The organism is Stenotrophomonas sp. YJH_SMC_101-4 (genome assembly GCF_059370395.1).
Genome location: NZ_JCAFTP010000005.1, coordinates 339,574 through 395,998, shown reverse-complemented (window position 1 = coordinate 395,998; position 56,425 = coordinate 339,574). Strand labels below are relative to the sequence as shown.

48 protein-coding genes, 1 pseudogene and 1 riboswitch (2 of these 50 running past the window's edge) are annotated in these 56,425 nt (G+C 67.4%); of the genes and pseudogenes, 18 read left to right on the top strand and 31 right to left on the bottom strand.

Annotation, left to right across the window (positions count from 1 at the left end; genetic code table 11):
- Nucleotides 1-339 carry the 3' portion of an SGNH/GDSL hydrolase family protein gene (locus AC5P8D_RS18245; RefSeq protein WP_164192267.1) on the top strand. The gene continues 363 nt to the left of window position 1, outside the view, so 339 of the gene's 702 nt are visible here — the last part of the coding sequence; its start codon lies beyond the left edge, outside the window; it ends in the stop codon at nt 337-339.
- A gap of 136 nt (nt 340-475) precedes the next feature.
- Here the strand turns inward: AC5P8D_RS18245 and AC5P8D_RS18240 are convergent, their stop codons facing one another.
- The 3 genes from AC5P8D_RS18240 to AC5P8D_RS18230 form a co-directional block, all read right to left on the bottom strand.
- Nucleotides 476-1,747 carry a sensor histidine kinase gene (locus AC5P8D_RS18240; RefSeq protein ID WP_032129926.1) on the bottom strand — a complete coding sequence of 424 codons (1,272 nt, stop codon included), beginning with the start codon at nt 1,745-1,747 and terminating at the stop codon, nt 476-478.
- Between the two features lie 155 nt (nt 1,748-1,902).
- Complete coding sequence (locus AC5P8D_RS18235) at nt 1,903-2,616, bottom strand: response regulator transcription factor (protein WP_002811889.1); 714 nt, start codon at nt 2,614-2,616, stop codon at nt 1,903-1,905.
- Nucleotides 2,617-2,703: 87 nt separating this feature from the next.
- Nucleotides 2,704-3,348 carry an arylesterase gene (locus AC5P8D_RS18230; RefSeq protein ID WP_043398033.1) on the bottom strand — a complete coding sequence of 215 codons (645 nt, stop codon included), beginning with the start codon at nt 3,346-3,348 and terminating at the stop codon, nt 2,704-2,706.
- Nucleotides 3,349-3,423: 75 nt separating this feature from the next.
- On the opposite strand from AC5P8D_RS18230, the gene AC5P8D_RS18225 reads away from it, so the two are divergent.
- Entirely contained in the window at nt 3,424-4,071 is a 648-nt protein-coding gene (locus AC5P8D_RS18225) for an ABC transporter ATP-binding protein (protein ID WP_010481858.1), read from the top strand.
- Nucleotides 4,068-6,581 (top strand): ABC transporter permease, encoded by a 2,514-nt coding sequence (locus AC5P8D_RS18220; protein ID WP_043398026.1) that lies wholly within the window; start codon nt 4,068-4,070, stop codon nt 6,579-6,581. Before AC5P8D_RS18225 ends, AC5P8D_RS18220 begins: the two co-directional genes overlap by 4 nt.
- A 107-nt stretch (nt 6,582-6,688) precedes the next feature.
- On the opposite strand, the gene AC5P8D_RS18215 is transcribed toward AC5P8D_RS18220, so the two are convergent.
- The 5 genes from AC5P8D_RS18215 to AC5P8D_RS18195 all read right to left on the bottom strand — a co-directional run bounded on the left by AC5P8D_RS18215 (nt 6,689) and on the right by AC5P8D_RS18195 (nt 12,148).
- Nucleotides 6,689-7,615 carry a DUF6607 family protein gene (locus AC5P8D_RS18215; RefSeq protein ID WP_057504247.1) on the bottom strand — a complete coding sequence of 309 codons (927 nt, stop codon included), beginning with the start codon at nt 7,613-7,615 and terminating at the stop codon, nt 6,689-6,691.
- 73 nt (nt 7,616-7,688) lie between these two features.
- The gene (locus AC5P8D_RS18210; protein ID WP_010481862.1) at nt 7,689-8,288 is read right to left on the bottom strand and encodes a ChuX/HutX family heme-like substrate-binding protein; all 600 of its coding nucleotides are present in this window, start codon (nt 8,286-8,288) and stop codon (nt 7,689-7,691) included.
- A gap of 4 nt (nt 8,289-8,292) precedes the next feature.
- Nucleotides 8,293-10,536 carry a TonB-dependent hemoglobin/transferrin/lactoferrin family receptor gene (locus AC5P8D_RS18205; RefSeq protein WP_349744751.1) on the bottom strand — a complete coding sequence of 748 codons (2,244 nt, stop codon included), beginning with the start codon at nt 10,534-10,536 and terminating at the stop codon, nt 8,293-8,295.
- Between the two features lie 153 nt (nt 10,537-10,689).
- Entirely contained in the window at nt 10,690-10,884 is a 195-nt protein-coding gene (gene hemP, locus AC5P8D_RS18200) for a hemin uptake protein HemP (RefSeq protein ID WP_005412278.1), read from the bottom strand.
- A gap of 292 nt (nt 10,885-11,176) precedes the next feature.
- Nucleotides 11,177-12,148, bottom strand: coding sequence for an aldo/keto reductase (locus tag AC5P8D_RS18195; protein ID WP_495203558.1), 972 nt, complete (start codon nt 12,146-12,148; stop codon nt 11,177-11,179).
- A gap of 193 nt (nt 12,149-12,341) precedes the next feature.
- Between AC5P8D_RS18195 and AC5P8D_RS18190 the strand changes: the two genes are divergently transcribed.
- Together AC5P8D_RS18190 and AC5P8D_RS18185 are read left to right on the top strand one after the other, a co-directional pair.
- Nucleotides 12,342-13,640 carry a NupC/NupG family nucleoside CNT transporter gene (locus AC5P8D_RS18190; protein WP_010481870.1) on the top strand — a complete coding sequence of 433 codons (1,299 nt, stop codon included), beginning with the start codon at nt 12,342-12,344 and terminating at the stop codon, nt 13,638-13,640.
- A gap of 25 nt (nt 13,641-13,665) precedes the next feature.
- Entirely contained in the window at nt 13,666-14,631 is a 966-nt protein-coding gene (locus tag AC5P8D_RS18185) for a ribokinase (RefSeq protein WP_010481872.1), read from the top strand.
- A gap of 64 nt (nt 14,632-14,695) precedes the next feature.
- On the opposite strand, the gene AC5P8D_RS18180 is transcribed toward AC5P8D_RS18185, so the two are convergent.
- The gene (locus AC5P8D_RS18180; RefSeq protein WP_049409918.1) at nt 14,696-15,916 is read right to left on the bottom strand and encodes an MFS transporter; all 1,221 of its coding nucleotides are present in this window, start codon (nt 15,914-15,916) and stop codon (nt 14,696-14,698) included.
- A gap of 94 nt (nt 15,917-16,010) precedes the next feature.
- Here AC5P8D_RS18180 and AC5P8D_RS18175 point away from each other — a divergent pair, with 94 nt between their 5' ends.
- The 4 genes from AC5P8D_RS18175 to AC5P8D_RS18160 all read left to right on the top strand — a co-directional run bounded on the left by AC5P8D_RS18175 (nt 16,011) and on the right by AC5P8D_RS18160 (nt 19,499).
- Nucleotides 16,011-16,928 (top strand): LysR family transcriptional regulator, encoded by a 918-nt coding sequence (locus AC5P8D_RS18175; protein ID WP_010481875.1) that lies wholly within the window; start codon nt 16,011-16,013, stop codon nt 16,926-16,928.
- 109 nt (nt 16,929-17,037) lie between these two features.
- Nucleotides 17,038-17,469: a hypothetical protein gene (locus AC5P8D_RS18170; protein ID WP_019338090.1), complete on the top strand. Its 432-nt coding sequence runs from the start codon at nt 17,038-17,040 to the stop codon at nt 17,467-17,469.
- Nucleotides 17,470-17,616: 147 nt separating this feature from the next.
- Nucleotides 17,617-18,612 (top strand): tRNA dihydrouridine synthase DusB, encoded by a 996-nt coding sequence (gene dusB, locus AC5P8D_RS18165; protein ID WP_049409926.1) that lies wholly within the window; start codon nt 17,617-17,619, stop codon nt 18,610-18,612.
- A gap of 59 nt (nt 18,613-18,671) precedes the next feature.
- Entirely contained in the window at nt 18,672-19,499 is an 828-nt protein-coding gene (locus AC5P8D_RS18160) for a class I SAM-dependent methyltransferase (protein WP_019661094.1), read from the top strand.
- 44 nt (nt 19,500-19,543) lie between these two features.
- Here AC5P8D_RS18160 and AC5P8D_RS18155 read toward each other — a convergent pair whose 3' ends face one another.
- The 3 genes from AC5P8D_RS18155 to olsF all read right to left on the bottom strand — a co-directional run bounded on the left by AC5P8D_RS18155 (nt 19,544) and on the right by olsF (nt 23,222).
- Nucleotides 19,544-20,590 carry a metal-dependent hydrolase gene (locus tag AC5P8D_RS18155; protein WP_010481878.1) on the bottom strand — a complete coding sequence of 349 codons (1,047 nt, stop codon included), beginning with the start codon at nt 20,588-20,590 and terminating at the stop codon, nt 19,544-19,546.
- Nucleotides 20,591-20,709: 119 nt separating this feature from the next.
- On the bottom strand, nt 20,710-21,510 hold the full coding sequence (locus AC5P8D_RS18150) for a UDP-2,3-diacylglucosamine diphosphatase (protein ID WP_241877340.1): 801 nt from the start codon (nt 21,508-21,510) through the stop codon (nt 20,710-20,712).
- The gene (gene olsF / locus AC5P8D_RS18145) at nt 21,507-23,222 is read right to left on the bottom strand and encodes a bifunctional ornithine lipid synthase OlsF (RefSeq protein WP_043398002.1); all 1,716 of its coding nucleotides are present in this window, start codon (nt 23,220-23,222) and stop codon (nt 21,507-21,509) included. The genes AC5P8D_RS18150 and olsF overlap by 4 nt, the downstream gene beginning before the upstream one ends.
- Before the next feature lie 326 nt (nt 23,223-23,548).
- On the opposite strand from olsF, the gene metK reads away from it, so the two are divergent.
- On the top strand, nt 23,549-24,760 hold the full coding sequence (metK, locus tag AC5P8D_RS18140; protein ID WP_495203557.1) for a methionine adenosyltransferase: 1,212 nt from the start codon (nt 23,549-23,551) through the stop codon (nt 24,758-24,760).
- A 140-nt stretch (nt 24,761-24,900) separates the two neighbouring features.
- Nucleotides 24,901-25,407 carry an acyl-CoA thioesterase gene (locus tag AC5P8D_RS18135; RefSeq protein WP_019338087.1) on the top strand — a complete coding sequence of 169 codons (507 nt, stop codon included), beginning with the start codon at nt 24,901-24,903 and terminating at the stop codon, nt 25,405-25,407.
- A 67-nt stretch (nt 25,408-25,474) separates the two neighbouring features.
- Here the strand turns inward: AC5P8D_RS18135 and ppc are convergent, their stop codons facing one another.
- Both ppc and AC5P8D_RS18125 read right to left on the bottom strand, forming a co-directional pair.
- Nucleotides 25,475-28,186, bottom strand: coding sequence for a phosphoenolpyruvate carboxylase (gene ppc / locus AC5P8D_RS18130; RefSeq protein WP_495203568.1), 2,712 nt, complete (start codon nt 28,184-28,186; stop codon nt 25,475-25,477).
- 234 nt (nt 28,187-28,420) lie between these two features.
- The gene (locus tag AC5P8D_RS18125; RefSeq protein WP_495203556.1) at nt 28,421-30,937 is read right to left on the bottom strand and encodes a S9 family peptidase; all 2,517 of its coding nucleotides are present in this window, start codon (nt 30,935-30,937) and stop codon (nt 28,421-28,423) included.
- A 120-nt stretch (nt 30,938-31,057) separates the two neighbouring features.
- Nucleotides 31,058-31,141, top strand: a riboswitch (S-adenosyl-L-homocysteine riboswitch).
- Nucleotides 31,142-31,177: 36 nt separating this feature from the next.
- On the opposite strand from AC5P8D_RS18125, the gene ahcY reads away from it, so the two are divergent.
- From ahcY to AC5P8D_RS18110, 3 genes are all read left to right on the top strand, one after another.
- Nucleotides 31,178-32,623, top strand: coding sequence for an adenosylhomocysteinase (gene ahcY / locus AC5P8D_RS18120; protein ID WP_049451423.1), 1,446 nt, complete (start codon nt 31,178-31,180; stop codon nt 32,621-32,623).
- A gap of 209 nt (nt 32,624-32,832) precedes the next feature.
- A complete protein-coding gene (ybaK, locus tag AC5P8D_RS18115; RefSeq protein WP_019338083.1) occupies nt 32,833-33,306 on the top strand; it encodes a Cys-tRNA(Pro) deacylase in 474 nt (157 codons plus the stop codon).
- Nucleotides 33,306-33,809, top strand: coding sequence for a hypothetical protein (locus AC5P8D_RS18110; RefSeq protein WP_049448953.1), 504 nt, complete (start codon nt 33,306-33,308; stop codon nt 33,807-33,809). The genes ybaK and AC5P8D_RS18110 overlap by 1 nt, the downstream gene beginning before the upstream one ends.
- Here AC5P8D_RS18110 and AC5P8D_RS18105 read toward each other — a convergent pair.
- Nucleotides 33,806-34,438, bottom strand: coding sequence for an energy transducer TonB (locus tag AC5P8D_RS18105; RefSeq protein ID WP_080354940.1), 633 nt, complete (start codon nt 34,436-34,438; stop codon nt 33,806-33,808). The two genes, AC5P8D_RS18110 and AC5P8D_RS18105, sit on opposite strands and share 4 nt — an antisense overlap.
- A 90-nt stretch (nt 34,439-34,528) precedes the next feature.
- Nucleotides 34,529-35,086 (bottom strand): DUF3228 family protein, encoded by a 558-nt coding sequence (locus AC5P8D_RS18100; RefSeq protein WP_495203555.1) that lies wholly within the window; start codon nt 35,084-35,086, stop codon nt 34,529-34,531.
- Nucleotides 35,087-35,222: 136 nt separating this feature from the next.
- Between AC5P8D_RS18100 and AC5P8D_RS18095 the strand changes: the two genes are divergently transcribed.
- Nucleotides 35,223-36,740, top strand: coding sequence for an amidohydrolase family protein (locus AC5P8D_RS18095; RefSeq protein WP_495203554.1), 1,518 nt, complete (start codon nt 35,223-35,225; stop codon nt 36,738-36,740).
- Between the two features lie 6 nt (nt 36,741-36,746).
- On the opposite strand, the gene AC5P8D_RS18090 is transcribed toward AC5P8D_RS18095, so the two are convergent.
- The 3 genes from AC5P8D_RS18090 to AC5P8D_RS18080 are packed head-to-tail and all read right to left on the bottom strand — an operon-like array spanning nt 36,747 to nt 39,475.
- Entirely contained in the window at nt 36,747-37,478 is a 732-nt protein-coding gene (locus tag AC5P8D_RS18090) for a LytR/AlgR family response regulator transcription factor (RefSeq protein ID WP_478417812.1), read from the bottom strand.
- Nucleotides 37,475-38,524, bottom strand: coding sequence for a histidine kinase (locus AC5P8D_RS18085; protein WP_049411276.1), 1,050 nt, complete (start codon nt 38,522-38,524; stop codon nt 37,475-37,477). Before AC5P8D_RS18085 ends, AC5P8D_RS18090 begins: the two co-directional genes overlap by 4 nt.
- A 24-nt stretch (nt 38,525-38,548) precedes the next feature.
- A complete protein-coding gene (locus AC5P8D_RS18080) occupies nt 38,549-39,475 on the bottom strand; it encodes an alpha/beta fold hydrolase (RefSeq protein WP_049411274.1) in 927 nt (308 codons plus the stop codon).
- Between the two features lie 203 nt (nt 39,476-39,678).
- Here AC5P8D_RS18080 and metF point away from each other — a divergent pair, with 203 nt between their 5' ends.
- Both metF and AC5P8D_RS18070 read left to right on the top strand, forming a co-directional pair.
- Entirely contained in the window at nt 39,679-40,506 is an 828-nt protein-coding gene (gene metF, locus AC5P8D_RS18075) for a methylenetetrahydrofolate reductase [NAD(P)H] (protein WP_004143823.1), read from the top strand.
- 40 nt (nt 40,507-40,546) lie between these two features.
- On the top strand, nt 40,547-41,131 hold the full coding sequence (locus AC5P8D_RS18070; RefSeq protein ID WP_197617849.1) for a DUF4124 domain-containing protein: 585 nt from the start codon (nt 40,547-40,549) through the stop codon (nt 41,129-41,131).
- A 44-nt stretch (nt 41,132-41,175) separates the two neighbouring features.
- Here the strand turns inward: AC5P8D_RS18070 and AC5P8D_RS18065 are convergent, their stop codons facing one another.
- The 3 genes from AC5P8D_RS18065 to AC5P8D_RS18055 form a co-directional block, all read right to left on the bottom strand.
- On the bottom strand, nt 41,176-42,132 hold the full coding sequence (locus tag AC5P8D_RS18065; RefSeq protein WP_010481915.1) for a Nudix family hydrolase: 957 nt from the start codon (nt 42,130-42,132) through the stop codon (nt 41,176-41,178).
- Nucleotides 42,133-42,245: 113 nt separating this feature from the next.
- Complete coding sequence (gene secA, locus AC5P8D_RS18060) at nt 42,246-44,978, bottom strand: preprotein translocase subunit SecA (RefSeq protein ID WP_010481917.1); 2,733 nt, start codon at nt 44,976-44,978, stop codon at nt 42,246-42,248.
- A gap of 267 nt (nt 44,979-45,245) precedes the next feature.
- Nucleotides 45,246-46,202, bottom strand: a complete 957-nt coding sequence (locus AC5P8D_RS18055; protein ID WP_043397967.1) for a M23 family metallopeptidase — start codon at nt 46,200-46,202, stop codon at nt 45,246-45,248.
- A gap of 12 nt (nt 46,203-46,214) precedes the next feature.
- Between AC5P8D_RS18055 and AC5P8D_RS18050 the strand changes: the two genes are divergently transcribed.
- Nucleotides 46,215-46,664, top strand: a complete 450-nt coding sequence (locus tag AC5P8D_RS18050; protein ID WP_029379786.1) for a DciA family protein — start codon at nt 46,215-46,217, stop codon at nt 46,662-46,664.
- 282 nt (nt 46,665-46,946) lie between these two features.
- On the opposite strand, the gene lpxC is transcribed toward AC5P8D_RS18050, so the two are convergent.
- The 9 genes and pseudogenes from lpxC to mraY all read right to left on the bottom strand — a co-directional run.
- Complete coding sequence (lpxC, locus tag AC5P8D_RS18045) at nt 46,947-47,858, bottom strand: UDP-3-O-acyl-N-acetylglucosamine deacetylase (RefSeq protein WP_005408085.1); 912 nt, start codon at nt 47,856-47,858, stop codon at nt 46,947-46,949.
- A 191-nt stretch (nt 47,859-48,049) separates the two neighbouring features.
- Nucleotides 48,050-49,285, bottom strand: coding sequence for a cell division protein FtsZ (gene ftsZ, locus AC5P8D_RS18040; protein WP_010481920.1), 1,236 nt, complete (start codon nt 49,283-49,285; stop codon nt 48,050-48,052).
- 170 nt (nt 49,286-49,455) lie between these two features.
- Entirely contained in the window at nt 49,456-50,691 is a 1,236-nt protein-coding gene (gene ftsA, locus AC5P8D_RS18035) for a cell division protein FtsA (protein ID WP_005408083.1), read from the bottom strand.
- Nucleotides 50,692-50,759: 68 nt separating this feature from the next.
- A pseudogene (locus tag AC5P8D_RS18030) lies at nt 50,760-51,437 on the bottom strand (cell division protein FtsQ/DivIB); the annotation flags it as partial.
- On the bottom strand, nt 51,434-52,396 hold the full coding sequence (locus AC5P8D_RS18025) for a D-alanine--D-alanine ligase (RefSeq protein WP_495203553.1): 963 nt from the start codon (nt 52,394-52,396) through the stop codon (nt 51,434-51,436). The pseudogene AC5P8D_RS18030 and the gene AC5P8D_RS18025, both read right to left, overlap by 4 nt.
- Nucleotides 52,393-53,829 (bottom strand): UDP-N-acetylmuramate--L-alanine ligase, encoded by a 1,437-nt coding sequence (gene murC / locus AC5P8D_RS18020; RefSeq protein ID WP_099560100.1) that lies wholly within the window; start codon nt 53,827-53,829, stop codon nt 52,393-52,395. The genes AC5P8D_RS18025 and murC overlap by 4 nt, the downstream gene beginning before the upstream one ends.
- Before the next feature lie 40 nt (nt 53,830-53,869).
- Nucleotides 53,870-54,955, bottom strand: coding sequence for an undecaprenyldiphospho-muramoylpentapeptide beta-N-acetylglucosaminyltransferase (murG, locus tag AC5P8D_RS18015; RefSeq protein WP_495203552.1), 1,086 nt, complete (start codon nt 54,953-54,955; stop codon nt 53,870-53,872).
- Nucleotides 54,952-56,271: a putative lipid II flippase FtsW gene (ftsW, locus tag AC5P8D_RS18010; RefSeq protein ID WP_049411261.1), complete on the bottom strand. Its 1,320-nt coding sequence runs from the start codon at nt 56,269-56,271 to the stop codon at nt 54,952-54,954. Before ftsW ends, murG begins: the two co-directional genes overlap by 4 nt.
- Nucleotide 56,272: 1 nt before the next feature.
- Nucleotides 56,273-56,425 carry the end of a phospho-N-acetylmuramoyl-pentapeptide-transferase gene (gene mraY / locus AC5P8D_RS18005; RefSeq protein WP_010481929.1) on the bottom strand. It continues 933 nt past the right edge of the window, so 153 of the gene's 1,086 nt are visible here — the last part of the coding sequence; its start codon lies off the right edge, out of view — the gene reads right to left on this strand; it ends in the stop codon at nt 56,273-56,275.

Genomic DNA, 56,425 nt, shown 5'->3' with positions numbered 1-56,425 from the left:
CTCAACAGCGGCCGCAGCGCCGTGCAGGTGCGTGACGATGTGGTTGCCTTCGTGCAGCGCGTGCATCGCGACCTGCCGAAGACCAGGGTCGAGTACCTGTCGATCAAGCCGAGCCCGTCGCGTGCGCATCTGCTGCCGGCGATCAACGAGGCCAACGCGCTGATCAAGGCCGCCCTGGCCAAGCTGCCCAATACCGGTTTCACCGACGTCTACACACCCATGCTCGGCACCGATGGCCAGCCGGATGCGTCGCTGTTCCGCGAGGACATGCTGCACATGACCCCGGCCGGCTATGACATCTGGACCAGGGCACTGGCGCCGAAGGTCAACTGCAACTGAGGGACTGCGGACGCCGCAGAGGCGCCACGCGCACGCCTTCCGGTCGATGCCAACCTTGGTTGGCATCGGGCACCGGCGTGACTACTGTTGAAAGCGCCGACCAAGGTCGGCATCTACCGAGGCAGCAGGTGCCGCCTCAGCGGAAGATCACCGTGGCCTCGGTGCCCTGGCCTGGCTCGCTGGCCAGGCTGACCTTCCAGCCGAAGCGGTCGCACAGCCGGCGCACGATCGACAGGCCCAAGCCAGTGCCCTGCGGACGGCTCGGCTCGGCACGGTAGAACGGCTCGAAGGCCCGCGACAGCGCGTCGGCCGACATGCCGATGCCGGTATCGCGCACCACTACCCGGTCGTTGTGCACATGCACGTCGATGCGCCCTTCGTCGGTGTAGCTGCAGGCGTTGCGCACCAGGTTGCTGACCACCACCTGCAGCACCCGCGGCGGCGCATGCAGCTGCACCGGGCCATCGCTGTGCAGGTGCACCGACACCGGGCGCGTACCCAGCAGTTCGTTGGCGTTGTCCACTTCATAGCGGACGATGTCGTTGACGTCGAACAGCTCGACCTGGGGCTCGACGTCGGCCTCGCGTGCCAGGATCAGGAAGGCATCGATCACCGCCTCCATGTCACGGCCTGCACGCTGGATGCGCTGCAGGCTGCGGCGCAGGCGCGGCTCCAGGCTGTCATCGCCCAGTGCCATGTCGCTGGCGACGCGGATGACGGTCAGCGGTGTGCGCAGTTCATGGCTGGCGTCGCGGGTGAAATTGCGCTCGCGCGCCACATGCGCGCTGACCCGGTTGGCCAGCGAATGCAGTGCGGCCGCCAGCTGCCGGGTCTCGCCCTGCATGTCCGCCGGCAGCTTGTTCGGTTCTAGGTCGGCTGCCTCCGGGTGGCCCGGGTCCCAGCGTGAGACGCGCCGCGCCAGCCAGTTCACCGGCGACACCAGGCGCTTGGAGGCCCGATAGGTCACCCAGCTGGCGCCATACACCGCCAGCAGGGTCAGCAGCACCGGCACGATGCCGAACCAGAACGCCAGCATCTCCGCGCGCGAACGCAGGAACACCAGGTACAGGCGGCCGGCCGGGCGTACATCGACCAGCACCAGCTGGTCGTCCTTGGGCAGTTCGTGGAAGCCGGGTTCCAGATTGCGCAGGTTGGCCGGCAACGACAGGGCCGACTGCCCGCTTTCCAGCAGGTAGCCACGGATGTTCTGGGTGTTGGGTGGGGGCTGCACCGGCGAGGCCTCGTGCAGCGTCCAGAAGTACGCCGCCTCCTCGCGCAGGGCGGCGCCGACCAGGCTGTGCTTGATCACCAGCGAAACCAGCCACGCACCGAGCAGGATGCCCAGGCTGGCCAGCACTGCCTGCAGGATGAAAGCGATACGGATCTTGCGCGGCAGGCCGTGCGGCATTGCGGAGTCCCGGTCAGAGCGCTGCGATTATAGGCAGCGCACCGCGCCGTTGGGATGCACGGGCGATGACCGGCGGCACTGCCGGACGATCATCCCCTGCCCTTGTGCCGGGCCGCAGCCCGGCCCGGCCTGAGGCTGCACCGGCGCGGACCTGTTCAGGCCATCGGCTGGGCGATGTCGGCAATGCGGTAGCCGGCACTCTGCACGGTATGCAGCAGCGGACGGTCGAACGGCTTGTCGATGATCTTGCGCAGGTTGTACAGATGGCTGCGCAGGGTGTCCGAATCCGGCAGGCCGTTGCCCCAGATCTCGCGTTCGATCTCCTGGCGGGTGACCACGCGCGGCGATTCGCGCATCAGGATGGTCAGCAGGCGCAGGCCGATCGGCGACAGCTGCAGCTCGGTACCGGCACGGGTGGCACGCATGCTGACCGGATCGAGCACCAGGTCGGCGACCTTGAGCACTTCCGACCCCACCTGGCGACGTTCGCGGCGGATCAGCGCGCGCAGGCGGGCTTCCAGCTCCTGGATCGCGAACGGCTTGGTCAGGTAGTCATCGGCGCCGAAACCGAGGCCGGTGAGCTTGTCGTCCAGCGTGTCGCGTGCCGTGAGCATCAGCACCGGGGTGGACTTGCGCGCATCGTTGCGCAGGCGACGGCACACTTCGATGCCATCCAGGCGCGGCAACATCAAGTCGAGCACCACGACGTCATAGCTGTTTTCCGCCGCAAGGCGGTAGCCATCCAGGCCGTCCTGTGCATAGTCGACTTCAAAGCCGCGACCTTCCAGGTATTCCCCGATCATCTCGGAGATGTTGCGGTTGTCTTCGACCACCAGCACCAAGCCGGAGGTCTCCTTCGTCTGACGCATGTGATTCCCTCTAACTTCAGCTTTGTGAAACATGCCGGATCGACGGTGGACGCGATGTGAAGTTCCGTCAAGAGGGAAGTAAATCGTTCAGAGCAGAGGGCGCAGCAGCGGCCAGACGTTGTCCAGCACCTTCGGCTGCGCCTGTGCGGTCGGGTGCAGGCCATCGGCCTGCATCATGCCCGGCTGCAGGGCCACGCCCTCCAGCAGGAACGGCAGCAGCGGCACCTTGTACTGCGTGGCCAGCGCCTTGTAGGCCGCGGCCAGGCGCTGGCGGTAGGCCGGGCCGTAGTTGGGCGGAACATCGATGCCCAGCAGCAGCACCTTGGCCCCGGCCTTCTGGCTGGCCTGCACCATCTTTTCCAGGTTGCCCTGCACCTGCGCCGGGGTCAGTCCGCGCAGCGCGTCATTGCCGCCGAGGGCAATCACCACCACGGTCGGTTTTTCCTTCGCCAGCAGGCCCGGCAGGCGGGTCAGCGCGCCGGCGGTGGTTTCCCCGCTCATGCTGGCGTTGACGATGCGTGCCGGGGTTTTCGACTGCTGCCTGACCCGCTGCTGCAGCAGGCTGACCCAGCCGGCGTCGACGGGGATATTGTGGGCTGCACTGAGGCTGTCGCCCAGGACCAGCACGGTGCCGGCCGGACCTTTGGCACAGGCCAGCCCGGGCAGCAGCAGGAACCCTAGCAGCAGCACCATCATCACGCCGGCTCGCCGGCTCCATCCCGTCTTGCGCATTGGAGTCTCCTCATCGACAGCCTGTCCCCCCGCAGCGCGTCCGTTGCCATCGCCGTCGACCAGGTCGGCAAATCCGTGCAGGGCCCGGAGGGTGAAGTCCACATACTGGACAACATCACCCTGACCGTCCATGAAGGCACCAGCGCGGCCATCGTCGGCGCCTCCGGTTCCGGCAAGACCACCCTGCTCGGCCTGCTGGCCGGGCTGGACCTGCCCAGCCGCGGCCGCATAGGCCTGGCCGGGCAGGATCTGGCGGCACTGGATGAGGAAGCACGTGCCCAGCTGCGCGCACGTGAGGTCGGTTTCGTGTTCCAGAGCTTCCACCTGCTGCCGGCGCTGACCGCCGCCGAGAACGTGGCGCTGCCACTGGAGCTGGCCGGGCGCGAGGACCGCGTACGGGTCGATGAAGTGCTGGCCCAGGTCGGCCTGGCCCATCGCGCCCGCCACTACCCGCGCCAGCTGTCCGGCGGCGAGCAGCAGCGCGTGGCACTGGCGCGCGCCTTCGTCACCCGCCCACGCATCCTGTTCGCCGACGAACCGACCGGCTCGCTGGACCACGCCACCGGCCAGCACATCAGCGACCTGCTGTTCGAACTCAATGCGAGCAGCGGCACCACGCTGGTGCTGGTCACCCACGACCTGCGCCTGGCCCAGCGTTGCCAGTACATCCACCGCATCGACAACGGCCGCCTGCTGCCGGTCGAGCGTGGGGCGCAGGCATGAACCTGCTGCGGCACGCGTGGCGCGCGCTGCGCCGCGAGGCGCTGGCCGGCGACCTGCTGACCGTGTTCGCCGCACTGGTGCTGGGCGTGGCAGTGATGACCGCAGTCGGCACGCTGGTGAACCGGGTCAACCTGGCACTGACCGGCAGCGCAGCGGAAATGCTCGGCGGTGACCTCGGCATTGCCGGGCGCGATGACCCGCCGCAGGCGTTCGCCGACGAGGCGCAGCGGCGTGGACTGGCCTTCACCCGTATCGCCAGCTTCGGCAGCGTGCTGTTCAACGGTGATGCCAGCCAGATGGCCAGCATCAAAGCGGTGCAGGCGGGCTATCCACTGCGCGGCACGCTGCGGGTGCGCAGCACGCCCGGTGGCGCGCTGATCGCCGAGGCCGGCATGCCCCCCAAGGGCCAGGCCTATGCCGACCCGCGCCTGCTGCAGGGGCTGGGGCTGAAGGCCGGCGATGACCTCGAATTCGGCGCCGGCACGCTGCGTATCGCCGGCATCATCGAGGCCGAGCCGGATGCCGGTGGCGACCTGTTGACCCTATCCCCCACCCTGCTGGTCAACCGTGCTGACGTGGAGGGCACCGGCCTGCTCGGCCCCGGCAGCCGCATCAACTACCGGCTGATGTTTGCGGGACCGGCGGGGCAGATCGCGTCCCTGCGCGAGTGGCTGCTGCCACAGGTGAAGGGCCTGCGCCTGCTGAGCGTGGATGACACCCAGCGCGGCGTGCGCCAGGCCTTCGACCTGGCCGGCCGCTTCCTCGGCCTGAGCGCGCTGCTGGCGGTGCTGCTGGCGGGCGTGGCCACCGCATTGGCGGCCAACCGCTTCGCCCTGCGCCGCATCGACCAGGTGGCGATCCTGCGCTGCCTCGGTGCGCGCCAGCGCGACATCCTGCTCGGCCTGGCACTGCAGCTGCTGATGCTGGCAGTACCGGCCTGTGCGCTTGGCATCGGCCTGGGCATGGCCGCCCAGGAAGGGCTGGTACAGGTGCTGGGCAGCCTGGTGCCGCAGCGCCTGCCACTGCCGGAGGCAATGCCGGCGCTGACCGGTGCCGGCATCGGCCTGTTGCTGCTGTTCGGCTTCGGCCTGCCACCGCTGCTGCGCCTGCGCGGGGTGCCGCCAATGCGCGTACTCAACCGTTCCTTCGCCACGCTGCCACCGGCCTCGCTGCTGGCCTATGTGGCCGCGCTGGGGGCCAGCCTGGTGCTGGCGGTGCAGGTCACGGGTGACCTCAAGCTGGCGCTGTGGGTACTGGGTGGCCTGGCCGCGCTGGCGGTGGCGGCCGGTGTGGTCGGATTTGTGCTGCTGCAGTTGATGCGCAGCCTGCAGCATCGCCTGCATGGCAACTGGCGACTGGGCCTGGCCGCACTCACCCGGCGCCGGCTGCTGGCGGTGATGCAGCTGGTCGGGCTGTCGCTGTCGCTGTGCGCGCTGTTGCTGCTGGCCGTGACCGGCCCCGGCCTGCTGCAGCAGTGGCGCGAGCGGCTACCGGCAGACACACCCAACTACTTCCTGATCAACATCCAGCCCGAACAGCGCGACAGCGTGCTGGCAACACTGCGTGGGCTGGGTGCCAATGACGCCAGCATCGAACCAATGGCCACCGGGCGCCTGATCGCCATCAACGGCAAGCCGCCGCTGCGCGTGGATCGCGAGCCCGGACAGGACGGGCAACCGGCGCAGGGCGGCCAGCGCGATGACGATGACGAGAACCGGCCGTTGAACTTCAGCTGGCGCAGCACCTTCCCGCCGGCCAATACGCTGGTCAATGGCACGTTCTGGAAGGCCGACAGCACCGCGCCGGAAGCCTCGGTGGAGATCGGCTGGGCCAAACGCTACGGCGTGCATCCGGGCGACCGCATCGCCATTGCCGTGGGCGAACAGGAGCGCGAGTTCACCGTCACCAGCGTGCGCAAGGCGGACTGGAACACCTTCCGGCCGAACTTCTTCGTGCTGCTGAACCCGAATGCGGTGGGCGACACCCCGCACAACCTGCTGTCGGCGTTCCATCTGCCGGCCGGCAAGGCAGCCGGACTGGGCGAGCTGGTACGCGCGCAGCCCAACCTGTCGCTGCTGGACGTGGATGCGGTGATCTCGCAGGTGCGCGATGTGATGGAACGGGTGGCACAGGCGGTGCAGCTGGTGATGGTGTTCAGCCTGCTGGCCGGCGTACTGGTGCTGCTGGCCGCGCTGCAGGCCACGGCGGGCGAGCGTCGCTACGACAGCGCGGTGCTGCGCACGCTGGGCGCGACCCGGCGGCAGCTGCGCGGCGCGGTGCTGGTGGAATTCGGCGCGCTGGGCACCCTGGCCGCGTTGCTGGCGGTGGGGGCGGCGGCCGCCATCGGTGTGGCGGTCTCGCAGAAGGTGTTCGAGCTGCCGTTGCTGCCGCCGTGGCCGGGCCTGCTGATCGGCGGCGTGGTCGGTATCGGGTTGAGCCTGCTGGCGGGCTGGTGGGGTACGCGGGCGATCCTGCATACGCCACCGGCACTGGCCCTGCGCGAGGCCTGAGGCGGCGCCGGACCGGGGCGCGTGCCGAGCAAGCTCGGCACCTACCAAGAGCACATGACGGCGTTGCCAGTGTTCAAGGAACAAGCACATCCACGCATGGCGTGGATCTACTGGGCTTTTTCCACGTACTTGGCGAACACGTCGTCGATCTGCGTGTCCTTCACCTTCTTGCCGGACTGGATTTCTTCGGCCTGGGTGAACAGCGGAATGATCATCGCCATGCCGTCGATCCTGGTCTTCAGGTGCACGCCCGGGGCCTGGGCCAGGAAACCGTCCCAGCGCTGGCGCACCTTGGCCCAGTAACCGGCAGTAGCCTTCCAGTAGTCACGCGCCGGGGTGAAATCGATCTCGGTGGTCTTCACGTAGTCGTTGAAGCCGAACTCGCGTGCGATCTCCACCTGGCTGCCGTCGGCGTTGCGCTGCACCTTGGTGTTGAACTGTTCGTGGGTCCAGCCGTTCGGGGTCAGCGTGTGGCGGTTGATCACGGCCAGCGCGTTGTAGTCGCTGCGCTTGGTGTACTCACGGCGCGGCAGCGGGCGCCAGCTCAGGTCGCTGGTCCAGCTCGGCACGTTGTTGGTGTAGGTCCAGGTGCCGGTGCCGCAGTAGCGCGGTGCGTCGCTCACTTCGTACACGCACTGGGTCCAGGCGCCCTGGTTCACCGCCGCCGGAATGCTGCGCACCTTCCAGGTCTGGTCGGCACTGAACTCGAAACGGTTCGGTGCCTCGTACACCCAGTCCTGGCGCCAGTGCTTGGTGATGTGGCCGCTCTTCTCGTCCAGCAGCAGGTGCTGCAGCACGATGCGCTTCGGCGTGTCCTCGACCACGATGACCACTTCGCTGCCACCGCTGCGCATCGCCGGTGCACGCTCGTAGCCCGGCTTCAGCAGCACGGTCTCGTCGAACGCGAAGTCCACGGTGTACTCACCCTGCATGGCAAGGATGCTGTCGTGGTCGCGGGCGATATCGGAGGGCTGCGCGCTGGCCACGCCGCTGGCGGCGAGCAGCAGCATGGCGCTGGCTGTCTGGAGCTTCATCGGGGTCTTCCTTCGGGGGTGCAGATTCATTGAGGGGCCATCCGTGGCCAACGGGCGTTCCATCAGGAGAGGGTCACAGGCGGATCAGCGGCAGGTCGCCGGGAATCCGTGGCGCCGGGCGCCGGGCGGCGTCGGCACAACAACAGTCGTCGATCACCAGTTCGCCTTCAGCACCTTCCAGGCGTGCGATGCGGCGGGCGGTGGCCGCGCCCAGCGAGGACAGGGTCGACAGGCTGGCCGCCAGGGTGCGCCCGTCGTCGGCGGCGTGCAGGCGCAGCGCGCACAGGCGCCAGCGCTGGCCGCCGAGATGGCCGGCCAGGCGCCGCCACAGTCGTTCGCCGACGCTGCCATCGCTGTCGTGTTCCGGTCCCGGCGGCAACGCGGCCACCAGCCGGTCCCAGGCCAGGAAATCGCTGTCCGGTAGCAGATACAGACGCCACACGCAGCGGCCGCGGCCATCGAGGAAGCACAGGCTTTCGCGCAGGCCCTCGCTGTCCACGCCCTGGCAGGCGTGCACGCGTACGGCCTGGCGCCAGCCACCCAGCTCGTTGCCGTCGGCGCGGTACAGGCACAACACGGTGCCGAGCGTGGCCAGCTGTGCCGGGGTCGGCCAGGCCGCGCTGTGCGGCGCGGCGATGGAGTCATTCCTGCGTGCGGACAGTGCTCGGCTCATGAGGTCACCAGGAAACGGCAAGGCTGGCGGAGAAGGTGCGGCCCGGGCTGCTGAAACGATCGCTCAGTGCGCGATTGGTGATCAGGCTCGGGGTGATCGACGACCATTCGATGTAGCGCTTGTCGGCCAGGTTGAACACGCCGACATTGAAGGTGGCACCCGGTGCGAAGTTCCAGTGCGCCATCAGGTCGAGCACGCCGTAGCCGGCCGGCTGGTAGACGAACGGCGCCGGTGCGTTCGGATTGGTCTGCGCAGCAGGCGGCGGCAGGCGCTTCTTGCGCTGTACGAAGGTGCCGGCCAGTTCGACGCCCCAGGTATCGGTGTCGTACATCAGGCCCAGCGTGCCGCGAAGCGGATCGACCGAGGCCAGCGGCTCGTCATCGGTCCGGTTGTCACCACGCGACCATGCCAACGCACTGCGCAGCGCCCAGCCCTTCAGCGCCGGGCTGAGCTCGCCGAACTCGATGCCGGCCTTCATTTCCGCGCCATAGATGCGTGCTTCGGCGATGTTCTGAGACTGGAACACGGTCAAACCCTGTGCGTTGCGGCCGGTATCGACGTTGGACTGGATGAAATCCTTGTAGTCGTTGTAGTAGCCGCTGACGCTGACGTACGCCGCCGGCGCGATGAAGCGCAGGCCCAGTTCGTAGCCGTCGCTGGTTTCGGGCTTCAGGTCCGGATTGGCGATGGCGGTATAGCGGAAGGCGACATTGGTCAGGCCGATGTTGACGTCGTTGTACGGTGGCGATCGAAAGCCACGCGCATAACCGGCGAACAACGACCACTGGTCGGTGAAGCGCCAGACCATGCCCAGCTTCGGCGACACGCTGGTCTTCTTCAGCTGCGCCACGGCCGTGGTCGGGTTGTCTTCGGCGAAGATGCTGTCCACTTCCGGCTTCAGCTCGTAGCGGTCCACGCGCACGCCCGGCACCAGCGACAGCCTGCCATCGGCAAAGCGCATCTCATCCTGTGCATACAGGCCCAGCTCGGTGGTCTTGCTGATCGGGAAGTCACGCACCGGGAAGGTGTCCGGCAACACCGTGTTGCTGACCACGCCCGCCTTGCTGACCTGGTAGCCGTCGCGCTTCTGGCGGATCTCGGTACGGGTGCCTTCGAAACCGTAGGTCACTGCGTGCTCGACGCTGCCGGTGGTGAACGCCTTGTTGAACTGCGCCTGCAGGCCATAGGCATGCTGGTCGAAGGAGAACACGCGGTGGCGGCGGGTGCCGTCGGTGCGCGTTTCGTCGGTCTGCTGCCGGGTTTCGCTGTTCTGCGCGTACACCTGCCAGTGCAGGCTGTCGGCGAACGGCTGGTCCAGCGCATCCATTTCGTGGGCGAAGGACACGCGGTTGCGCTTCTGGGTGTCGTGGGACTTCATGCCAGTTGCGGCAGCCATCGCGCCGGGACGCGGCGCAACACTGGCAATCGCCGACAGCACATTGGTATCGGTGGTGTCTTCGTTGCCTTCCACGGTCAGGCGGAAGCGCTGGTCTTCGCTGGGTGCATAGACCAGCTTGCTGAGCAGGCTGCGGCCGTCGCGATCCTGCGGATTGGACGCGGTGCGGGTGTCGTTGTCGCTGCGCACCGTGCCCTTGTTGTCGGTTTCCTGGCCCTGGTGGTGGTTGACGTTGACCAGGCCGCTCCAGTGGTCACCACCAAAGGCCGCCGTGGCACCGCCAAGCAGGCCCTTCCACTCACCGTCGTAGCCGAACTTCAGGCCGAAGTAGCTGTTCTTGCCGTCCTTGAGGTAGTCGGCCGGGTCCTTGGTCACGAACGCGACCACGCCGCCGAGTGCATCGGAGCCGTACAGCGAGCTGGCCGGGCCACGTACGATCTCGACGCGCTTGAGCGTATCGAGGTCGGTGAAGTTGCGGTTGGAACTGGCGAACGAACCGATGTCGAACCGGGTCGGCATGACGATGCCGTCGGTCTGGATGCGCACGCGGTTGCCGTCCAGGCCACGGATGCGGAAACCATCCAGGCCGAAGCGGGTCGCGCTGCGGGTGACCGACAGGCCCGGTTCGTAGCGCACCAGATCCTTGATGTCCTGCACCAGATGCCGGTCCATCTGCTCACGGTCGATGACGTCCACGGTGGCCGCCACGTCGCTCACGGCCCGCTCGGTGCGGGTGGCGGTGACCTGCACCCGATCGAATTCGCGCGCATCGGGTGCGGCAGTGGCAGCAGCGTGGGCGGACAGCGGCAGCGCCATCCAGACAGCAAGGCAAAGGGCGGTATGGCGGGTCATCGGGTTCGGTCGGTCAGGCAGGGGAACCCCCGGTTACCGGCACACCCGGAAGGTGCACGCGGTAGACCGAGGGGGAGAGAGCAGGAGCGGACGGGTCGCCCACCCTGTCGGCGCTGCCGGCAGGAGGGAGGGAGGCGGGCGACCAGGCCGCGATTACTTGGTCAGGATCAGCTTGTCGTTGCTGGTGTGCCGCAGGCGATAGAAGCGGTCGCCGTGCTGGATCAGGATTTCACGACGGCCCTTGAGCAGGGCTTCGCTGTCGATGACCTCTTCCGGCGGAACGACGCGGACCGGTCGATCGCGGAGCGTCAGCGTTTCGGGGCGCAGCAGTACAGGTTGAGCATTCATGAGCATCTGGACTCGTGCGAGGGACGAGTTAAATGATAATGATTCTCAGTTGACAATCAACAACCATTCTCAATCTCATTGATGAGATTAATGATCGAATTCGGAAATTCGATAGCTTTTGTCAATCAAATAGCGGCGTAGATGTGTAGAGTCGACTGTTAGTCGACTGCTGTTGCTCGAAGCAGTCGTTTATTCGAAGCAGTCGACTAACAGTCGACTCTACCGATCCCGTTCCCGATCCCTCGGCCGAGCCGACCTGGCCGAGGCCCCAGGCCCGGTCGGCCCCCGGGGTTCAGGCGAAGACGGCTTCGACCTGGGCCCAGCCGGCGGCGTCGACCTGCTCCAGCACGTCCAGTGCCTGCAGGTTCTGCAGCAGCTGGCTGACCCGGCTGGCACCGAGGATCACGCTGGAGACATTCGGGTTGCGCAGGCACCAGGCAATCGCCAGCGTGGCCGGGGCGTGGCCCAGTGCGCGCGCGACTTCGCTGAAACGGCGCACCTGGCCCAGGCGGGCCCCGGCGTCGGCCCCCAGCACCAGGTCCTGCAACCACTCCATGCCTTCGCGCCCCAGCCGTGCATCGGCCGGGATGCCCTGGTCGTACTTGCCGGTGAGCAGGCCCGAGGCCAGCGGCGAGAAGATGGTGGTGCCCAGGCCGGCACCTGCATACAGCGGCGCGTACTCGACCTCGACCCGCTCGCGGTGCAGCAGGTTGTACTGCGGCTGCTCCATCGACGGACCCTGCAGGTTGCGCGCCTCGGCGATGTCCAGCGCCTGCTGGATCTGCGCCGCCGACCACTCCGAGGTGCCCCAGTAAAGGATCTTGCCCTGCCGTACCAGGGTATCCATGGCGTGCACGGTCTCGGCGATCGGCGCGTCCGGATCCGGGCGGTGGCAGTAATAAAGGTCCAGGTAGTCCACCCGCAGGCGCTTGAGTGCAGCGTGGCAGGCGTCGGTCACGTGCTTGCGCGACAGTCCGCGCTGGGTACGTCGCGGGTCCTTGGCGCTGCCGAAGAACACCTTGCTGGACACGCAGAAACCGTCGCGCGGCAGGCGCAGGTCGGTGATCACGTCCCCCATGACCTGTTCGGCACGGCCGTTGGCATAGCCCTCGGCGTTGTCGAAGAAGTTGACGCCATGATCCCAGGCGGCGGCCACCAGGTTGCGGGCCTCATCGCGCGGAACCTGATCGCCGAAGGTCACCCAGGCGCCGAAGGACAAGGCGGAAATCGGCAGGCCGGTGGAGCCCAGGCGACGGTATTGCATGCGAATCTCCTGCTGCGGGCCCGCATCCGGGCCGGGATCGAACCCCATTCTACCTGCCGCCGCCAGCCGCAAGCCCTTGCCGTTGCTGGCCTGATCGGCACCGATGGCCGCGCACACGCTGCTTTTTCTTGCCCCGGCCCCTGCCCTGCACTAGGCTTCCCGTTTTTCGCGACGCCCCAGGGGAGTCACTCACATGGTCGAAGGTTTGGGCAGGATCGGCTTCGGCCTGTTCGGGTTGGCGGTGCTGATCGGCATCACCTGGTTGTTTTCCAATAACAAGCGCGCGGTTGACTGGAAGCTGGTTGCCACCGGTATCACCCTGCAGATCGCCTTTGCGGCGCTGGTGATCCTGGTGCCGGGCGGGCGCGACGTGTTCGACGCGCTGGGCAAGGGCTTCGTCAAGATCCTCAGCTACGTCAACGAGGGCTCGGGCTTCATCTTCGGCTCGTTGATGGACACCAAGAATTACGGCTTCATCTTCGCCTTCCAGGTGTTGCCGACCATCATCTTCTTCTCTGCACTGATGGGGGTGATGTACCACCTCAACATCATGCAGGGCATCGTGCGCGTGATGGCCTGGTCGATCACCAAGGTGATGCGCGTGTCGGGGGCGGAAACCACCAGCGTCTGCGCCAGCGTCTTCATCGGCCAGACCGAGGCGCCGCTGACCGTGCGCCCGTACATCGCCAGGATGACCCAGTCCGAGCTGCTGACCATGATGATCGGCGGCATGGCACACATCGCCGGTGGCGTGCTGGCGGCCTACGTGGGCATGCTCGGCGGCGGTGATCCGGCGCAGCAGGCCTTCTATGCCAAGCACCTGCTGGCGGCCAGCATCATGGCGGCCCCGGCCACCCTGGTCGTGGCCAAGCTGCTGATCCCGGAAACCGGCACCCCGCTGACCCGCGGCACGGTGAAGATGGAAGTCGAAAAGACCTCCAGCAACATCATCGACGCGGCCGCTGCCGGCGCCGGTGACGGCCTGAAGCTGGCGCTGAACATCGGTGCGATGCTGCTGGCCTTCATCGCTCTGATCGCGCTGTTGAACGCACCGCTTACCTGGATTGGCGATGTGACCGGCCTGGCCGCTGCCATCGGCAAGCCGACCAACCTGTCGACCATCTTCGGTTACGTACTGGCCCCGATCGCCTGGGTGATCGGCACCCCGTGGGCCGATGCCACCACCGTCGGTTCGCTGATCGGCCAGAAGGTCGTGATCAACGAGTTCGTGGCCTACACCGAGCTGTCGCAGATCGTGAACGGCCAGATCGCCGGCGTGAGCCTGTCCGAGGAAGGTCGCCTGATCGCTACCTACGCGCTGTGCGGCTTCGCCAACTTCAGCTCGATCGCGATCCAGATCGGCGGCATCGGCGGGCTGGCCCCGGAACGTCGCCACGACCTGGCCAAGTTCGGCCTGCGCGCCGTGCTGGGCGGTACCATTGCCACCTTCATGACGGCGACCATCGCCGGCGTGCTGACGCACTTCAGTTGAACCCTTGGTTGAGAAAAGATTCCCTATGAGCAGCAGTGTCGTTGTCGTCGGTTCCTTCAATGTCGATCACGTGTGGCGATGCGAGTCGCTGCCGGCACCGGGTGCGACCATTGCCGGCCGTTACAGCACCGGCCCCGGTGGCAAGGGCTTCAACCAGGCCGTGGCGGCCTGCCGCGCCGGTGCCGACACCCACTTCGTGTGCGCGCTGGGCGACGACGCCGGTGGCGCCACCGCCCGTGAGCTGGCCGCGCAGGACGGCTTCGGTCTGATCGCCGAAGCCAGCAGCGAACCGACCGGCACCGCCGGCATCTATGTGGACGCGCGCGGCCGCAACACCATCGTGATCGGCCCGGGTGCCAACGCCGCGCTGAGCACCGACTTCCTGCAACAGCAGCAGGCGCTGCTGACCGGCGCCAAGGTGGTGCTGGTGCAGCTGGAATCGCCGGTGCAGACCATCGAAGCGGCACTGGCCACGGCCCGCGAGGCCGGCGTCACCACCGTGCTCAACACCGCACCGGCCGATGCCCCCTCCACCATCGGCCTGCTCAAGCTGGCCGATGTGATCACCCCGAACGAGACCGAGTTCGCCGCCCTGCTCGGCCGTCATGTCGGTGAGCGCGTGGATGCCAACGACGTCGCCGCGCTGGATGGCGCCAGCCTGCACGCGCTGTGCCGCAAGCTGGTCGGCAACGGCACGGTGGTGGTGACCCTGGGTTCGGTGGGCGTGTTCGTGTCGCATGCCGACGAGAACCTGCGCGGCGATACCCAGCCGTACTACCGCGTAGGTGCCGAACAGGTGCAGGCGATCGACACCACCGGCGCCGGCGACGCCTTCAACGGTGCGCTGGCCGCATCGCTGGCACAGGTGGCCGACGCCCCGTTCGCCCGTCACGTGCGCTTCGCCAACCAGTTCGCCGGTCGTTCGACCGAGAAGGAAGGTGCCGCTGCGGCAATGCCGCGTTTCACCCCGGCCGACGCCGAAGCAAAGTAATTCCACGCCATGCGTGGATGAAGAAGCCCGGGTGTGCAGACACCCGGGCTTTTCTGTTTGCTTTTCAATGAGGCAGATCCACACCATGCGTGGATGAACGAGACCGCGCAAGCCATCCCAGCAACAGGCCAGCGGCAATCGCCAGCAACGCGACGGCCGCGCCCACCGCGCCCAGCGATGCCAGGCCGAAGCGTTCGATGGCCCCACCTCCCAGCAGCGCACCCAGGCCGATGCCGGCGTTGGCCGCAGACACATTCAAGGTTCCGGCCAGCGCCTGTGCCTGGGGCGCTGCACGCATCACCCGCACCTGGCACAGCGGGAACAATGCGGTATGCGCCACACCCCACAGGACCAATGCGATGAGCACGAATGCGCCGTGGCCGGCCAGCCCGACACTGGCCAGCATGCCCAGCGCCAGCACCGCGCAGAACACCAGGGTCGCGCCCAGGGGCGCACGATCGACCCAGCGCCCACCCAGTGCATTGCCGAGCAGTCCCACGGCGCCGAAGCCCATCAACCACCAGCCCACCTGTGCCGCCGGTACCCGCATCAGCCGCTCCAGTACATCGGCCAGGTAGGTGTAGGCAGCAAACATCGCGGTGAACACCAGCACCGACAGCAGCACATGGCCCAGCAACTGCGGCTGGCGCAGCACACGTGCCTGCTCGCCCAGCGCGCGCCGCGGCCCGACCACGGTGTCCGGCATCCACAACGCCAGCGCGCCCGCCATCAACAGCGACAGGGCCGCCAACAGCCAGAAGCTGCCGCGCCAACCGAGGGCGTCGGCGGCCAACGTCCCCAGTGGGATACCGAACAGCATTGCGGCGGTGATACCCAAGTAGACCCGCGCGACAGCACGGCCTCCCTGCCCTGCAGGAGCCAGCTGCACAGCAGTCTCGCTGGCGGTGCCCCAGAACACCGGCAGGGCCAGTGCCGGCAGCACCCGCGCCAGCGCCAGCAGCCACGGCTGCGTGGCCATCGCGGCCAGCGCGTTGGAAGCCGCGAACAGCAGCAGGATGACCACGAACAGGCGGCGCCGGCCGACGTGTGACAGCAGCGCGGTCAAGGGTGGCCCGGCCAGCATCACGGTGAACGCGAACAAGGTGACCAGCTGCCCCGCTCGGGCGATGCCCAGGCCAAGGTCGCGCGCCAGCGCGGGCAACAGGCCGACGATCAGGAACTCGGTGGTGACGATGACGAAGGCGGACACCGCCAGCAGGACGACTGAAAGACGTGCGCGAGCGTTTGCGTGGACAGCGGTCACGGCGGAATCAAGGGAGGACATGGGCGGGCATCAGAACAGGGGTCGCCAGCCTATTTCCTCCGTGAGTTCCGATTGCTGCTATGTTTTCCATCGATTCCGGACAGAATTTCTCCCCATGCTTCCCACCGAGCGCCTGCGCGGCATAGAGGCCTTCGTCGCCACCGCCGATGCCGGCAGTTTCACTGCCGCCGCCGAACGCCTGCACCTGACCAGTTCGGCGGTGGGCAAGACCATCGCGCGGCTGGAGGCGCGGCTGGGAGCGCGGTTGTTCGAACGCAGCACGCGCCGCCTTCGCCTGACCGAGGCCGGTGAGGGCTTCTACCGCACCTGCGTGCGGGTGCTGGGCGAACTGGCCGATGCCGAGTCAGTGCTGGTCTCGCACGCAGACGCTCCCGTGGGCCGCCTGCGGGTGGATGCGCCGGCCACCTTCGGGCGCCTCAAAGTCTGGCCGTTGCTGCTGCAGCTGGCCGCCGAGTTTCCACAGCTGCATCCGCAGGTGACCTTCAGCGACCGCTTCAGCGACCTCGCCGAGGACGGCGTCGACCTCGCCGTACGCATCGGCGGTCCCGAGCCGCTGCCCGCCACGCTGGGCAGCCGCCAGCTCGGTTACGAATGCCTGCGCTTCTGCGCCTCCCCGGCCTACCTGCTCCGGCATGGCCAGCCCCGCTCGGCCGCCGAGCTGGCCGGGCATGACGGTGTGCTGTTCGGACGCGCGGACGGCAGCATCGGGCCGTGGCAGGTGGCCGATGGCGGGCAGCGCAGTACACCGCTGCAGGCCCGCGCGCGCCTGGTGGTTGGCAGCGCCGAGGCCCAGGTGGCGGCGGTCGAGGCCGGCTTCGGCATCGCGCAGCTGGCCACCTGGCTTGTCGATGACGCGCTGGCGCGCGGCAGCCTGGTCTCGATCCTGCCGTCGCTGGACTGCCGCGGCCTGCCGCTGCGCCTGTTGTGGCCGCAAGGCCGGCAGCGGCTGCCACGCGTGGACGTGGCCCTGGACCGTCTCGGCGCCGGGTTGCAGATCGATCCGCCGCGCTGAGCGCAGCGCTATCACCTGTGGTCGCATCGGACGGCTGCGACTGCCGGTCGCATTGCCCGCATCCCGCCCCTCACCCACCATCCGCGCAGCGTTTCAGCGTGGGCAGGACATGGACGGATTCCCTTGGTTGCTGGTTGCCGCCGCCGGTAGTGCCATTGCGGCCCTGCTGCATATCGGCTGTATTGCCTTCGGCGCCGCGTGGTACAGGTACTTCGGTGCTGGCCCGCGCATGGTCCGGCTGGCACAGGCCGGGCATTGGTGGCCGCCGCTGATGACCGCCGGCATTACGGCCGTGCTGGTGGCCTGGACCCTGTACGCACTGGCCGCAGCGGGCTGGCATTCGCCGCTGCCGGCCAGCCGTCTGGTCCTGTCGGGCATCGCCCTGCTGTTGCTGCTGCGCGCGGCGATGGGCTTCGGGCTGGCCCTGCTCCGGCCCGGCGACAACGGCCGGCGCTTCTGGGTGGTCAGTTCACTGGTGTGCCTCAGCTTGGGGCTGGCCTTCGCGCTGGGTACCCGCCAGGCCTGGCAGAGCCTGGGGTAGCCGCCTACCATCGCCCGCCCTTGGGGGCGGCGGAAGCAACCGTCAAGCATCTGCTGATGCCGGTACGGCATGAGGTCGGTGCCGATCGGCCTGAACCGGACCGCGTCCGACACGGCCGTACCGCCGCCCGCGCCCTACAATGGGCGCATGCAGATCGGCCCGTACACCATTGCCCCCAACGTCGTGCTGGCGCCCATGGCCGGCGTCACCGACAAGCCCTTCCGCCTGCTGTGCAAACGGCTGGGCGCGGGGCTGGCCGCCTCGGAAATGACCATCAGTGACCCGCGTTTCTGGAACACGCGCAAGTCGATCCACCGCATGGATCATGATGGCGAGCCGGCCCCGATCAGCGTGCAGATCGCCGGCACCGAGCCGCAGCAGCTGGCCGAGGCCGCACGCTACAACGTCGACCACGGCGCGCAGATCATCGACATCAACATGGGCTGCCCGGCCAAGAAGGTGTGCAACGCCTGGGCCGGTTCGGCACTGATGCGCGACGAGCAGCTGGTGGCGCGCATCCTCGAGGCCGTGGTCAACGCGGTGGACGTTCCGGTCACCCTGAAGATCCGCACCGGGTGGGACTGCGACCATCGCAATGGCCCGGTGATCGCCCGCATCGCCGAGGACAGCGGCATCGCCGCGCTGGCGGTGCATGGCCGCACCCGCGACCAGCATTACACCGGCCAGGCCGAGTACGCCACGATCGGCGAGATCAAGGCCGCGCTGCGCATTCCGGTGATCGCCAACGGCGATATCGATTCGCCGCAGAAGGCGGCATACGTGCTGCAGCAGACCGGCGTGGACGCGGTGATGATCGGCCGCTCGGCACAGGGCCGGCCGTGGATCTTCCGCGAAGTGGCGCACTATCTGGCCACCGGCGAGGAACTGCCACCACCGTCGTTGGCGGAAGTGCGCGACATCCTGCTCGGCCACCTGCACGCACTGCATGCGTTCTATGGCGAGCCGCAGGGCGTGCGCATCGCGCGCAAGCACCTGGGCTGGTATGCCAAGGACCGGCCGGAGAATGCGGCCTTCCGCGCCGTGGTCAACCGCGCCGAAGACCCGCAGAGCCAGGTCGCGCTGACCACCGAGTACTTCGACCGCCTGATCGCCGGGGAACCGGCGTTGTCTTCGGCGGCCTGAGCCGCCAATCCTGCGTTTCCGGACAGTCGAGCCTGCTCGACGCTACAAGAGCCCGCCCCATGACCCCGCCGATCTCCTCCCCGACCTACCTGCACGGGTTCTCCGGCACCGAGCAGCAGCGCCTGATGACCCAGGCGCGCCTGCTGGAATCGAGCATCTTCGGCCAGATCGACTACAGCGGCGCGCGGCGCCTGCTGGAAGTCGGCAGCGGCGTGGGTGCGCAGACCGAGATCCTGCTGCGCCGCTTCCCCGAGCTGCACGTGACCGGTGTGGACCTGAGCGAGGCCCAGCTGGCCACCGCGCGCGAGAACCTGGCGCGCACGCCGTGGTGCAGCGATCGCTACACCCTGCAGCAGGCTGACGCCGGCGAGCTCCCGTTCGAGGCACGCAGCTTCGACTCGGCGTTCCTGTGCTGGGTACTGGAGCACGTGCCGTCACCGGCGCGCGTGCTGAGCGAGGTGCGCCGGGTGCTGGCACCGGGTTCGCCGGTCTACATCACCGAGGTGATGAATGCCTCGTTCCTGCTCGACCCGTATTCGCCGCACATCTGGCGTTACTGGATGGCGTTCAACGATTTCCAGTACGACCACGGGGGCGACCCGTTCGTTGGCGCCAAGCTGGGCAACCTGCTGCTGGCCGGCGGCTTCCGCGACGTGCACACCGAGATCAAGACCATCCACCTGGACAACCGCGAACCGGCGCGGCGCAAGACGATGATCGCGTTCTGGGAGCAGCTGCTGCTGTCGGCCGCCGACCAACTGCTGCAGGCCGGCTCGGTGGACGAGGAAACCGTGGAAGGCATGCGTCGCGAGTTCCGCCTGGTGCAGAACGACCCGAATGCGGTGTTCTTCTATTCGTTCGTGCAGGGCCGCGCAACGGTGTATTGAGCCGACGCGGCACCAATGCTCCCGCATCCACGCATGGCGTGGATCTACTCGACAGCGCCGACTACGGGCGCATGCCAGATCCGCTGCCACATCGCCGCCAGCCGGCGCCCGGCATCAGCGCGCGCGGCGGGACTGCTGTAATCCGCCCGCAGCTGCTCGGGCGTGATTGGCCGCCACTGCCCGTCGACCTGCTCTGCCACGGCGAAGTTGAAGGTGTAGTCCGGCTCCAGGCCCATGCGCAGGTCGCTCAGCACCAGCCGGCCGTCCATCACCTGCGCACGCATGAAGCCACGGTTGAACCAGGTCAGCTGCTGCACCGCCGGGATGCCCCCTGCTTCACGCAGTGCCTGCACGTTGGACGCGTGGCCTTCGAACTGCATCGGCCCATGGTCGGCCACCAGCGAGCGGTCGCCCACCACGTAGCCGTTCGGCGTCATCGCCACCACCCGCCACAGCAGGGTGTTGAACGGCATCGGCACCGAGAAGCGCGGGGCATCGCCCAGGCCCATCGCCGCCAGGCTCTGCTGGGCAGCACGGTCAACCTGGGCCTTGGCGATCAGGCCCCAGCCCAGGTAGGCACTGCTGGCCAGCAACGCCACACCCAGCACCTTGCCAGCCCAGGGGCGGGCGCGGCCAAACCAGGCCAGCACGCAGCCCAGCAGCAGCCACACCGTGTAGCCGGGATCGATGATGAAGACGCTGGAGCCCATGGTCGGGTGTGGCCGCAACGGCCACCACAACTGGGTGCCGTAAACGGTGAATGCATCCAACAGCGGATGGGTGACCAGCGCCAGCTGGATCGCCCAGAACCAGCGCACCGGTGACTGCGCAACCCGGCCGTTGCCGAAGCGCTTGAACAGCCACCAGATCAGCGCTGCCACCCAGGGCAGCACCAGCAGCGAATGGCTGAAGCTGCGGTGCTCGATCATGTTCGCCACGGGGTCGGCGGCGGTGAAGCCAAGCCACAGGGCATCGAGGTCCGGCAGGGTGCCGAGCGCGGCACCGGCCAACAGGGCCGCGCGGCGCTGGCCGGGCGGAGCGATGGCAGCGGCGACGGCGCCGCCGAGCACGATCTGGGTCAGGGAATCCATGGACCGATGCTAGCGGCTTGCGGGCGGTGCATGTAGAGCCGAGCCCATGCTCGGCTGCCGTTACACGCAATGAAGAGCAGCCGAGCATGGGCTCGGCTCTACATGGGGACAGACGCGGGTTACGCCGCCTGCGACAGGCGCGCGCCCGGCAGCTCCACCAGCGTCTGGCCGTTGTGGTCCAGCAGGCGCAGCGCGCCATCGTGGTCTTCGGCCAGCGCGGTCAGGCTTTCCACCCAGTCGCCGTCGTTCGCGTAGACCAGGCCATCGCGTTCAATCAACGCAGCGCGGTGGATGTGGCCACAGATGATGCCATCCAGTCCGCGACGGCGGACATCGTCCAGCCCGGCCTGCACGAAGCGTTCGATGTAGCGTTCGGCGGCGCCGCTGCGCTTCTTCAGGAATTCAGACAATGACCAGTAGCGCATCCCCAGCAGGCGCCGCACCGCGTTCAACGCCTGGTTGCCGGTCAGGATGCGGTAGTACAGCCAATCGCCGAATTTCTCCTGCAGGCCGCCGAAGTGGGTCACGCCGTCGTACTCGTCCCCATGCGCGACCAGCAGCCGGCGGCCATCGGCGGTCACGTGGATGGCGCGGCGGCGCACCTGCATCGCCGGCAGCATCAACCCGCAGACCTGGCGCAGCGAAGCATCGTGGTTGCCGGGGATGTAGACGATCTCGGTCCCGGCACGGCGCAACGCGTGCAGGGCCTGGATGACTTCGCTGTGTGACTGCCGCCAGTTGGCCCGGCGGTGCGCCATCCACCACAGGTCGATGATGTCGCCGACCAGATACAACCGTTCGCAGCGCAGCTGCGAGAGGAACCGTGCCAGCTCGGTGGCATGGCAGTGACGTGAACCCAGATGTACATCGGAGACGAACACTGCGCGCCGGTGCGGCGACAGGTTCGCCAGCGTGCTCATGCCGGCGTCCCCGCGTCGCGCAGGTAGCGTTTGCGCTTGTTCGGCCGGATCGCACACAGGTCCACTTCGATCAGGCCGTCGATCGAATCGCTGAAGTCCGGGTCCACGCCGAAGGCGAGGAAGCGCGCGCCACCGGGTTCACACAGATCGGTGTACTGGCGGTACAACGTGGGCACGCCGGTGCCGAGTGCGGCCAGGTTGGCCTTGAGCACATCGAACGCGGCGCCTGCATCCAGCTCGCCGAAACTGGGCGGCGCGGCGAAGTACTGGAACGGGCGGTTCGATTCGACCAGGCCAGCAGTACCGCTGTAATAGCGCTGGTAGTACGCCACCAGCTGCTCGCGCGCATCGCGTGGCAGCGCCGCGCTGATCGACACGGCGCCGAACAGGTAGCGGATGCCCGGCCGGCACTGCAGGTAGGCGCCGATGCCCTGCCACAGGTAATCCAGGCTGCGGCTGCCCCAGTAATCGGGCACCACGAAGCTGCGGCCCAGTTCCAGGCCCTCGGCGATGTGGGTGATGGCATCGTCGGAATAGCGGAACAGCGACGCACTGTAGAGCCCGGACAGGCCGTGCCGGGCCAGCGCATGGGCGCCGCGCATGATCCGGTACGCGCCGGCGATGCGCTGCGCGGCCGCGTCCCAGATCACGATGTGCTCGTACCGCAGGTCGTAGTCGTCCAGGTCGCGGCTGCGCCCGGTACCCTCGCCCACCTGGCGGAACGTCAGTTCGCGCAGGCGGCCCAGCTCCAGCAGCAGCGGTGAATCAGCGGTACAGGTGGCCAGCAGGATCTGCTTGCCATCGGCGGTCTGGCCCAGCTGGGTCGCTGCGGCAATCCCTGCGGCGACCTGCGAGGGCGGCACCGGGGCAGCCAGCGGCTCCGGACCTGCGCAGGCAGCGGCAATACCGGCTGTGCCATTGCGGCCCAGCGCATAGAGCGCGCGGCGTACCGCCAGCAGCTGTGCGCCCGGGTCGCCGCCTTTGCCCAGCTGCATTGGCTCGCCGATGCTCAGGCGCAGCGGGCGGCCACGGCGGGTGAACATCTCGCGCGCCAGCAGCGCCGTGCCAGCCGGCTTGAACAGGGTCGAGGCGCCGTAGAACAGTGCCGAATTGCGTGCTTCCACGCGCACCGGCAGCACCGGCGCACCGGCGGCACGGGCAAAGCGGACGAACCCGCGCTGCCAGCGGCCATCGCGGATGCCGCGCAGCGACAGGCGCGAGACCTCACCTGCCGGGAACACGATCACGCACTGCTCGGCGGCCAGCGCCTCCTCCACCGCGTGCAGACTGCCGCGCTGGGCCTTGCCGCCAAGGATGCGCACCGGCAACAGCAGGTCCTGCAGTGGCGCGATGGCCCCCAACAGATCGTTGGCCACGATCCGCACGTCACGACGGATGCGGCCGACCGCGTCCAGCAGTGCGAGGGCGTCCAGCGCCCCCGAGGGGTGGTTGGCGACGATCAGCAGGCGGCCGGTGGCGGGAATCTTCGCCAGCGCGGCCGGATCCACCTGGTACTGGCCATCGATGAACTCCAGGGCGGCGGCGACGAAGCCGAATCCGCGCAATCCCGCACTGCGCTGCAGGAACGCTTCGATCTGGTCCAACCGCGACCAGCGGCCGACGCTGCGCAGCAACGGCCGTGCCAGTTGGCCCCGGCGGCCGTGGAACCAATCGGGGAAGCGTTGCTGGAGACGCTGTTCGAGTTCCTGCATGGCGGATCCACTGATGCCCGGCGGCCGGATTGGCCGACAGCCTGCGCCCGGCAGGCGGCAGCCAGATGGCGGTTTCGGGGCAGAACGATGACGGCCGGCCTGGCAGGGTCGCGGCCTGCGCGGTCCGGGGTTGGACAGCCCCGTCCGTCGTCACGCTGGTGGAACACTGGGCCTCGAGGCCGGGCCCAATCCCGTCACGACGGCCCTTGCCAGGCCTACGCGGGCTTAACCACCGGCAACCGGTACCGGTTCACAATGCACAGGCGGCGCACCCCGTGTATCATTCGCGCCCATCTTTCCATCCGAATCAAGGGATATTACGCCTGATGTCCAGCTATCTCTTCACCTCCGAGTCGGTCTCCGAAGGCCATCCGGACAAGGTTGCCGACCAGATCTCCGATGCGGTGCTGGACGCGATCCTGACCCAGGACCAGCGCGCCCGCGTGGCCTGCGAGACCATGGTCAAGACCGGTGTTGCCATCGTGGCCGGTGAAATCACCACCAGCGCCTGGATCGACCTGGAAGCACTGACCCGCAAGGTCATCACGGACATCGGCTACGACAGCTCCGACGTCGGCTTCGACGGCGCCACCTGCGGCGTGCTGAACCTGATCGGCAAGCAGTCGCCGCACATCGCCCAGGGCGTGGATCGCAAGAAGCCGGAAGAAATGGGCGCTGGCGACCAGGGCCTGATGTTCGGCTATGCCACCAACGAGACCGACAGCTACATGCCGGCCGCGATCCACCTGTCGCACCGCCTGGTCGAGCAGCAGGCCAAGATCCGCAAGAAGAAGAACTCGCCGCTGTCGTGGCTGCGCCCGGACGCCAAGAGCCAGGTCACCCTGCGCTATGAAAACGGCGTGGTCTCGGCCATCGACGCCGTGGTCCTGTCGACCCAGCACGCCCCGGGCATCAAGCAGAAGGACCTCATCGAGGCCGTCCGCGAAGAAATCATCAAGCCGGTGCTGCCGGCCAAGTGGCTGCACAAGGGCACCAAGTTCCACATCAACCCGACCGGCAAGTTCGAGATCGGTGGCCCGGTGGGCGACTGCGGCCTGACCGGCCGCAAGATCATCGTCGACACCTACGGCGGCTGGGCCCGTCACGGTGGTGGCGCCTTCTCCGGCAAGGACCCGTCCAAGGTCGACCGTTCGGCAGCCTACGCGGCCCGCTACGTCGCCAAGAACGTGGTTGCCGCCGGCCTGGCCGACCGTTGCGAAGTGCAGGTCTCCTACGCCATCGGCGTGGCTGAGCCGACCTCGATCTCGGTCACCACCTTCGGCACCGGCAAGATCAGCGACGACAAGATCGAGAAGCTGATCCGCAAGCACTTCGACCTGCGCCCGTACGGCATCATCAAGATGCTGGACCTGGTGCACCCGATGTACCAGCAGACCGCGGCCTATGGTCACTTCGGCCGCAAGCCGAAGGAGTTCAGCTACCTCAACGGCAAAGGCGAGACCGTCAACGCCACGGCCTTCTCCTGGGAGAAGACCGATCGCGCCGCCGCCCTGCGCGCCGATGCGAAGCTGAAGTAAGAAACACGAAGGGCCGCTCACGCGGCCCTTCTGCTTTCTGTAGAGCCGAGCCCATGCTCGGCTTTCTTTTTCCTGCGACAAGAGCAGCCGAGCATGGGCTCGGCTCTACAAGAGCTACGCCACGCCGATACAATCGCCCCATGTCGACCGAACTGAAAACCCACCAGCTGTCCATGACCGTGCTGATGTCGCCGGAGATGGCCAATTTCTCCGGCAAGGTCCACGGTGGCGCGATCCTGCGGCTGCTCGACCAGGTCGCCTATGCCTGTGCCAGCCGCTACGCCGGCAGCTACGTGGTCACCCTGTCGGTCGACCAGGTGATGTTCCGCCAGCCGATCGCGGTGGGCGAGCTGGTCACCTTCCTGGCCTCGGTGAACCATACCGGTACCTCGTCGATGGAGATCGGCATCAAGGTGGTGGCCGAGGACATCCTCAAGCGCAGCGTGCGCCACGCCAACAGCTGTTTCTTCACGATGGTGGCCGTGGATGAGGAAGGCCGGCCGACGCCGGTGCCAACATTGCAGCCGGTCACCTCGGACGAGAAGCGCCGCCAGGCCGCAGCGCTGATCCGCCGCCAACTGCGCCAGGAAATGGAACAGCGCCACCTGGAACTGCTGGCATCGAATCCTCCGTCGCCGGAGGAGTGAGGGCGTGCGGGGCACGCCCCGCACCGACCGAGGCAGGTAGCGCCGGGCCATGCCCGGCGGATACGCATCAACCCGTGTTCTGCACCCCCTGCGAAACGCCGTTCACGCACGCCACCAGCGCGCGCAGCAGCTCGTCATCCTCGCGCCCGCTTGCCCGCCAGCGCTGCAGCAGATCCACCTGCAGCACGCTGATCGGATCGACGTAGGGATTGCGCAGGCGGATCGACAGCGCCAGCCGCGCATCATGGTCCAGCAGCGTCTTCTGGTCCATCAGCGCCAGCAGCCAGTGCCGGGTAAGTTCCAGTTCGCGCTGTACCTGCGGGAAGAAGCGCCCGTGCAGGTCGCCAGACAACAGCGAGAACTGCTCGGCGATGGTGATATCGCCCTTGGACAGCACCATCGCGATGTCGTCCAGGAAGGTGCGGAAGAACGGCCAGTCACGCGCCATTTCGCGCAGGGTCTCTTCATGGCCAGCGTCCACCGCCGCCTGCAGGCCGCTGCCCACGCCGTACCAGCCGGGAATGACGGCACGCGCCTGGCTCCAGGCAAACACCCAGGGAATCGCACGCAGGTTGCCCAGTGCCGCATCCTGGCCGAGCCGACGCGAAGGACGCGATCCCAGCGTCATCCGCTCGATCACGTCGATGGGTGTGGCGGTACGGAAGTAGTCCATGAAGCCGGCCTGGCCAACGAACGCGCGATACACCTCGCTGCTGGCCGAGGCCACCGCGTCCATCACCGGCCGCCACTCATCCTCGCGCGGCTCGGCGGCACGCGGGCGCAGGCTGGCGCGCAGCACTGCACCGGTGGCCTGTTCCAGCGAGCGCAGGGCCAGCGCCCGGATGCCGTATTTGCGATGGATCACCTCGCCCTGCTCGGTCACCCGCAGGCGGCCATCGATGCTGCCGCGCGGCGACGCATCGACCGCGTGCGTGGTCTTGCCACCGCCACGGCTGATCGAACCGCCACGGCCATGGAAGAAGGTCAGGCGGATGCCGGCCTCGGCCGCCACCTCCAGCAGTTCCACCTGCGCACGCTGCAGGCCCCAGCGCGAAGCAGCGATGCCACCGTCCTTGCTGCTGTCCGAATAGCCCAGCATCACCATCTGCACGTCGTCGCGCGCACGCAGATGGGCGCGGTAGACCGGGTCGGCCAGCAGGTCACGCAGGGTGGCCGTGCCACGCTTGAGGTCATCCACGGTTTCGAACAGCGGCGCGATGTCGAGCGGCACCGAACCGCCTTCTTCCACCAGGCCGCCACGGCGCGCCAGCGCCAGCACCGCCAGCACATCGCTGCGGTCGTGTGCCATCGAGATGATGTAGCTGCCCAGTGCATCGCTGCCATGCCGCGCGTGCGCATCGGCCAGCGCAGCGAACACCGCATCCAGCCGCTGGTTGCCCTCGTCATCGCCATTGGGCAGCGTGTCTTCCCCGCTGGCATGCGGGCCCAGCAGGCGCGCACGGCCCAGCGCATCCAGCGCCTGCCAGCTTTCTTCGCCGCCCAGCACCGCAGCCAGTGCGCGCGCATGCACGCTCGATTCCTGGCGCACATCCAACCGCGCCAGATGGAAGCCGAAGGTCTTCACCCGCCACAGCAGGCGCTGCACGGCGAAGCCGCCTGCATGTTCGCCGCGATTGGCGCGCAGGCTGTCGAGGATCAGCTGCAGGTCGTCGATCAGTTCGGCGGGGCCGGCGTAGGCGCCCCTGCCATCATCCAGCGTCGCCTGCAGGCGTGCGCGCATGCGGTCATTGAGCAGGCGGTACGGCATGTCGGCATGACGCGGGCGCGACTGCACCTGCGGCAGCAGCTGCTGGTACTGCGCCACGCGTGCCTGCAGCGAATCACTCACACCCACCCGCTCGGTAGACTGGCTGAGCAGGCTGGCCAGCTGCAGCAGTTCCTTCTGGTAGCGCCCGAGCACCGCCTGCCGCTGCGCATCCAGCGTGTTGCGGATGGTGGTCGCATCCACGTTCGGGTTGCCATCCATGTCGCCGCCTACCCACGTGCCGAAACGCAGCAGGCGCGGCAGCGGCAGCTCCTCGCCGTAGGTATCGCGCAGTGCCTGCTGCAGCGATTCGTACAGCACCGGAATCACGCGGTACAGCACCTGCACCAGATAGAAACCGACGTGCTCGCGTTCGTCATCCACGGTGGGCCGCACCGGCGAGGAGTCGGTGGTCTGCCACGAGGCCGTCAGCGCCATGCGGAAGCGCGCGGCGTCGGCCGCGGCCTCACCTGGCGTGCGCTGGCCGTCGAGGTTGTCGACCAGGCTGGCCACCATCAGCTGCTCTTTTTCCAGCAGCGCGCGGCGCACCGCCTCGGTCGGGTGCGCGGTGAACACCGGTTCGATGTCGATGCGCGGGAGCCACTGCGCGAGTTCGTCCAGGCCCACGCCCTGCGCCTTCAGGTGCTGCAGCGCGTCCTGCAGGCCATCAGGCTGTGCACCTGCGGTACCGGCGCGCTGATAGTCACGGCGACGGCGGATGCGATGCACGCGCTCGGCGATGTTGACCACCTGGAAGTATGTGCTGAACGCACGCACCATGGTTTCGGCCTGCTGCGGCGTGCGCCCGGCCAGGCCATCGGCCAGCTCCGACAATGGAGCTTGATTCTCGCGGCGGGCGATGGCGCGGGTGCGCACGTCTTCGACGTCGTCGAGAAACGCGGCGGACACCTGTTCAACCAGCAGGTCACCGACCAGCGCGCCGAGCCGGCGCACGTCATCGCGAAGCGGAAGATCGGGAGAAGCAAATTCGATGCTGCTGCGGTACTCGTTCATCGGCGACGCACAGGCCTCGGTCAACGGATCCAGGCACCAAGCCTAAACCAGAACGGGCGTCGTGCTGCGATGCAAGAATGGTTTCATCTGCACGTATCCATGACGGACGCAGCCGAGCATGGGCTCGGCTCTACAAGCGTCGTGGCGCGTGACACCGTGTAGCGCCCGAGCCCATGCTCGGGCGGCGGCGCAGCCGCACAGGCGGCCCCGTTGCGGGGGCCGCCGTCACACTAGTCAGCGCTTCTTCTTCGCCTTGCCCTGCTCGGCCGGGCCGATGGTCTGCTCCAGCCAGCGCTCGCTCTCGGCCAGCATGGTCATGATCGATTCGCGTGCGCGGTAGGCATGCGATTCGTTCGGCAGCATCACCAGCCGCGCGGTACCCCCCAGGCCCTTCACCGCCGCGAACATGCGCTCGCTCTGGATCGGGAAGGTGCCGGAGTTGTTGTCGTCCACGCCGTGGATGAAGAGGATCGGATCCTTGATCTTGTCGGCATAATTGAACGGCGCCATCTTCTGGTAGACGTCCTGCGCCTGCCAGTAGTTGCGTTCCTCGGCCTGGAAACCGAACGGGGTGAGCGTGCGGTTGTAGGCACCGCTGCGCGCGATGCCGGCCTTGAACAGGCGGGTGTGCGCCAGCAGGTTGGCGGTCATGAACGCACCGTAGGAATGGCCACCGATGGCGATGTGCTCGCGATCGGTCACGCCACGACGCACCACTTCATCCACCGCTGCCTGCGCGTTGGCCACCAGCTGTTCGATGTAGGTGTCGTTCGGCTCCTTGTCGCCCTCACCGATGATCGGCATCGACGGGCTGGCCAGCACCACATAGCCCTTGGCCAGGAACGCCTGCGGGCCCCAGTAGCTGACCGCATTGAAGCGGTACGGCGAATCGGTCACCTGGCTGGCCGCCGCCGCGCTCTTGAACTCGCCCGGGTAGGCCCACATCAGCAGCGGCCGCGGGCCGTCGCGCTTCGGGTCGTAGCCCGGCGGCAGCAGCAGGGTCGCGGTCAGGTCGACGCCATCCTTGCGCTTGTAGCGGATCTGCTCCTTCTGCACGCCCTTCAGCTGCGGCAGCGGATGGGCGAAATGGGTCAGCGCGCGCGGTGCGGCACCGGCATCGGCCAGCGACTGCACGTAGAAGTTGGCCGGCTCATCCGGGCTTTCACGGCTCAGCAGCAGCGAGCTGCCCTGGTCGTCCAGCAGCGCCACTGGCGCGGCGTAGCTGGGCGCCTGCGAGTGGAACAGGCGGGTGGCCTTGCCCGTGGAGATGTCGAAGCGGTCCACGAACGGGCGGTCGCCCTCCGGCGATGCACCGGCACCGGCCAGGTACAGGCTGCTGCCATCGGCGGTGGTCTGCAGCAGCGAGCGCCCGCGGTCGTCGCTGGACAACAGCGGACGGCCCGGATCGGAATAGCGGTCCTGCGCGTCACGATCCCACAGCAGGCGCGGCTCGGCACCGGCATTGTCCGGGGCAATCAGCCAGGTCCTGGTCTTGCGCGTCTTCCACCACGACTCGGTCAGCAGGGCCAGGTCGCCACGGCCCCAGTTGATACCCACCAGACGGCTGCCGAGCTGGGCCAGGGTCACCGGCGGCTTGTCGAACGGCGCGGCCTGCATCAGCACCGCATCGCGCACCTTGGCCTCCCGGTTCGGATCACCACCGTCCTGTGCCTCGGCCCAGACCAGGGTGGCATCGGCATCACCCCGCCAGCTGATGTCGCGCACGCCGGTCACTTCGGCGTCGTTGCCGGTCGGCAGGCCTTCCACCAGCGGACGCACGGCCACGGTGTGCACCAGCTTGCCGCTGGCACGGTCGATCACTTCGATGCGGCGCGGGAAACTGCTCACCGGCACCACGTAGGAGTACGGCCGCTGCACCGGCTGGCGCAGCACGAAGCGGCCATCCGGCGACACTGCAAAGCCCATGAAGATGCCGGCCGCGCCGATCGCGCGGGTGCTGCCATCCAGGCCGACTTCCATTGGCTGGGTAGTGGCGTAGTAGTCGAACTGGCGTGCGTCGGCCTCGTTCTTCAGCAGGTCCTGGTAGGTACGGATCGACACCACGCCGCCGCCCTGGCGGGTCTGCTGCACGGCCGGGCCGGTCGGAATGCCATCGGCGGGCGGGGCCGCACCGAGGTTGGCCGGGCGGGTGAACACCACCAGGCCGCGGCTGTCCGGCAGCCACTGGTAGCCGCTGCCGATCACCGTGTTCAGGCCGGCAACCAGGCGACGGGCACTGCCGCCGGCCACGTCCACCAGCCACAGTTCATTGGCGCCACTGGCAGCGTCGACCTGGTTGAAGGCCAGCCACTTCTGGTCCGGCGACCACATCACACTGGCGATCGACAGCTTGGCCGGCAGGCCGCTGATCTGCCGCTCCTTGCCGTCGGCCACGTTCATCAGCCACAGCTTCTCGCCGAAGCTGAAGCGGCTGTCGGAGAACGTACGCGGGTTGATGCGCAGGCCGGCCAGCTTCAGTTCCGGCTGCGCCACCACCTGGATCGAAGGCAGCGACGGCATCTGCATCATCGCGGCCACGTCGCGGCGTGGCGACAGGTACAACGAGGGCGCACGGGGCGCGTCCACCACCGCCTGCAGCGCGGCCGACGGCAGTTCATAGCCGTTGACGTCCTGGGCCTGTGCGGCCGCAGGCTGCGGCGCTGCCGCCCAGGCCAGCGGGGCCACCGCCAGCAGTCCCATCGACAGGACCAGGCCGGTCCAGCGCCGTGTGCGGCGCGCGTGCATGCTCATCGTTCCACCTGTGTGATGCGTGAAAACACCGACCTTAACAGTCTGTGCACGCGATCCCATCTGCCGATGGTTGGGTCGTTCCGATGTCATGCCGGGGCCGCGATATAATGGGGGTTCTCCCCTGCCGAGGGGCGCTGCGACCGGATCCCACGAGGCCCGGCCAGGCTCGGTAAGGTGGCTTTGTAACAACGGCGCCCGGCTAGATGCGAGCACCCGCTCGTCCACAACCGGAGCACACGAATGAACGCTGTTGCCAAGACCTTCTCCACCGAAGGTGATTACAAGATCCGCGATATCACGCTGGCCGACTGGGGCCGCAAGGAACTGGACATCGCCGAGCACGAAATGCCGGGCCTGATGTCGATCCGTCGCAAGCATGCCGCCAGCCTGCCGCTGAAGGGCGTGCGCGTGACCGGTTCGCTGCACATGACCATCCAGACCGCGGTCCTCATCGAGACCCTGAAGGACATCGGCGCCGACGTGCGCTGGGCCTCGTGCAACATCTTCTCGACCCAGGACCACGCTGCCGCCGCCATTGCCGCCACCGGCACCCCGGTGTTCGCGTGGAAGGGCGAGACCCTGGAAGAGTACTGGGACTGCACCCTGGACGCGCTGACCTTCACCCTGGCCGACGGCACCCTGACCGGCCCGGAGCTGGTGGTGGACGACGGCGGTGATGTGACCCTGCTGATCCACAAGGGCTACGAGCTGGAAAACGGCAGCGACTGGGTCAACACCGCCTCGTCCTCGCACGAAGAACAGGTCATCAAGAACCTGCTCAAGCGCGTCGCCAAGGAGCGCCCGGGTTACTGGGGCCGCGTGGTCAAGGACTGGAAGGGCGTCTCCGAGGAGACCACTACCGGCGTGCACCGCCTGTACCAGCTGGCCCAGGCCGGCACCCTGCTGATTCCGGCGATCAACGTCAACGACTCGGTCACCAAGAGCAAGTTCGACAACCTGTACGGCTGCCGCGAGTCGCTGGCCGATGGCCTGAAGCGCGCGATGGACGTGATGCTGGCCGGCAAGGTGGCCGTGGTCTGCGGCTACGGTGACGTGGGCAAGGGCTGCGCCGCCTCGCTGCGTGCCTATGGCGCGCGCGTGATCGTCACCGAGATCGACCCGATCTGCGCCCTGCAGGCGGCGATGGAAGGCTATGAGGTCAACACCATCGAATCGACCCTGGGCCGTGCCGACCTGTACGTCACCACCACCGGCAACAAGGACATCATCCGCATCGAGCACCTGAGCGCGATGAAGGACCAGGCCATCGTCTGCAACATCGGCCACTTCGACAACGAGATCCAGGTCGATGCGCTGGTGTCGTTCGCCGGCATCAAGCACGTCAACATCAAGCCGCAGGTGGACAAGTACATCTTCCCGAACGGCAACGCGATCTTCCTGCTGGCCGAAGGCCGCCTGGTGAACCTGGGCTGCGCCACCGGCCACCCGAGCTTCGTGATGTCCAACAGCTTCGCCAACCAGACCCTGGCACAGATCGACCTGTGGGCGAACAAGGACAGCTACGAGAAGAAGGTCTACCTGCTGCCGAAGAAGCTGGACGAAGAAGTGGCCCGCCTGCACCTGGAAAAGATCGGCGTGAAGCTGACCACCCTGAGCCAGGAACAGGCTGACTACATCGGCGTGCCGGTGGAAGGCCCGTTCAAGCCGGACCACTACCGCTACTGATCGTGCAGGGGTCGGATCCCTTTCCGCAGGAAAGGGCTCTGATACCAGCAACGGATGCACACGGAACGGGCGCCTTCGGGCGCCCGTTCTGCGTTGGTCCACCGATCCTGGCTTCTGGTGGATGCCGGGCTTGTCCGGCACCGCATCCGCCAGCGCCAGGCAATAGCCTCGGTCAAGGCAACACCCCCGCCCCACGCTACGATGTCCCCATGACCCCGGCCATCAACCTGCTCAAGCGCGAGAAGATCGCCCACACCGTGCGCAGCTACGTGCACGACGCCCATGCCGAATCGTATGGCGGCGAAGCCGTCGACAAGCTCGGCCTCGACCCGGCCCAGGTGTTCAAGACCCTGCTGGCCAGCACCGAGGCACACGAACTGCTGGTGGCGATCGTGCCGGTGGCCGGCCAGCTGGACTTGAAGGCATTGGCCGAAGCGGCCGGCTGCAAGAAGTGCGAGATGGCCGCCGCCGACGCCGCACAGCGCGCGACGGGTTACCTGGTCGGTGGCATCAGCCCGCTCGGGCAGAAGAAGCGCCTGCGCACCTTCCTGGACGCCAGCGCGCAGGCATTGCCCGCGCTGCATGTCAGCGCCGGTCGCCGCGGCCTGGAAGTGGAACTGGCGCCGGCTGACCTGCTGCGCCTCACCGCCGGCCACTACGCTGCCATCGGCAAGTCACGCTGATGCGCTGGCCGTGGTCTGCAGCGCCGATTCCCCGGCTCGACGATGCACAGGCCGACGTGCTGCTGCAGGACCTGTTGTCGCGCGACGCAACGCGCATCACCGATGCCGCACGCACCGTCGCCCGATTGTTCACCCCCGCATCCCTGGAGGCGTTGAGCGCGCATGTGGATACGATTGAACGCAGCTGCCAGGGCGTCGCCCTTGGCGGCATGCTGATCAGCAACCAGGCTCACCTCAAGGCGGCCCTGCAACGGCTGCGCTACTGGCAGGCGCGCGAAGGCTGCCTGTGTGCGCTCTACCCTTCCTATGTGTTCTTCAGCCCCGAGCCGCTGCTGGAACAAGGTCACGTGCAGCTGCGTGCACGGGGCGAAGCGGAGGATGGCTGGGGCGAATGCTACCGGCTGACGTGCACCTGCTGCGCGCGGCAATGGAGCGCGACCGAGCGCGAGTACCACTACCGCTGGTGGGAGTGGAAGGCCGAGCCCGCCCTGCAGATGCCCTAGTTGAGCTTGAACGTGACCGTTCCGCGTATCAGGCTCATGTCTGGCGCCTTGCCCGCCGCTTCACGCTCATAACGCCAGTCGCGCGCGTGCTTGAGCGCCGCCGCATCGAGCAGTGGGTACCCACTGGACCGGGACAGGATGATCGCCTGGGTCTTGCCTTGTGCATCCAGCAGCAGCATCAGCTCGACACCGCCCTGCTGGGCTTCGCGCATGGCGGCCGCGGGATACGCCGGGACCGACGAGAGCCGCCGCTGGTGCCAGCCTCCTTCCCGGGCAATCAACGGCGTGCTGGAAGAGAGCGGGCAACGGGCAGGCATCTGCAGGTCGAAGCCCGCAGCCCCTTGCGAAGGCCGGGTGGTGGCTGGCCCACCACAGGCAATCGCCGACACGCTCTGGAGCAATGACTGCTGACGCGAAAGCGCTGCTGCGTCATCCGCTTCCACATGGAACGTGCAACGCCCCGAGGTTGCCTGAGCCTGCAGTGACCCCACGCCCGCGTCGCGGATCTGCGTCACGTCGGACAGGGCCCCACAGGCAGCGCCTGCATCGTACTTTGCTGCCGAGCTTTCACTTGCGGCCAACAGGCCTGCGGCGACCCATGCAAACGGCATCCAACGTCGAACATCCATCCCTGTGCTCCCTGCGTTGATTCACCGCCATGGTAGCGCTCCACTGCCGTCACCCTGTTCACATGCCGGCTGTCCGGCCACAGCGTGGGCTCAGAGCCGCCAGTTGGCGTTGTTCTCCCAGAACTCCACCGAGCGCCGGTAGGCCTCCCGGTCCAGCGGTACACCGGAACCGCCCTCCTCCACGCCCAGCGCATTGCGCATCATCGTGATCGGCGCCATCGGCACCTCTTCCGGTTCGGCGGTGTAGATGCAGCCGACGATGCCCCAGTCGGCCTCGATCGGTGAACCTTCCCTCGCCAGCTGCCCGGCGCTGTACAGGATCACCACCAGGTAGTTCGCGCGCGGGGACTCCACACCCTCGAACCAGCGCACCAGTACCGGCAGTTCCTCACGGTTGCGCGCTTCGTAGCCGCTGCGCAGCAGATGGCGGTTGGCCTCGGTGACCGGCACCGTCAGGCAGCGCGTGCTGGTCCAGTTCTCGTAGACGAACAACTTGCAGAACGGCGCGTAGCCGTCGAGCACCTTCAGCGGTGCGTGCGCATTGAGGTGTGCCTCGAACTGCTCGGCAGTGCAGTCCTGGATGGTGTTGCCGCGCGGCACGCGCGGGAACAGGCGGGGACGGGCGAAATCGGTCAGGACGATGGACATGGCAGGGCGTGATCAGGAGTTCCACCGCACAGGGTAACCGCCCCGGAGCCAGGCCGGGCCAGATGCCGATGGTCACTGGTGCCCGTGTCCGGCTTGCAGCACCCTGCGGACGACCCAATGCAAGGATTGCCGGCTCATGGATGCAGCACGCGCGTTGCCCCGTTCCGCCCACCGTCGGCGATGGCCGATCGTTCTGGCCATCCTCCTGCTGGCGCCGCCATTGCTGTTCGCCGCCGCTCTGCTCTGGCCGCTGTCGGCACCGCCGTTGCCCGAGCCGGGCAACAGCCGCGTGATCGTTAACGCGCGGGTGGTGGACGTCGCGCGTGGCCAGGTCAGCGCCCCCACCACAGTGACAGTGCGCGACGGCACGATCACTGCCATTGGCAAAGCTCCACGGGACACCACATTGCCAGTGCTCGATGCCGGTGGCCGCTGGCTGGTGCCCGGCTTCTGGGACATGCATACCCATGCACTGCAGCTGTCACCGCAACTGCAGTTCGCACTGATGCTGGCCAATGGCATTACCGGCACCCGCGACATGATGGACTGCCCGCAGGCTACCGACCCGCTGATCGCCTGCGTGGCTGACAAGCGCCGCTGGACTGCACAGGCCATCGCAGGGCAACAGGTCGCACCACGCTTCGTGCAGATCGCCAGCTTCTATTTCGAGGATCCATCACTCTCGCCAGACGCCGCCGCCGAACGCGCACGCACCTACACTGCGCGCGGCATCGATGCACTGAAGGTCTACAACCGGCTGCGTGCGGACACCTACCAGCGGCTGGCCACCGAGGCACAGCAGCTGCGTCGCCCGCTGGTCGGCCACCTGCCCAGGGCTGTGCCTCTGGAAAGCGCATTGCAGGCGGGGCAGCGCAGCTTCGAACACGCCCATCTGTTCGTGCGGCATTGCTTCGAAAACGCAGCCGCCTGGCGTGGCGGCACCCTCGACGGCGAAGACCCGACCGCGCTGGCCGAGCGGATGGTCAGTGGATACCAGCCCGCGCTCTGCAACGAAGCATTCGGCCTGATGCAGGCCAGCGGTGCCGTGTTTGTGCCGACCCATGTCACCCGCGAAGAAGATGCACGTGCACGCGACCCCGCCTTCGTCGACGATGCGCGCCTGGCCTATCTGGACCCGCTCTCACGCTGGGCGTGGCGTGATGATCTGACGGCCACCGCCGATCGCTACCCTGGCCGGCGCGGCGAAGCTGCGCTGAAGGTGTACTTCGATCATGGGCTGGCGCTCACCGGTGCGGCGCATCGTGCCGGCGTCACCGTGCTGGTCGGCACCGATACCGGATTGGGCGGCTTCCGCTACCACGATGAGCTGCAGTGGTTGCGGCACGCCGGGCTGAGCCAAGCCGATGTACTGCGTGCCGCTACCCTGCAGGCCGCGCGTCACCTGGAACTGCAGGCGTCACATGGCAGCGTCGAGGTCGGCAAGGCGGCCGATCTGGTGCTGCTCAACGGCGACCCGCTGCAGGACACCGCAAACACCCGTCGCGTGCATGCGGTACTGCTGGCCGGCCACCTCTATGACCGCCCGCGGCTGGATGCGCTGCTGGCCTATGCGCGCGGGCAGGCACGCTCACCCGCCGTAATGGCACGCCTGCTGTGGGGCTTCATCACCAGCCCGGTCAGTGCCGAGCTGTAGCGGCAGCTACAACGCCATCCGCTCGCGCAGTTCACGCGCCTGCCGCCGCGACACTTCCACCTCACTGCCATCATCCAGCGTCAGCTCGTAACCATCGGCAATGCTGGGCGTTACGCCACGGATGCGGCGCAGGTTGACCAGGGTATTGCGGTTGGCACGGAAGAACAGATCCTGCGGCAGGCGTGCTTCCAACGCGCTCAGGCTGCGGGTCAGCAAGGCGTTCTGGTCGCGGAACCACAGCCGCGTGTAATTGCCATCCACCACCAGCCGGCGGATCTCGGAGACCGCCACGAACCAGCAGCGTTCTCCCTCGCGCACGAACACCTGGTCCTGCGCGCCCAGTGTGCTGCGCGGCTCCCGCGTTTCGCCCGCCACCACCTCGCGCTGGCGCGCCCGCTCCAGCGCCTCCAGCAAGCGTGGCGCCTCGACAGGCTTCACCAGATAATCCAGCGCATTGGCCTGGAACGCGCGCACGGCGTAGGTGTCGTAGGCGGTGACGAACACCACTGCAGGCACCGTCTCCAGGCCGTCCAGCACATCGAAACCACTGCCGGAAGGCATCTGCACGTCCAGCAGCACCAGGTCCGGCGCCAGCGTGGCGATCGCCTCGCGCGCGGCAGGCACATCGTCGGCCTCACCCACGCACTGCACCCATGGCAGCGCCGACAACAGCGTACGCAGCTCCTGCCGCGCCAGCCGCGCATCATCAACGATCAACACACGCAGCATGGCACTCATTGTGGAATCTCCAGCAGCGCCCGCATGCGGTCGCCGACCGGTTGCAGCGTGAAACGCCCCTGCGTGCCGAGCTGTGCACGCAGGTAGGCAAGGCCGACGCCATGCCCGTCGACAGGCTCGCTGGCGCTGCCCAGCGGGTTGTCTACCTGCAGTCGCAATACATCGCCGTCCAGCGTGGCCTGGATCTGTACCTCGCCACCACCGGGGCGGCTGGCAATGCCGTACTTGATCGCATTCTCCACCAGCAGCTGCAGCGCCATCGCCGGCAACTGCGCCTGCAGGGCGTCAGCATCGATGCGCCGAGCTACCTGCAGGCGCTGCTCGAAGTGGATGGCCTCGATCGCCAGATAGTCGTCCACCACCGCCAGTTCTTCGGCCAGCGTGACCTGCTCACTGCGGTTGTGCGCCAGCGCCTGGCGCAGTGTGCGCGACAGGCGGGTGACCATGTCACGCGCACGCTCGGGATCTTCCAGGATCAGCGCGCGCAGGTTGTTCAGCGCATTGAACATGAAGTGCGGGTTGAGCCGTGCGCGCAGTGCATCGCGCTCCAGTGCGCTGCGTTCGGCTTCGGCTCGCAGCCGGGCCAGTTCACTGTGGCGCGCCCGGCGCAGACCGTGCAGGCCGGCCCACAGGCCGGTCCACATCAGCAGGAACAGCGCGGTGTTCATCCAGTACACCAGCAGCGAAGACCATCGGTAATCCGCGTGGCCACCGGGCAGCTGCACCCAGCCCAGTGCCAGCGCCGGCAGCAGCAGCGCCGCCGTCATCGCCTGTGCGACGCTGGCACCGGCCACCACACCGGCGGCCAGTTTCAACACCAGGCTGCCCAGGCTCCCCTCCCACCAGCGCTGGCGCAGCGCCACCGCGCGCAGCATGCCACTGCACAGCCACAGGCAGGCGGCCACGCTGACGGTGATCAACACGATGCCGCTGAACACCACGCCGCCGCCGATCCGCATCCCCGCCCACAGCCCGTACATCGCATAACCCGCCCATGCCAGTGCATTGAGCGTCCAGAAGCGGCGGGATGAGGTAGTGGCGTCCATGCGGGCTCTCGGCGAGGACAAGGGTCAGGGGTGCGCGGCGAGGAAACGCTGCACCTGCTCCTGCAGCCAGCGCGGATCATCCCACATCAGGAAGTGGAACCCCTGTGCGCTCATCGCAATCTGCACGCCCTGAAGCTTCGCGTAATGGGCCTGGAACACCGCGCGGGTGCTGTCCTCGGTGCCGCCCATCGGCTGGTAGCCGGCCCAGCTGCCCAGCACCAGCGTCGGTGCGCTGATCGAGGCGATGCTGTCGCGCAGGTCGGTGGTCATCACCGCATGCATGGCATCGGCGGTGGTCTGGCGGTCACTGCCTTCGCCCCAGCGGCCCAGCTCGGCCTGGCGCTGCGGATCACGGGTCATGCCCGGCAGGCCCGCCTTCAACTGCGCCTGCCATTGCGGGGCGTCGGCAGCGAGCATGCCCTTGCGCAGCTGGTCGGCCATCGGCCGCACGCTGTCTGCGGTGGCCTTCGGGTCACGCGCGGCTGGCAGGAACGGCAGTGCATCGACCACCACCAGTGCGCTGACCGCCGTCGGCTGGGCCTGCGCCATCTGCAGGCCCAGCAGGCCACCCAGGCTGTGTCCGATCACCACCACCGGGCCCAGATGCTGGTCATGCAGGTAGGCCAGCAGCTGCCCACGCATCGCCGGCAGGAACTCGGCCGGGCGCGGATCAGCGGCTTCGGCGCCGGCAAAGCCGGGCAGCTGCACCAGATGGCACTGCACGTCCTTCAGCGCCAGGCAGGTCTCGCGCCAGACCTCGGCGCTGCTGTTCAAGCCGGGAATCATCAACAGCGGACGGCCCTTGCCGACCACCTCGACCTGCACCTTGCCGGTGCCTGTGGCGGCCGCCGCATGGGCCGGACCGGAGCCAAGCACGGCCATCGCCATGCCGATCATCGCCAGCCGGGCCAAGGCCTTCATTGCGTACCACAGTGCCAGGAAGATCTTCATCGTCTGCTCCTTCGTCGGGTGGGTGGTGCCGGGATGGGAACAGCGTGCCGCCGGGCCAGTGCCCCCGGTTACGATTTCGGAGCAACGGCCGGACACCTGGGCGAACGGTCGCGTGCCACGGATGGCCTGCCCTCACGCAGCCGTCAGACATCCATCTTGATGAAGCGATATACTGGCCCGCACCCGCCGCCACCGCCCGTGCCATGACTGCCATCAGCTTCGAGTTCTATCCGCCCAAGACCGACGAACAGCGCAGCCAGCTGGACCGCGCCGCGGCCAAGCTGAAGGACTACGGTCCCGAGTACGTGTCGTGTACCTTCGGCGCTGGTGGCTCGACCCTGAGCTACACCTCCGAAACCGTGCGCCATCTCAACCAGCACCACGGTTTCGATGCCGCGCCGCACCTGTCGTGCGTGGGCGGCACCCGCCAGGAAATCCGCGAGCTGCTCAAGCTGTACCGCGCCATCGGCTGCCGCCGCCTGGTCGCGCTGCGCGGCGACCTGCCGTCGGGCATGGGCTTTCCCGGCGACATGCGCTATGCCGCCGAACTGATCGACTTCATCCGCGCCGAGCACGGCGATGCGTTCCATATCGAAGTAGGCGCGTACCCAGAAACGCATCCGCAGGCCTCCGACGCACTGGCCGACCTGAAGCACTTCAAGGCCAAGATCGATGCCGGTGCCGATGCGGCGATCACCCAGTACTTCTTCAACCCGGACGCGTACTTCCATTTCGTCGACGAAGTACGGCGGCTGGGCGTGCAGGTACCGATCACCCCCGGCATCATGCCGATTGCCAACTTCAGCCAGCTGCGTCGCTTCTCCGAACAATGTGGTGCGGAGATTCCGCGTTGGATCAGCCGCAAGATGCAGGCCTATGGCGATGACGCGGAGTCAGTGCGTGCATTCGGCACTGAAGTGGTGGCCCGGCTGTGCCAGCGCCTGATCGAGGGCGGCGCACCCGGCCTGCACTTCTACACCCTGAACCTGGCCAAGCCGACCACCTCGGTGCTGAAGCTGCTGCAGGGCTGAGAGCACGACGCGCAAGCGTGATCGGCGCTACCCTGCAGGAATGATCCGGCTTTCCTTCCTGCTGTTGCTGCTGCCGCTGTGCGTGCTGTCGAGCGTCGCCCAGGCGCAGTCCACGCGCCTGAACCGCTGTACCGATGCCCAGGGCCAGAGCGTGTATACCGACCGTCCCTGCGACAGCCTGGGTGCGCAGTCGCGGCTGCCGCCGCCTGCGCCCGCCGGCAACACCCTGCAGCGCGACACCCTGGGGGCACGCTGCCCGCGGCGACTGAGCGAACTGGTGGATGCGCTGCGTACTGGCATCCTCAGCAACGATGTGAACCGGCTGTCCTCGCTGTACCTGTGGGGCGCGGTCTCTGATGCGGGTGCGCAGCGCATCCTCGGCCAACTGGAATCGTTGGCGCGGCGGCCATTGGTGGACGTGGTGCCGGTGTATCCCTCGCAGGCGCTGCCGCAATCGCAGGTTGAGGGCCAGAGCCCTGCTGCGCAGGGATCCGACTCTGTGGCCTCTGTGGCGCGGCATCCGATCGGCCTGCGCCTGGAACAGACCTTGCCCGGCAGCGTGTCGCGCGCTTCGACGGTGCTGGGGTTGCGGCGGCAGTACGGGTGTTTCTGGATCACGTTGTGATCGGGAGGGTCAGGGCCCCGCGTTGCGATGATCCGACCCTGACATCACGCCGGCCACAGCGCGCGAATGGCGGCGATGCCCTGCCCACCATGGCGACGCGCCTCACTGATGTGGCCACTGCCCATGCCACCCAGCGCGTAGATCGGCAGTGACACCTGCGCACGCAGCTCGGCGAAGGCATCCCAGCCCAGCGGCACGGCATCGGGATGGCTGGCCGTGGCCTGCACCGGACCCAGCACGGCGAAGTCGCAGCCCAACTGCTGTGCGGCCTGCAGCTGCTGCAGGTCATGGCAGGACGCGGCCACCAGCTGGCCTTCGGGCAGCGGACGCTGCGACAGCTCCAGCAGCTGTTCGCTGCCCAGATGCACGCCCACGCCCAGTGCGCGTGCCAGCTCGATATCGCGGTTGAGCAGCCACTGCACGCCGCTGCGACGATGCGCGCGCAGGGCCTGCTCGACCATCGCCTGGCGCTGCGGATGCGCCGTCGGCAAGCGCAGCTGGATGCGCTGCTGGCCCGCGGCCACCGCGCGCTGCAGCTGTTCGTGCCAATGCTGCATGCCGCCCTCATCATCGGCCGGCGCCGGGGTGATCAGGTAGCTGTCGGGCTGGCGCAGGGCGGCCACCACCGGCAGGTCTGCCGGCGGCATTGAATAGCGGCCCAGCTTGTCCGGCGCCACCCAGGTGATCGCCTGCCCTTCACGGCCGCGGGGGGTTCCCTTCCAGCTGCGCACGTGGCGCACTTCCAGGGTCAGGTGCTTGTCCGGATAGCGCTGCGGCACGTCCATCAGCCACTCGCCGACATCGGCCTCGATGCCCAGTTCCTCGCGCAGCTCGCGCACCAGGGCCTGCTCGGAGGTCTCGCCGGATTCGCGCTTGCCGCCGGGGAATTCCCACAGGCCAGCCATGTCGCGGTTCTCGGTACGGCGGTTGAGCAGCACGCGGCCACGGGCGTCGGTGATGACGGCGGCCACAACGTGGATCGATCGGGTGGGGGAAGGCATGGAGGAAGCATGCCCAGAACAGGGCGGCCCGTGCAATCTCGGATCCGGCCGGATCAGCCCTGCGAAACAGCCGCCATAAAAGAAGAACCCCGCTTTCGCGGGGCTCTTCGGGGTCAGCTCAGCTGGCCGTGGCAGTGCTTGTACTTCTTGCCACTGCCGCACGGGCATGGATCGTTGCGGCCGATCTTCGGCTCGTCGCGCTGCACCTGTGCGTTGCCCTGCTGGGCAGCCTGCACCTGCGCAGCTTCCTCGTCGGCGCTGTAGCCGCCCACGTCCTGGTGCTGGAACTGCGACTGGCTCAGGCGGGCTTCGGCCTGCTGGCGTTCGGCCGCTTCCAGCGCCTGCACTTCCTCGTCGCTGCGGATGCGCACGCGCGACAGCAGGGTCACCACTTCGCGCTTGACGTTCTCCAGCATGTCCGAGAACAGTTCGAAGGCTTCCTTCTTGTACTCCTGCTTCGGCTGCTTCTGCGCGTAACCACGCAGGTAGATGCCCTGGCGCAGGTAATCCATGCGGGCCAGGTGCTCCTTCCAGCTCTGGTCCAGCACGGTCAGCATCACGTGCTTCTCCAGCGCGCGCATGGTCTCTTCGCCCACGCCGGCTTCCTTCTCGGCGAAGTGCTGGTTGACGCGTTCCTGCACCTTGGCAGCGATGGCTTCGGCGTCCAGCTCTTCGTGCGACTTGACCAGGTCGGTCAGCGACATCTGCAGGCCGAAGTCCGACTCCAGGGTCGCTTCCAGGCCACGCAGGTCCCACTGCTCGTCGATCGAGTTCGGCGGCACGAAGCGGGCCACCACGTCGAAGATCACGTCGTCGCGGATACCGTCGACGTTGTCCTTCACCGACTCGGCGTCCAGCAGCTCGTCGCGCTGGGCGTAGATCACCTTGCGCTGGTCGTTGTTGACGTCGTCGAAGTCCAGCAGGTTCTTGCGGATGTCGAAGTTGTGGGCCTCGACCTTGCGCTGCGCCTTCTCGATCTGGCGGCTGACCAGGCGGTCTTCGATGACGTCGTCTTCCTTCATGCCCATCATGCGCATGGCCTTCTGCACCCAGTCGGAGGCGAAGATGCGCATCAGGTTGTCTTCCAGCGACAGGTAGAAGCGGGACGAACCCGGGTCACCCTGGCGGCCCGAACGGCCACGCAGCTGGTTGTCGATACGGCGCGATTCATGGCGTTCGGTACCGACGATGTGCAGGCCGCCGGCAGCCTTGACGGCCTCGTGGCGCTTCTGCCATTCGGCCTTGACCGCAGCCTTCTGCTCGTCGGTCGCGTCTTCGCCCAGCTCGTGGATCTCCGCTTCCAGCGAACCGCCCAGCACGATGTCGGTACCACGGCCGGCCATGTTGGTGGCAATGGTCACGGCTGCCGGACGGCCGGCATTGGCGACGATGGTCGCTTCGCGGTCATGCTGCTTGGCGTTTAGCACTTCGTGCTTCACGCCCGCCTTGCGCAGGTGCTCGGACAGCATTTCCGAGGTTTCGATCGAGGTGGTACCCACCAGCACCGGCTGGCCGCGCTTGGCGCACTCTTCGATGTCGGCCAGCACCGCATTGAACTTGCCCTTGCGGTTGAGGAACACCTGGTCCGGGCTGTCCTTGCGGATGGTCGGGCGGTTGGTCGGAATCACCACCACTTCCAGGCCGTAGATGCTCTGGAACTCGAAGGCTTCGGTATCGGCCGTACCGGTCATGCCGGACAGCTTCTTGTACATGCGGAACAGGTTCTGGAAGGTGATGCTCGCCAGCGTCTGGTTCTCGCGCTGGACCGGCACGCCTTCCTTCGCTTCCACCGCCTGGTGCAGGCCATCGGACCAGCGGCGGCCGGACAGGGTGCGGCCGGTGAACTCATCGACGATGACCACTTCGCCATCGCGCACGATGTAGTCCACGTCACGCTGGTAGATCGCGTGCGCGCGCAGTGCGGCGTTGAGGTGGTGGACCACGGTCAGGTTCTGCGGCGCGTACAGGCCTTCGGTCTCGCCGTCGAGGATGCCGGCCTCGACCAGCAGCTGCTCGGCGTGCTCCATGCCTGCTTCGGACAGGTGCACCTGCTTGCCCTTCTCGTCGACCCAGAAGTCGCCTTCGCCGTCTTCCACTTCCTGCTTGACCAGGTTCGGCACGACGCGGTTGACGCGGATGTACAGCTCCGGGGAATCATCGGCCGGGCCGGAGATGATCAGCGGGGTACGCGCTTCGTCGATCAGGATGGAGTCGACTTCGTCGACGATGGCGTAGTGCAGGCCGCGCTGGTAGCGGTCGGCCTTGGACAGCGCCATGTTGTCGCGCAGGTAGTCGAAACCGAATTCGTTGTTGGTGCCGTAGGTGATGTCCGAGGCGTAGGCTTCGCGCTTGTCGCTGTGCGGCATGCCCGGGTAGACCACGCCCACGCTCAGGCCCAGCCAGTTGTACAGCTTGCCCATCTGCGCGGCGTCACGGCGCGCCAGGTAGTCGTTCACGGTGACCACGTGCACGCCCTTGCCTTCCAGCGCGTTGAGGTACACCGGCAGGGTCGCCACCAGGGTCTTGCCTTCACCGGTGCGCATTTCTGCGATCTTGCCCAGGTGAAGCACCATGCCGCCGATCAGCTGCACATCGTAGTGGCGCATGCCCAGCACGCGGCGGCCGGCTTCGCGGCAGACCGCGAACGCTTCCGGCAGCACCTTGTCCAGGGCTTCACCATCGGCGATGCGCTGCTTGAACTCCGGCGTCTTGGCCTGAAGCTGCTCGTCGGAAAGCTTCTCGATCTCCGGCTCCAGCGCATTGATCTTGGCGACGATGCGGTTGAGCTGGCGCAGCTGTCGTTCGTTACGACTGCCAAATACGCGGGTAAGCAGGCTGTTGATCATTGAAGGAACCGGGTTGGATGGACACGACGCCCGGCCTCCCCCTTGGGATCCGTCCGCCGCAAACGAAACAGGGCGCCTGGCGCCCTGTCGATGGCAACACCCATTGTAGCTTGGGACGGCCGTGAGGGGTTTCAACCCTTTGCGGTCGTCCAGGCGGCCGGGACCAGGGTCCTGGCGGCCGCGCTTCGCGCTCGCGGGGCATGGCCCCGCGCTACCGCCGGGATCCGACTGCGTGCCGGTAGCGCCGGGCCATGCCCGGCGTTGGGTTCAACCGCGGCTGATGCGGCCGACCGGCGTATTGCCGCCGTCGCCAAGGAACTTGCGCGGGTTGACCACGTTGCCGTTCTCCCACACCTCGAAGTGCACGTGGGCGCCGGTCGAACGACCGGTGGAACCGGCCTTGGCCACTTCCTGCCCGGCACGGACCAGGTCGCCAACCTTCACCACCAGGCGCGAATTGTGCGCGTAGCGGGTGACGTAGCCGTTACCGTGGTCGACGTCGACCACGTTGCCGTAGCCGCCCTTGACGCCGGAGAAGCTGACCACGCCTTCGGCCACGGCCATCACCGGGTCACCGACCTTGGCGTGGAAGTCCATGCCCTTGTGGGTGGCGGCACCGCGGCCGAACGGGTCGGCACGGGTGCCGAAACCGGAGGTCACATAGCTGTTGCGGATCGGCATGCGCGAGGGCACGGCGTTCTGCTGCAGCTGGTGGTCGAACATCAGTGATTCCATCACCGACAACTGGCGGCCTGAAGCAGCGAAGCGCTGCTCCAGCACCTGTAAGTCGGCGTTGACGTCCTTGACCGGGATGTCGCTGGTCGGGCCGCCTGCGTCACCGTCACCGAGACCGGGGGTCTCGTTGAAGTCGAACTCGCCGTCTTCCAGCTTGCCCATCTGGGTCAGCCGTTCGCCGAGGGCGTTGAGGCGGGTGGCCTGGGCCTGCAGCTCGCCGAGGCGGGCCGCCAGCGCGTTGACCTGGGTCTGCGCATCGCGCTTGACCTTGGCCAACTCCGCATCCTGGCGCTCGACCTTGGCCTGCAGCCGGGAATCATTCAGCGCGCTGGCGCCAATGCCGCCAGCAAGGCCGATAATGCAGCCTACCCCGAGCACGCTGCCCAGCAGGGCGCGGGGGCGGTCCTCGAAATAGAACCGCAAACGCGCGATGGGCGACGATTTGGCCTGTCCTTCACGCGTTTTGATTACGATCTTTTTGAATGCCATCAGTGAGTTTTCATGTCTGAGCCGAAATCCAGCGTTCGCCCCGCGTCAGTGCCGAAGCCGGCGCTGGATGCGGTGATGGCGGACAAAAGCGGGAACCCGCTGCGGCGTGCCTTGTGGCTCGACGCGCTGGACCGTCAGTTGCGCCCCCAGTTACCGCCACCTCTGCGCAGCCGTTGCCGGCTGGCCAATGTGGACGGGGAACACCTCGTTTTTCTCGTCGAGTCCCCGGTCTGGCATGCCAAGTTGCGGCTTGCCGAAGCCCAGTTGCTCGACGCGGCCCGTTCCATCGGGCTGAAGGCCACCAAGGTGACCATCAAGACTGCGTCTCCCACTCCCACGCGCTCCCCAGCGCTCGACAACCGGAATGGACCCCACGCAGTTTCAGCCGCCACGCACAAAGGGCTACGCGACGCCTTGGCTTGCCTGCAGGACGTTCCTTCGAAGCCGAAGAAGCGGTCCTGATGACAACGGAGCATCCGGCTCCGCTCCCCGTCGCGCGTGTCACCACGGCGTGAAACATTTCGGGGGCCGGGTCGCATCCTAGCTGCCATCCGGGGGCCTGTCGTTAGATTGTTGTTAAAACTACGTTAAATTCAGGCTTCCGATCCAACAGGTTCACAAAACCGTGACCTCGAACCGGCCTTGATGCGCGTCAAGCATGCTGAATGCGACGACGATACCTGAAACGACAACGCCGCCCTGGAAGGCGGCGTTTTTGTCTTTCAATTCAACAACCTGCAGAAATCAGGCGTAGGCCGGAGTGGCATATTCGACCGGATCCGGCGTGGCCGGCGAGTCGAAGCTGACCCATTCCCAGGCGGTGGCATCGGCCATCAGCGCGCGCACCAGCTTGTTGTTGAGCGCGTGACCCGACTTGAAGCCCTCGTAGGCACCCAGCACCTGGCCACCGGCCAGATAAAGGTCGCCGATCGCGTCGAGGATCTTGTGGCGCACGAATTCGTCGGCGTAGCGCAGGCCGTCTTCGTTGAGCACGCGGAACTCGTCCAGCACGATGGCGTTGTCCATCGAACCGCCCAGGCCCAGGTTGCGCTCGCGCATGTATTCCAGGTCGCGCATGAAGCCGAAGGTGCGCGCGCGGGAGATTTCCTTGGTGTAGGCCAGCGTCGAGAACTCGATTTCCTGGCGCGACTGCTTGGCCGGGATCATCGGGTGGTCGAACTGGATGGTGAAGCCCAGCTTGTAGCCCTCGTACGGGCTGAAGCGGGCCACCTTGTCGCCCTCGGTCACTTCCACGGTCTTCAGCACGCGGATGAAGCGCTTGGGCGCATCCTGTTCCACGATGCCCGCCGACTGCAGCAGGAACACGAAGGGGCCGGCCGAACCGTCCATGATCGGCAGCTCGGCCGAGGACAGTTCGACGATGATGTTGTCCACACCCAGGCCGGCCAGCGCCGACATCAGGTGTTCGACGGTCTGGATCTTGGCGTCGTTGCAGGTCAGGCCGGTGCACAGGGTCACTTCGGTGACCAGCTCGGCCTTGGCCGGCACTTCCACCACCGGGTCCAGGTCCACGCGGCGGAACACGATGCCATGGTTGACCGGTGCCGGGCGCAGGGTCATATAGACCTTGTCACCGCTGTGCAGGCCAACGCCGGTGGCGCGGATCGTGTTCTTGAGGGTGCGTTGCTGGATCATGGGGGATGGACCGGAAGTGACACATTAGATTAACACGCAAGGTCCCCTACCCCGGCTGAAAGCAGGCAGGACGCACCGGCGCGCCAATGGGACGCACATGAAGCAGGGCGGCCGGGCCCATCCTGGCCCGGCGCCCGCATTTTCAGGACATGGTGGCGCAACCCGGGGAGGACAACCCCGGGCCGCCCCGCTTAGTCCGCCTGGCGGCGCAGGAACGCCGGGATGTCCAGGTAGTCGTTCGGCAGTTCCGCCGCAGCCGGTGCCGAAGCCGACGGGGCCGACGGGGCCGAAGCCGCTGCGGTATCGCTGCTGGCACGACGCAGGCCCAGGCCCATGCCACCGACGGCCTTGGACACAGCGTCGCCGCCGTTGTCGAAGTCACCGAATTCCGGCTGGCCGGTGGTGGCATTGCGGACCAGCTTGATCGGCGCACGCTCGCCCGGACGCTGGGTCTTGCTGGCCGACACGCGGTTCAGGCCGGTAGCGACCACGGTCACGCGCACTTCGTCCTGCATGTCCGGATCCAGCACGGTACCGACCACCACGGTGGCGTCTTCGGAAGCGAAGCCATCGATGGTGCGGCCGATCTCGTCGAACTCGGCCATGGTGAAGTCCGCACCGGCGGTGATGTTGACCAGGATGCCGTTGGCACCGGCCAGGTTCACATCGTCCAGCAGCGGGTTCTGGATCGCGGCTTCGGCGGCGGCCTGGGCGCGGTCATCACCACGCGCGGTGCCGGTACCCATCATCGCCAGGCCCATTTCGGACATGACGGTGCGCACGTCGGCGAAGTCGACGTTGATCAGGCCCGGACGCACGATCAGGTCGGCGATGCCCTGCACGGCGCCCTGCAGCACGTCGTTGGCGGCACGGAAGGCCTGGATCATGGTCGCGTTGCGGCCCAGCACGGTGATCAGCTTCTCGTTCGGGATGGTGATCAGCGAGTCGCAGTGCTGGCTCAGTTCCTCGATGCCCTTCAGCGCCACCTGCATGCGGCGACGGCCTTCGAACGGGAACGGCTTGGTGACCACGGCCACGGTCAGGATGCCCATTTCCTTGGCCAGCTGTGCCACCACCGGTGCCGCGCCGGTGCCGGTGCCACCGCCCATGCCGGCGGTGATGAAGACCATGTCCGCGCCCTGCAGCGCGTCCATGATGCGCTCACGGTCTTCCAGCGCGGCCTGGCGGCCGACTTCCGGATTCGCGCCTGCGCCCAGGCCCTTGGTCACGTTGGTACCCAGCTGCAGCTGCAGCTTGGCACCACAATTCTTGATGGCCTGCGAGTCGGTGTTGGCGGTGATGAATTCCACGCCATCCACCGCCGAGTTGACCATGTGCGCCACGGCATTGCCGCCGCCGCCGCCCACGCCAACCACCTTGATCACCGCATTGGGTGCCATCTTTTCGATCAGTTCAAAATGCGCCATGTCCGTGTCCTCGTTGTATCCGCTTTGGCTGGCATGGGCATTCGGGCGTCCTGCCGTCCTGCTGCATGCCAACGTTGCGGCTGTGTGGGTTGTGTGTTGCCGGTGTTGCCTTGTGATGCGGGTACTGCGGGTACTGCGACCGGGCCAGGCCCGGTATTACGGGTTCCGCGTCAGAACTCGCCGCGGAACCAGGTCTTGAGTTTCTTGAACATGCTTCCAGCGCGCCCGGTCGGCAGCGACGGCCGGCGCGGATGCTCGATCTGGCTGCCCATCAGCAGCAGGCCCACGCCGGTGGCATGCACCGGGTTGCCGACTACTTCGCCGAGGCCGGTGACGTGCTGCGGAATGCCCACGCGCACCGGCATCTGCAGCATTTCCTCGGCCAGCTCGACCACGCCTTCCATCTTCGAAGCGCCACCGGTCAGCACCATGCCGGCGCGCACCAGTTCCTCGAAGCCGGAGCGGCGCAGTTCGGCCTGCACCATCTCGAAGATCTCCTCGTAACGACCCTGCACCGCCTGCGCCAGCGAGTGGCGCGGCATGCGACGCGGCGGGCGGTCACCCACCGACGGCACCTGGATGCTCTCCTCGGCGGTGGCCAGCTGGGCCAGGGCGCAGGCGTAACGCACCTTGATCTGCTCGGCTTCCGGGGTCGGCGTGCGCAGCATGTGCGCGATGTCGTTGGTGACGTGGTCGCCGGCGATCGGCAGCGAGGCGGTGTGGCAGATCGCGCCCTGCACGAACACCGCGATGTCGGTGGTGCCGGCGCCCATGTCGACCAGCACCACGCCCAGCTCGCGCTCGTCAGCAGTCAGCACCGCCACGCTGGAGGCCAGCGAGGACAGCACCAGGTCATCCACCTGCAGGCCGCAGCGCTGCACGCACTTGCTGATGTTGGCCGCGGCCGACTGCGCGCACACCACCAGGTGCGCGTGCACCTCCAGGCGCACGCCGGTCATGCCGACCGGGTTGCGGATGCCTTCCTGCGAGTCGTCCAGCACGTACTCGCGCGGGATCGCGTGCAGGATCTTCTGGTCGGCCGGAATCGCCACCGCCTTGGCCGCATCGAGCACGCGATCCAGGTCGCCCCAGGTCACTTCCCCGTCGCGGATCGGCACGATGCCCGGCGAATTCTTGCACTGCACGTGGTTGCCGGAGATCGAGGCGTACACCGAGCGGATCTCGCAGCCGGCCATCAGCTCGGCTTCTTCCACCGCGCGCTGGATCGACTGCACGGTCGATTCGATGTCCACCACCACGCCGCGCTTCAAACCGCGCGACTCGTGCGAGCCGATGCCGATCACTTCGATCGGGTTGCCCGGCGAATACTCGCCCACCAGCGCCACCACCTTGGAGGTGCCGATGTCCAGGCCAACGATCAGCGATTTGTCACCCTTGCGATTCATGTCCTTTCCTGCGTCCTGCTGGCTGGGGTCGCCGGCGTTTTCGCCGGCGTGGCCGGGGTACCCCAGCTCAGCGTGAAACCATTGGTGTAACGGAGGTCGGCGCGCTCGATCGGCGCGTCCTGACGGTTCAGCTGCGGCAGCACCTTGACGAAGCGCTGCATGCGCGAGCGCGCGTCGTCACGGCCCACCACCACTTCGGTGCCGTTGCTCAGCACCAGCGACCAGCTGCCGCGTGCATCCATCGTCACCCGGCGCACGTCGACGCCGGCCGGTGCGAACAATGCACGCGAGTCGCTGTACAGCTTCATCACTTCTTCCGTCTGGCTGTCCGGGCCATCCAGTTCGGGCAGCGCCAGGTCGGCCAGCTTCTTCGGCGTGGGGAACAACTTGCCCTGCTCGGAAACCAGGCGGTCGCTGCCCCAGCGCGCGAACGGCTTGTGCTCGACCAGGGTCACTTCCAGCACGTCCGGCCACTGCTTGCGCACCTGCGCGCTTTCCACCCACGGCAGTTGTTCCAGCGCGTCCTGCGCGTCCTGCAGCTTGACCGCGAAGAAGCCGGCGCGCGCGTACGGCAGCAGCACCTGCTGCAGCTGTTCGGCCGGCACCCGCTTGAACTCACCATGCACGCGCAGCTTCGCCAGCGGCCAGCGCTCGGCGCCGACCCAGCCATTGACCACGGCCACCACCGGCAGTGCAACCACCGACAGCGCCAACAGCCAGACGAAGATGCGCAGCACCGCGTTCATGCGTGCGAGGCCTCCAGGGTCTGTTCCAGCACGCGCCACACCAGCTCTTCGAAGCTGATGCCGGCCTGGCCTGCGGCCTTGGGCACCAGCGAATGGCTGGTCATGCCCGGCGCGGTGTTCACTTCCAGCAGGAAGAAGCGGCCGCTGATGCGATCGCGCATCACGTCCACGCGCCCCCAGCCACGGCAACCGGCGGCACGGAATGCGGCCAGCGCGATGCGCCGGATTTCTTCTTCGTCGTCACCGTCCAGGCCCGGGCACAGATACTGGGTGTCTTCGGCGATGTACTTGGCGTTGTAGTCGTACCACTGGCCCTTGGGCACGATGCGGATCGACGGCAGCGCGACGTCGCCAAGGATGGCCACGGTCAGCTCATCGCCGACCACCATCTGCTCCATCAGCAGCTGGCCGTCGTAGCGCGCGGCCAGCGCCACGGCCTCATCCAGGCCCGCATCATCGGTCACCCGGCTGATGCCCACGCTGGAACCTTCGTTGGCCGGCTTCACCACCACCGGCAGGCCCAGTTCGGCGGCATTGGCGTGCACGTCCTCGGCAGTGACCTTGCGGTACTGCGGGGTCGGCAGGCCCAGCGACAGCCACACCTGCTTGGTGCGGATCTTGTCCATGCTCAGCGCCGAACCCAGCACGTCCGAGCCGGTGTACGGCACGCCGAAGGCGTCCATCAAGCCCTGCACGATGCCGTCCTCACCACCACCGTTGTGGCCATGCAGGATGTTGAACACGCGATCGATGCCACCGGCGGCCAGCGCCTTGGCCAGCGCAGGGATGCCGTCCACGGCAAACGCATCGACGCCGCGTGACTGCAGGGCTTCGAGCACGTTGCGGCCCGAGTCCAGCGATACCTCGCGTTCGCTGGAGCTACCGCCCAGCAGCACGGCGACGCGGCCGAAGCGGGCCGGGTCGGTCACGTGCAGCGGCGGGAAGGTCAGCGTGCTCACGCCTCGCCCTCCCCCTTGAAGCCTTCCACCGCGATGTGGGTGGCCACGGCGCCGATGTCGCCCGCCCCCATCATCAGCAGCAGGTCACCGTCCTGCAGTACGTCCGGCAGCACGCTGGCCAGTTCGGCGGCCTTGCCCACCACCACCGGCTCGCTGCGGCCGCGCGCACGGATGGCACGGGCCAGCGCGTGCGAGTCGGCACCGGCAATCGGCTCTTCACCGGCCGGGTAGACCTCGCTCAGCACCAGCGCGTCGACGCTGGACAGCACCGCGGCGAACTTGTCGAACTGGTCGCGGGTACGGCTGTAGCGGTGCGGCTGGAAGGCCACCACCAGGCGCTTGTCGGCCCAGCCACCGCGGGCGGCAGCGAACACGGCTTCCAGCTCGCTCGGGTGATGACCGTAGTCGTCGATGATGCGGACCTTGGCACCGCTGGCGGTGGTCACCTCGCCCAGGTCGTTGAAGCGACGGCCGACACCGGCAAAGGCTTCCAGCGCGCGTGCGATGGCATCCGGGGCCACGCCCAGCTGCCAGCCCACCGCGGCGGCGGCCAGCGCGTTGAGTACGTTGTGCCTGCCCGGCAGCGCCAGCACCACTTCCTGGCTGGTGCCCTGCGGCAGGCGCAGGGTGAAGCGCATGCGCGAGCCTTCCTGCACCACGTTCTCGGCGCGCACGTCAGCCTGCGGGCTCATGCCGTAGCTCATCACGTGGCGCGGGGTCTTGGCGGCCAGTGCAGCCACTTCCGGGTCGTCGATGCACAGCACCGCCAGGCCGTAGAACGGCAGGCGCTGCAGGAACTCGGCGAACGCCGCCTGCACGCGGGCAAAATCGTTGCCGTAGTTCTCCAGATGATCCGCATCGATGTTGGTGATGATCGACATCAGCGGGTTCAGGCGCAGGAAGCTGCCATCGCTTTCGTCGGCCTCGGCCACCAACCACTGCCCACTGCCCAGCTTGGCGTTGGCACCGGCAGCCAGCAGCTGACCACCGATCACGAAGGTCGGGTCCAGGCCACCTTCGCTCAGCACCGCAGCGGTGAGGCTGGTGGTGGTGGTCTTGCCATGGGTACCGGCCACGGCGATGCCACGGCGGAAGCGCATCAGCTCGGCCAGCATCGCTGCGCGCGGCATGATCGGAATGCGCTGGCTGCGCGCTTCCATCAGTTCCGGGTTGTCTTCGCGGATGGCGCTGGAGACCACCACGCAGTCGGTGCCCAGCACGTTGGCCGCGGAGTGGCCGCGCATGATGCGCGCACCCAGGCTGGCCAGGCGGCGGGTCGCCACGTTGTCGGCGTTGTCCGAACCGGACACTTCATAGCCCAGCGTCAGCATCACTTCGGCGATACCGCTCATGCCGGTGCCGCCGATGCCGACGAAATGCACGCGCGGGAATGCGCGCACCAGGTCGTTGGTGTCGTGCAGGCGACGGATCATGCGCGGCCTCGCGCAGGGCAGGCGCGGTGGCATGCCTTCTTCATACAGCTTCCTCAAGAATGATATCGGCGATGCGCTCGGCGGCATCGACCTTGGCCAGGGCACGCGCGGCTTGCGCCATCTGCATGCGGCGGGCGGGATTTTCGGACAGATCGCGCAGCAGTGCGGCAATGCCGTCGGCCAGCGTTCCGTCCTGCTTCAGCAACACCGCCGCGCCACGCTCGACCAGGAACTCCGCATTGCGGGTCTGGTGATCGTCGACGGCGGCAGGGAATGGCACCAGCACGCTGCCGACACCGACCGCGCACAGCTCGGCCAGCGTCGACGCACCGGAACGGCACACGACCAGGTCGGCCCAGGCGAAGGCTTCGGCCATGTCGGCGATGAACGGGGTGATTTCAGCCTGCACGCCGGCCTTGGCATACGCCTCGACCGCTTCGGCATGCATCTTCTCGCCACTCTGGTGGCGCACCTGCACCGGCACGCTCGTGCCCAGCGCAGCAATCGCCTGCGGCACGCCGGTGTTGAGCGCACGCGCGCCCTGGCTGCCACCGACCACCAGCACGCGCAGCGGGCCGTGGCGGTCGGCGAAGCGCTGTTCCGGCGGCGCGATGGCGGCGATTTCCGCACGCACCGGGTTGCCGACGAACTCCTCGCGCGCGGCGAAGGTACCGGGGAAGCCGGTCAGCAACCGGCGCGCATAGCGCGACAGGATGCGGTTGGTCATGCCGGGCGCGCGATTCTGTTCGTGTACCAGCAGCGGCAGGCCGTGCAGGCGGGTGGCCATGCCACCGGGGCCAGAGGCAAAGCCACCGAAGGCGACCACCGCACGCGGCTGGCGCTTGCGAATGATCATGCCGGCCGCGCGCAGCGCGCGCATCAGCCGCCACGGCGCGCCCAGCAGGGCCAGCTTGCCCTTGCCGCGCAGGCCGGTGATGGCCAGCGTGTCGATCGGAATGTCGTGCTGCGGCACCAGGCGCGTTTCCATCGCACCGTCGGCACCCATCCAGGTGACCGGCACGCCGCGCTGGCGCAGCACGCGGGCCACGGCCAGGCCGGGGAAGATGTGACCGCCGGTGCCACCGGCCAGGATCATCACCGGGCGGGCGTTGGAAGCACTGCTCATGACAGCCTCCCGAAGGTCGGTTCGATGCGCGACTGCAGGCGGCTGGTGCCACGCGCAGCGTTCGGCGCAGCGGCAGCCACCGGCTCGGCGCTCATCGGTACGCTGGCGGCCACCGGCGCGGCGGGCCCGTCCATCGGCTCGGCAGCGGCGTCTTCGGCGCCGCCGATGCGCACGGCCTGGCGGCGCTCGGCGCGCTTGAGCTCATAGGACACGCGCAGCAGCAGGCCCATCGCCACGCAGGTCATCAGCACCGACGAACCGCCGGAGGAGATCAGCGGCAGGGTCAGGCCCTTGGTCGGCAGGATGCCCAGGTTCACGCCGATCGAGACGAAGGTCTGCATGCTGATCCACAGGCCGATGCCGAAGGCGATATAGCCGGAGAAGTGGCGCTTCATTTCCACGCAGCGCATGCCCAGCCAGAAGGTACGACCGACCAGCAGCGCGTACAGGGCCACGATCACGCAGGTGCCCAGGAAGCCGAATTCCTCGGCGGTGACCGAGAAGATGAAGTCGGTGTGCGCTTCAGGCAGGTAGTACAGCTTCTGCACCGAGTTGCCCAGGCCGACGCCGGTCCACTCGCCACGGCCCACCGCCATCAGCGCGTTGGACAGCTGGTAGCCGTCGCCCTGCTGGTCGGCCCACGGGTCCAGGAAGGAGGTGATGCGGCGCATGCGGTACGGCTCGATGATCGCCAGCGCGCTCATGCCGACCAGGCCGATGATCACCGGCATCGACATGCGCGGCATGTTCACACCGCCCAGCACCAGCATGCCGGCGGTGATCGCCAGCAGCAGGGTGGACGAACCGAAGTCCGGCTGCAGCAGCAGCAACAGCACCAGCGCACCGGCCACGCCCAACGGCTTGAGCATCGCCGGCCAGGTCGCGTTGACCTCGTCGCGGAAGCGCACCAGATAGCTGGACAGCCAGACGATGTAGAGCACCTTCACCGCTTCCACCGTCTGGAACTTGGAGATGCCCAGGTTGATCCAGCGGCGTGCGCCGTTGACCGTGCTGCCCAGGCCCGGTGCGAACACCGCCAGCAGCAGCACGAAGCAGCCCAGCAGCAGCATCTGGTTGTACTGCTCGATGGACTTCAGTTCAGTGCGGGCGGCAACGACCGCCAGCACGATGCCCACCGCCAGGAAGATCAGGTGGCGGTTGAGGTAGTAGAACGGGCTGCTCATCAGCGCGATCGAACTGGACGCCACCATCACCACGCCAATGCCCGTGAGCGCGATGATCGCGCCCAGCAGCCACTTGTCGTAGCTGCCTTCGATGGCTTCAAGGCGTGTTGCCTGGCGGGACAGGTCGTTCATCTCAGCGCACCTTCAACGTGGCCAGGCCGATCAGCACGAGCACGACGGAGATGATCCAGAAGCGCACGATCACGCGCGGCTCCGGCCAGCCCTTCAGTTCGAAGTGGTGATGGATCGGCGCCATGCGGAACACGCGCTTGCCGGTCAGCTTGAA

What these genes read in the sequence shown, in the direction of transcription:
- AC5P8D_RS18215 (WP_057504247.1), bottom strand. Translation starts at nt 7,615, where the DNA reads ATGAAGCTCCAGACAGCCAGCGCCATGCTGCTGCTCGCCGCCAGCGGC.
- AC5P8D_RS18185 (WP_010481872.1), top strand. Translation starts at nt 13,666, where the DNA reads ATGAGCAGCAGTGTCGTTGTCGTCGGTTCCTTCAATGTCGATCACGTG.
- dusB (WP_049409926.1), top strand. Translation starts at nt 17,617, where the DNA reads ATGCAGATCGGCCCGTACACCATTGCCCCCAACGTCGTGCTGGCGCCC.
- AC5P8D_RS18050 (WP_029379786.1), top strand. Translation starts at nt 46,215, where the DNA reads ATGTCTGAGCCGAAATCCAGCGTTCGCCCCGCGTCAGTGCCGAAGCCG.
- metK (WP_495203557.1), top strand. Translation starts at nt 23,549, where the DNA reads ATGTCCAGCTATCTCTTCACCTCCGAGTCGGTCTCCGAAGGCCATCCG.
- AC5P8D_RS18110 (WP_049448953.1), top strand. Translation starts at nt 33,306, where the DNA reads ATGCGCTGGCCGTGGTCTGCAGCGCCGATTCCCCGGCTCGACGATGCA.
- AC5P8D_RS18230 (WP_043398033.1), bottom strand. Translation starts at nt 3,348, where the DNA reads ATGCGCAAGACGGGATGGAGCCGGCGAGCCGGCGTGATGATGGTGCTG.
- AC5P8D_RS18155 (WP_010481878.1), bottom strand. Translation starts at nt 20,590, where the DNA reads ATGGATTCCCTGACCCAGATCGTGCTCGGCGGCGCCGTCGCCGCTGCC.
- AC5P8D_RS18175 (WP_010481875.1), top strand. Translation starts at nt 16,011, where the DNA reads ATGCTTCCCACCGAGCGCCTGCGCGGCATAGAGGCCTTCGTCGCCACC.
- ahcY (WP_049451423.1), top strand. Translation starts at nt 31,178, where the DNA reads ATGAACGCTGTTGCCAAGACCTTCTCCACCGAAGGTGATTACAAGATC.
- AC5P8D_RS18080 (WP_049411274.1), bottom strand. Translation starts at nt 39,475, where the DNA reads ATGAAGATCTTCCTGGCACTGTGGTACGCAATGAAGGCCTTGGCCCGG.
- AC5P8D_RS18170 (WP_019338090.1), top strand. Translation starts at nt 17,038, where the DNA reads ATGGACGGATTCCCTTGGTTGCTGGTTGCCGCCGCCGGTAGTGCCATT.
- AC5P8D_RS18095 (WP_495203554.1), top strand. Translation starts at nt 35,223, where the DNA reads ATGGATGCAGCACGCGCGTTGCCCCGTTCCGCCCACCGTCGGCGATGG.
- AC5P8D_RS18190 (WP_010481870.1), top strand. Translation starts at nt 12,342, where the DNA reads ATGGTCGAAGGTTTGGGCAGGATCGGCTTCGGCCTGTTCGGGTTGGCG.
- lpxC (WP_005408085.1), bottom strand. Translation starts at nt 47,858, where the DNA reads ATGATCCAGCAACGCACCCTCAAGAACACGATCCGCGCCACCGGCGTT.
- AC5P8D_RS18090 (WP_478417812.1), bottom strand. Translation starts at nt 37,478, where the DNA reads ATGAGTGCCATGCTGCGTGTGTTGATCGTTGATGATGCGCGGCTGGCG.
- AC5P8D_RS18100 (WP_495203555.1), bottom strand. Translation starts at nt 35,086, where the DNA reads ATGTCCATCGTCCTGACCGATTTCGCCCGTCCCCGCCTGTTCCCGCGC.
- ftsW (WP_049411261.1), bottom strand. Translation starts at nt 56,271, where the DNA reads ATGAACGACCTGTCCCGCCAGGCAACACGCCTTGAAGCCATCGAAGGC.
- ftsA (WP_005408083.1), bottom strand. Translation starts at nt 50,691, where the DNA reads ATGAATCGCAAGGGTGACAAATCGCTGATCGTTGGCCTGGACATCGGC.
- AC5P8D_RS18085 (WP_049411276.1), bottom strand. Translation starts at nt 38,524, where the DNA reads ATGGACGCCACTACCTCATCCCGCCGCTTCTGGACGCTCAATGCACTG.
- AC5P8D_RS18205 (WP_349744751.1), bottom strand. Translation starts at nt 10,536, where the DNA reads ATGACCCGCCATACCGCCCTTTGCCTTGCTGTCTGGATGGCGCTGCCG.
- AC5P8D_RS18105 (WP_080354940.1), bottom strand. Translation starts at nt 34,438, where the DNA reads ATGGATGTTCGACGTTGGATGCCGTTTGCATGGGTCGCCGCAGGCCTG.
- AC5P8D_RS18125 (WP_495203556.1), bottom strand. Translation starts at nt 30,937, where the DNA reads ATGAGCATGCACGCGCGCCGCACACGGCGCTGGACCGGCCTGGTCCTG.
- murC (WP_099560100.1), bottom strand. Translation starts at nt 53,829, where the DNA reads ATGATCCGTCGCCTGCACGACACCAACGACCTGGTGCGCGCATTCCCG.
- ybaK (WP_019338083.1), top strand. Translation starts at nt 32,833, where the DNA reads ATGACCCCGGCCATCAACCTGCTCAAGCGCGAGAAGATCGCCCACACC.
- metF (WP_004143823.1), top strand. Translation starts at nt 39,679, where the DNA reads ATGACTGCCATCAGCTTCGAGTTCTATCCGCCCAAGACCGACGAACAG.
- AC5P8D_RS18135 (WP_019338087.1), top strand. Translation starts at nt 24,901, where the DNA reads ATGTCGACCGAACTGAAAACCCACCAGCTGTCCATGACCGTGCTGATG.
- murG (WP_495203552.1), bottom strand. Translation starts at nt 54,955, where the DNA reads ATGAGCAGTGCTTCCAACGCCCGCCCGGTGATGATCCTGGCCGGTGGC.
- AC5P8D_RS18070 (WP_197617849.1), top strand. Translation starts at nt 40,547, where the DNA reads ATGATCCGGCTTTCCTTCCTGCTGTTGCTGCTGCCGCTGTGCGTGCTG.
- AC5P8D_RS18235 (WP_002811889.1), bottom strand. Translation starts at nt 2,616, where the DNA reads ATGCGTCAGACGAAGGAGACCTCCGGCTTGGTGCTGGTGGTCGAAGAC.
- AC5P8D_RS18160 (WP_019661094.1), top strand. Translation starts at nt 18,672, where the DNA reads ATGACCCCGCCGATCTCCTCCCCGACCTACCTGCACGGGTTCTCCGGC.
- AC5P8D_RS18055 (WP_043397967.1), bottom strand. Translation starts at nt 46,202, where the DNA reads ATGGCATTCAAAAAGATCGTAATCAAAACGCGTGAAGGACAGGCCAAA.
- AC5P8D_RS18220 (WP_043398026.1), top strand. Translation starts at nt 4,068, where the DNA reads ATGAACCTGCTGCGGCACGCGTGGCGCGCGCTGCGCCGCGAGGCGCTG.
- AC5P8D_RS18180 (WP_049409918.1), bottom strand. Translation starts at nt 15,916, where the DNA reads ATGTCCTCCCTTGATTCCGCCGTGACCGCTGTCCACGCAAACGCTCGC.
- ppc (WP_495203568.1), bottom strand. Translation starts at nt 28,186, where the DNA reads ATGAACGAGTACCGCAGCAGCATCGAATTTGCTTCTCCCGATCTTCCG.
- secA (WP_010481917.1), bottom strand. Translation starts at nt 44,978, where the DNA reads ATGATCAACAGCCTGCTTACCCGCGTATTTGGCAGTCGTAACGAACGA.
- AC5P8D_RS18195 (WP_495203558.1), bottom strand. Translation starts at nt 12,148, where the DNA reads ATGCAATACCGTCGCCTGGGCTCCACCGGCCTGCCGATTTCCGCCTTG.
- olsF (WP_043398002.1), bottom strand. Translation starts at nt 23,222, where the DNA reads ATGCAGGAACTCGAACAGCGTCTCCAGCAACGCTTCCCCGATTGGTTC.
- AC5P8D_RS18150 (WP_241877340.1), bottom strand. Translation starts at nt 21,510, where the DNA reads ATGAGCACGCTGGCGAACCTGTCGCCGCACCGGCGCGCAGTGTTCGTC.
- ftsZ (WP_010481920.1), bottom strand. Translation starts at nt 49,285, where the DNA reads ATGGCGCATTTTGAACTGATCGAAAAGATGGCACCCAATGCGGTGATC.
- AC5P8D_RS18065 (WP_010481915.1), bottom strand. Translation starts at nt 42,132, where the DNA reads ATGCCTTCCCCCACCCGATCGATCCACGTTGTGGCCGCCGTCATCACC.
- AC5P8D_RS18210 (WP_010481862.1), bottom strand. Translation starts at nt 8,288, where the DNA reads ATGAGCCGAGCACTGTCCGCACGCAGGAATGACTCCATCGCCGCGCCG.
- hemP (WP_005412278.1), bottom strand. Translation starts at nt 10,884, where the DNA reads ATGAATGCTCAACCTGTACTGCTGCGCCCCGAAACGCTGACGCTCCGC.
- AC5P8D_RS18240 (WP_032129926.1), bottom strand. Translation starts at nt 1,747, where the DNA reads ATGCCGCACGGCCTGCCGCGCAAGATCCGTATCGCTTTCATCCTGCAG.